The 57671-nt window shown below is 41.2% G+C and carries 45 protein-coding genes and 2 pseudogenes (1 of these 47 running past the window's edge); all 47 read right to left on the bottom strand.

All coding sequences use genetic code 11. The annotated features are described in order from the left end of the window. Positions 1 to 1280: the beginning of a DUF3849 domain-containing protein gene (locus tag KQI39_RS11570; protein ID WP_015541266.1), read on the bottom strand. The gene continues 3526 nt to the left of window position 1, outside the view; the window shows 1280 of its 4806 coding nt (coding positions 1-1280); the start codon lies at positions 1278 to 1280; its stop codon lies off the left edge, out of view. 54 nt (positions 1281 to 1334) lie between these two features. Continuing rightward, a complete protein-coding gene (locus tag KQI39_RS11565; protein WP_253293158.1) occupies positions 1335 to 2273 on the bottom strand; it encodes a helicase in 939 nt (312 codons plus the stop codon). A gap of 120 nt (positions 2274 to 2393) precedes the next feature. Then, positions 2394 to 4148: a group II intron reverse transcriptase/maturase gene (ltrA, locus tag KQI39_RS11560; protein WP_442860761.1), complete on the bottom strand. Its 1755-nt coding sequence runs from the start codon at positions 4146 to 4148 to the stop codon at positions 2394 to 2396. Positions 4149 to 4642: 494 nt separating this feature from the next. Then, positions 4643 to 11470 (bottom strand): DEAD/DEAH box helicase family protein, encoded by a 6828-nt coding sequence (locus KQI39_RS18025; protein ID WP_216418518.1) that lies wholly within the window; start codon positions 11468 to 11470, stop codon positions 4643 to 4645. A gap of 200 nt (positions 11471 to 11670) precedes the next feature. Continuing rightward, positions 11671 to 11772, bottom strand: a complete 102-nt coding sequence (locus KQI39_RS17390; protein ID WP_015524590.1) for a putative holin-like toxin — start codon at positions 11770 to 11772, stop codon at positions 11671 to 11673. A 130-nt stretch (positions 11773 to 11902) separates the two neighbouring features. Continuing rightward, positions 11903 to 12373, bottom strand: coding sequence for a helix-turn-helix domain-containing protein (locus KQI39_RS11550; protein WP_173722373.1), 471 nt, complete (start codon positions 12371 to 12373; stop codon positions 11903 to 11905). A 63-nt stretch (positions 12374 to 12436) separates the two neighbouring features. Further along, positions 12437 to 19168 (bottom strand): SpaA isopeptide-forming pilin-related protein, encoded by a 6732-nt coding sequence (locus KQI39_RS11545; RefSeq protein WP_216418516.1) that lies wholly within the window; start codon positions 19166 to 19168, stop codon positions 12437 to 12439. After that, on the bottom strand, positions 19158 to 21260 hold the full coding sequence (locus KQI39_RS11540) for a DNA topoisomerase 3 (protein WP_173722371.1): 2103 nt from the start codon (positions 21258 to 21260) through the stop codon (positions 19158 to 19160). The genes KQI39_RS11545 and KQI39_RS11540 overlap by 11 nt, the downstream gene beginning before the upstream one ends. A 48-nt stretch (positions 21261 to 21308) precedes the next feature. After that, positions 21309 to 22808, bottom strand: a complete 1500-nt coding sequence (locus KQI39_RS11535; RefSeq protein WP_173722370.1) for a CD1107 family mobile element protein — start codon at positions 22806 to 22808, stop codon at positions 21309 to 21311. Then, positions 22792 to 23040 carry a DUF4315 family protein gene (locus KQI39_RS11530; RefSeq protein WP_021652602.1) on the bottom strand — a complete coding sequence of 83 codons (249 nt, stop codon included), beginning with the start codon at positions 23038 to 23040 and terminating at the stop codon, positions 22792 to 22794. The genes KQI39_RS11535 and KQI39_RS11530 overlap by 17 nt, the downstream gene beginning before the upstream one ends. 12 nt (positions 23041 to 23052) lie before the next feature. After that, complete coding sequence (locus KQI39_RS17910) at positions 23053 to 23922, bottom strand: C40 family peptidase (RefSeq protein WP_253293157.1); 870 nt, start codon at positions 23920 to 23922, stop codon at positions 23053 to 23055. After that, positions 23838 to 25892 carry a 3D domain-containing protein gene (locus tag KQI39_RS17385; RefSeq protein WP_253293156.1) on the bottom strand — a complete coding sequence of 685 codons (2055 nt, stop codon included), beginning with the start codon at positions 25890 to 25892 and terminating at the stop codon, positions 23838 to 23840. The genes KQI39_RS17910 and KQI39_RS17385 overlap by 85 nt, the downstream gene beginning before the upstream one ends. A 27-nt stretch (positions 25893 to 25919) precedes the next feature. Beyond that, positions 25920 to 28301, bottom strand: a complete 2382-nt coding sequence (locus tag KQI39_RS11520) for a VirB4-like conjugal transfer ATPase, CD1110 family (RefSeq protein ID WP_117640066.1) — start codon at positions 28299 to 28301, stop codon at positions 25920 to 25922. A gap of 55 nt (positions 28302 to 28356) precedes the next feature. Continuing rightward, entirely contained in the window at positions 28357 to 28785 is a 429-nt protein-coding gene (locus KQI39_RS11515; protein ID WP_005426563.1) for a PrgI family protein, read from the bottom strand. Positions 28786 to 28799: 14 nt separating this feature from the next. Beyond that, complete coding sequence (locus KQI39_RS11510) at positions 28800 to 29672, bottom strand: VirB6/TrbL-like conjugal transfer protein, CD1112 family (protein WP_005426566.1); 873 nt, start codon at positions 29670 to 29672, stop codon at positions 28800 to 28802. Between the two features lie 4 nt (positions 29673 to 29676). Continuing rightward, positions 29677 to 29760 (bottom strand): annotated as a pseudogene (locus KQI39_RS11505) (Maff2 family mobile element protein); the annotation flags it as partial. 55 nt (positions 29761 to 29815) lie between these two features. Then, positions 29816 to 31513 carry a recombinase family protein gene (locus tag KQI39_RS11500; RefSeq protein WP_253293155.1) on the bottom strand — a complete coding sequence of 566 codons (1698 nt, stop codon included), beginning with the start codon at positions 31511 to 31513 and terminating at the stop codon, positions 29816 to 29818. Between the two features lie 27 nt (positions 31514 to 31540). Beyond that, entirely contained in the window at positions 31541 to 31723 is a 183-nt protein-coding gene (locus tag KQI39_RS11495; protein ID WP_216418512.1) for a hypothetical protein, read from the bottom strand. A gap of 273 nt (positions 31724 to 31996) precedes the next feature. Beyond that, entirely contained in the window at positions 31997 to 32113 is a 117-nt protein-coding gene (locus KQI39_RS17380) for a putative holin-like toxin (RefSeq protein WP_243115541.1), read from the bottom strand. A gap of 22 nt (positions 32114 to 32135) precedes the next feature. Beyond that, positions 32136 to 32258 carry a hypothetical protein gene (locus tag KQI39_RS17590; RefSeq protein WP_256443746.1) on the bottom strand — a complete coding sequence of 41 codons (123 nt, stop codon included), beginning with the start codon at positions 32256 to 32258 and terminating at the stop codon, positions 32136 to 32138. 133 nt (positions 32259 to 32391) lie between these two features. Next, positions 32392 to 34293: an AAA family ATPase gene (locus KQI39_RS11490; protein ID WP_216418510.1), complete on the bottom strand. Its 1902-nt coding sequence runs from the start codon at positions 34291 to 34293 to the stop codon at positions 32392 to 32394. 13 nt (positions 34294 to 34306) lie between these two features. Beyond that, positions 34307 to 35971: a MobQ family relaxase gene (gene mobQ / locus KQI39_RS11485; RefSeq protein WP_216418508.1), complete on the bottom strand. Its 1665-nt coding sequence runs from the start codon at positions 35969 to 35971 to the stop codon at positions 34307 to 34309. Continuing rightward, positions 35971 to 36306, bottom strand: coding sequence for a DUF3847 domain-containing protein (locus KQI39_RS11480; RefSeq protein ID WP_216418506.1), 336 nt, complete (start codon positions 36304 to 36306; stop codon positions 35971 to 35973). The genes mobQ and KQI39_RS11480 overlap by 1 nt, the downstream gene beginning before the upstream one ends. A gap of 225 nt (positions 36307 to 36531) precedes the next feature. Further along, complete coding sequence (locus tag KQI39_RS11475; RefSeq protein ID WP_216418505.1) at positions 36532 to 37152, bottom strand: hypothetical protein; 621 nt, start codon at positions 37150 to 37152, stop codon at positions 36532 to 36534. A gap of 83 nt (positions 37153 to 37235) precedes the next feature. Beyond that, positions 37236 to 37769: a hypothetical protein gene (locus KQI39_RS11470; protein ID WP_216418503.1), complete on the bottom strand. Its 534-nt coding sequence runs from the start codon at positions 37767 to 37769 to the stop codon at positions 37236 to 37238. Continuing rightward, positions 37766 to 40033, bottom strand: a complete 2268-nt coding sequence (locus KQI39_RS11465) for a DEAD/DEAH box helicase family protein (RefSeq protein ID WP_216418502.1) — start codon at positions 40031 to 40033, stop codon at positions 37766 to 37768. The genes KQI39_RS11470 and KQI39_RS11465 overlap by 4 nt, the downstream gene beginning before the upstream one ends. A 200-nt stretch (positions 40034 to 40233) precedes the next feature. Then, the gene (locus KQI39_RS17740; protein WP_216418500.1) at positions 40234 to 41352 is read right to left on the bottom strand and encodes an AAA family ATPase; all 1119 of its coding nucleotides are present in this window, start codon (positions 41350 to 41352) and stop codon (positions 40234 to 40236) included. Next, a complete protein-coding gene (locus KQI39_RS11455; protein WP_216418498.1) occupies positions 41339 to 42136 on the bottom strand; it encodes a DUF6414 family protein in 798 nt (265 codons plus the stop codon). Before KQI39_RS11455 ends, KQI39_RS17740 begins: the two co-directional genes overlap by 14 nt. 2 nt (positions 42137 to 42138) lie before the next feature. Next, entirely contained in the window at positions 42139 to 44952 is a 2814-nt protein-coding gene (locus KQI39_RS11450; RefSeq protein ID WP_216418495.1) for a DNA methyltransferase, read from the bottom strand. A gap of 12 nt (positions 44953 to 44964) precedes the next feature. After that, positions 44965 to 45174, bottom strand: coding sequence for a helix-turn-helix domain-containing protein (locus KQI39_RS11445; RefSeq protein ID WP_216418493.1), 210 nt, complete (start codon positions 45172 to 45174; stop codon positions 44965 to 44967). Positions 45175 to 45323: 149 nt separating this feature from the next. Then, the gene (locus KQI39_RS11440; RefSeq protein WP_216418491.1) at positions 45324 to 45737 is read right to left on the bottom strand and encodes a single-stranded DNA-binding protein; all 414 of its coding nucleotides are present in this window, start codon (positions 45735 to 45737) and stop codon (positions 45324 to 45326) included. A gap of 20 nt (positions 45738 to 45757) precedes the next feature. Next, entirely contained in the window at positions 45758 to 46042 is a 285-nt protein-coding gene (locus KQI39_RS11435) for a hypothetical protein (protein WP_216418489.1), read from the bottom strand. Positions 46043 to 46734: 692 nt separating this feature from the next. Then, a complete protein-coding gene (locus KQI39_RS11430; protein WP_216418487.1) occupies positions 46735 to 47028 on the bottom strand; it encodes a hypothetical protein in 294 nt (97 codons plus the stop codon). Then, complete coding sequence (locus KQI39_RS11425) at positions 47025 to 47306, bottom strand: hypothetical protein (protein ID WP_216418485.1); 282 nt, start codon at positions 47304 to 47306, stop codon at positions 47025 to 47027. Before KQI39_RS11425 ends, KQI39_RS11430 begins: the two co-directional genes overlap by 4 nt. Before the next feature lie 334 nt (positions 47307 to 47640). Continuing rightward, positions 47641 to 47829 (bottom strand): hypothetical protein, encoded by a 189-nt coding sequence (locus KQI39_RS11420; RefSeq protein WP_216418483.1) that lies wholly within the window; start codon positions 47827 to 47829, stop codon positions 47641 to 47643. A gap of 12 nt (positions 47830 to 47841) precedes the next feature. Then, positions 47842 to 48189, bottom strand: coding sequence for a TnpV protein (locus KQI39_RS11415; protein ID WP_216418482.1), 348 nt, complete (start codon positions 48187 to 48189; stop codon positions 47842 to 47844). A 37-nt stretch (positions 48190 to 48226) separates the two neighbouring features. After that, positions 48227 to 48424: a Maff2 family mobile element protein gene (locus KQI39_RS11410; protein WP_216418479.1), complete on the bottom strand. Its 198-nt coding sequence runs from the start codon at positions 48422 to 48424 to the stop codon at positions 48227 to 48229. 241 nt (positions 48425 to 48665) lie between these two features. After that, positions 48666 to 49466 (bottom strand): annotated as a pseudogene (locus KQI39_RS11405) (VirD4-like conjugal transfer protein, CD1115 family); the annotation flags it as partial. Between the two features lie 110 nt (positions 49467 to 49576). Next, entirely contained in the window at positions 49577 to 49768 is a 192-nt protein-coding gene (locus KQI39_RS11400) for a transposon-encoded TnpW family protein (protein WP_117739489.1), read from the bottom strand. A 380-nt stretch (positions 49769 to 50148) separates the two neighbouring features. Then, on the bottom strand, positions 50149 to 51408 hold the full coding sequence (locus KQI39_RS11395; RefSeq protein WP_235904608.1) for a virulence-associated E family protein: 1260 nt from the start codon (positions 51406 to 51408) through the stop codon (positions 50149 to 50151). Then, positions 51359 to 52111 carry a CHC2 zinc finger domain-containing protein gene (locus KQI39_RS17370; protein WP_117739487.1) on the bottom strand — a complete coding sequence of 251 codons (753 nt, stop codon included), beginning with the start codon at positions 52109 to 52111 and terminating at the stop codon, positions 51359 to 51361. Before KQI39_RS17370 ends, KQI39_RS11395 begins: the two co-directional genes overlap by 50 nt. A gap of 102 nt (positions 52112 to 52213) precedes the next feature. Further along, entirely contained in the window at positions 52214 to 53458 is a 1245-nt protein-coding gene (locus tag KQI39_RS11390) for a serine/arginine repetitive matrix protein 2 (protein ID WP_117739498.1), read from the bottom strand. Positions 53459 to 54058: 600 nt separating this feature from the next. Continuing rightward, entirely contained in the window at positions 54059 to 54556 is a 498-nt protein-coding gene (locus KQI39_RS11385; protein ID WP_009247521.1) for a nucleotidyltransferase domain-containing protein, read from the bottom strand. 84 nt (positions 54557 to 54640) lie between these two features. After that, positions 54641 to 56185 carry an ATP-binding cassette domain-containing protein gene (locus KQI39_RS11380; RefSeq protein WP_009247522.1) on the bottom strand — a complete coding sequence of 515 codons (1545 nt, stop codon included), beginning with the start codon at positions 56183 to 56185 and terminating at the stop codon, positions 54641 to 54643. Positions 56186 to 56676: 491 nt separating this feature from the next. Beyond that, a complete protein-coding gene (locus KQI39_RS11375; RefSeq protein ID WP_117739485.1) occupies positions 56677 to 56970 on the bottom strand; it encodes a hypothetical protein in 294 nt (97 codons plus the stop codon). Between the two features lie 2 nt (positions 56971 to 56972). Continuing rightward, positions 56973 to 57254: a hypothetical protein gene (locus tag KQI39_RS11370; RefSeq protein WP_117739484.1), complete on the bottom strand. Its 282-nt coding sequence runs from the start codon at positions 57252 to 57254 to the stop codon at positions 56973 to 56975. A gap of 25 nt (positions 57255 to 57279) precedes the next feature. Next, positions 57280 to 57498, bottom strand: a complete 219-nt coding sequence (locus KQI39_RS11365; protein WP_216418477.1) for a hypothetical protein — start codon at positions 57496 to 57498, stop codon at positions 57280 to 57282. Positions 57499 to 57671: the final 173 nt, after the last annotated feature.

Below are 57671 nucleotides of genomic sequence, written 5' to 3'. Positions count from 1 at the left end.
ACCGTTACTCCCTCATGGTGCAATTCCACTGCCCGTTCCCTGGTAAGCGGAAGCATACTTTCTGAATAAAATCCGGCTTCATGCAATTCTGATAAACCAATCATCGAATCCGGCAGACTTTCAATCTGTTCCTCCGCTTCTCCAATCAATTTTAGTACCGCTTCTCTGTTTCCATCCAGAATAGATTCTGCAAGATTCTCTGCCAGTTTTTCCATTGCTTCCCTATCATCCAGTTTATAAGCAAAATTCACGATAAGATTTCTCTGGTCATTGCTGAAAATCGTCCGTTCCTGCTCCAGACGATTAATAGTCTGTTCTGCATACTGCATGGCACTCATTTCTTCTGTCTGCTCCACAACATCTGCTTCCTGCTCTGCTCTTTCTATCTGAAGTTCTTTGAGTTTTTCCTCAATCTGTCCAATCATATCAGCAGAAGTCTTACGGATGGTGTCCATAGAAGCACGAAGCTCTTTCATATTTTTACCGGAAGACCAGCTTGCAATATAGGAAAAAGAATACTCCGATGTGTCCAGTCCGAAATGGTTACATACCACATAGGCAACACTTTCTGCTTCTACTTCCCTTGTAAGCTGATCTTTTACGATGCCCTCTGCTTCCATCTGATCACGATCATGCAATACTGCATGTGCGGTTTCATGCACCGCTGTTTTCATGGTTTGTGCCTCACTCATGCCAGGCTGGATAGCAATATATTTATCGACAAGCTGATAAAAGCCTTTCGCCTCCCCATCAATCTCAATAAAACGGATAGGAACCGGGGCAACCATTTTTAATGATTCCATAAAATCATGGTAGATCAAAACATCTCCATCCAGTTCTGATACCTCAAACTCTGGAATCGGTTCTCCTGTGGTCTGGCTGACATCAAATACTGTCGTAACCCGGAATTTTGTAATAACACGCTCTACTACTTCTGTTTCCGGCTGTCCATCTTCCCCGATCACAATCTCGCCTGTTTCTGGATCAGTTTTTTCAATCTCCTGTTTCTCTTTAAACGGAGCCGGGGCAATAATCTGGATGCCTTTTTCCCCTCTTTTTACCTGTCGGTTGAATTTCTTCTGCCATGCCTGATACCCCGCTACCAATGTTGCTTCCGGTTTCTGCATGGTGATCAGCAGTGTGTTATTAAAGCTGTAATTGTGGAACTTTGACATGGTATTCAGATATTCGGTATATCTCTCCGATGTAAAGATTTCCTTTACTCCCTGTTCCAGCCGTTCCGATATTTCTTTTAACTGTTTTTCTATATTATTTGCCATAAACAAACCCTCCATTTTATGTCCCCGCCAGAGAAAACTCTGACGGGAAATCTTTTATAACTCCTGTTCATGTTTTTTCTTTGCAGCTTTCTGTACAGATGGCTGTTCCGCTGTATTCTGCTGTGCCTTCTCCTGCTTTAAGCGTTCCAGAATAGACGGCTTATGGATTCTGTCTGCTGTTTCCGGAAGTTCTTTTTCTTCTATGGCATCCCTGCTGTCTGTGTTGCTTCCTTCTCTGCCAATATCCTCATCTGCCATAATCGTCTCATTACCCTTTTCATCCATGTTCAGCAATGCATTTAACTCGGATAGCCGTTCCATCTTTTCATTCAGCTCTGTTTCTTTCGGAAATGGCTTCTTTACCTCTTCCTGTGCAGTAGCAAGCTGCTGTTGTACGGTTTCTAACTTCTGCTCACTTTCCGTCAGCTTCCTGTCAATGGAAGAAAGCGTGTTATGGATACGCTGCATATTTCCTACAGGGTCTTTTCCGATCTCCAGCTTATAAGAGCATTTTCCTTTGACCGTCAGTTCAAACGCATTGGAGAACATATTGTAGGAAGCAGATAACGTAAACCCATGATATTCCCCAACCTTTCCGCCGGTGCTGACGGTTTTTAAACCTGCACAGGCGGCGATCAACGCTTCGCCTGCTTCTTTCTTATCTTCATAAAGGACATTCCCTACCGTCATGGCAAACGTGTCATTATCCTGTAAATCCACGCTTTTTACTACCTGCGAATCCACCTGCATCCCGGCAATCCGCTCTTTCAATGCACTGATCTGTACCGGGAAATTCTTTGCAATATCGGATTCCAGACGGTAAATCTGACTGGTATGGTTTGCCTTTAAGAGTTTCAGCTTACTCACCTGCACATCCAGATCCATTTTTTCTTTAATGTGCGGATTACCTGTGGCAAGTGCCTTGATCTCTGCATAGGACAGTGCCGTATCATCCACATCTTCACAAGCCCTGACCGGGGATTTACTGGTCATGATCTGGCTGATGAACTTCTGCTTATTCTCCAAAATCTGGTCGAGTAGGTCAGCGGTATTACTACCGCTTTCCCCTCTAGGAACCGTGCGTGAGAGTTTCCCCTCACACGGCTCAAGCACTTATAAGCCCTGCGTTAGCAGAACCAGTTCATCAACATTTTTCGAGTAATGAAGTTCTCTGTGGCAATCAGCATGTAATAAGACATTCGTTTCTTTAAAATCTGCTCCCACTTCCGTATGGATTCGGAATCCCCGTTCCACTGTGATAGGTTCACCACAATGCGGACAAATGCCTTTCTGCATTTTGTACAGTGCATTTAATTTTTTCCTTCCATTGATTTCTCGAAGCATTCTCTTTGTGTCTCTGTCCTCAAAATATTCTGTGAAACGCTCATCAAATGGTGTCGCTTCTGATTTTGTTTTCAGCCACCTTACTATTTTAGTATCAGTAGCATATATCAGATGTAATTCAAATGAGTCTGCCATATTTACACTGAATGTCCAGTTCCTTGTGCCGACTCTCCTGAAATATTTCTTTGCTATCCATTTGTGGCTTTTCTTCGGATGCCTACGTTTACACCATCTCCACAGACATCTCCATACATCGAAATCAAACCTGTCAAACGCCTGCGAGGAGACATTATACTTTTGGAAATTTACCCATCCTCTGATGACCGGATTTAACTTTCTTATCAAATCTTCCTGCTTCATAGATGGATTTTGCTTTATAATCCCCCGTATCTTATTCACAATGGCTTTATAGTTCTTTTTGGATGGTTTTGTAAGAAGCTTGTCTTTATACCACCGTATATTACATCCGAGAAAATCAAAACCATCTTCGATATGGGTAATCACTGTCTTTTCTTCTGACAGTTCCAATCCTCTCTCTGATAAAAATTCCCGGATAATCGGGAGAACACCTGCTTCCAAAAGCTCTCTGCTTTCGCCTGTGACGATGAAATCGTCAGCATAACGTATAAAGTTCACTTTTGGAAAATATGCTTTTCCATCCCTTTTAGTTTTGTGGTATTTCTTCCTAATCTGGACTTCCAGACCATCCAACACCATGTTGCAGATAGTTGGTGAGATAGCCGAACCCTGTGGGCTGCCGAGGTCTGTTGGAAATAATCTTCCGGTCTCGACATACCCGCTTTTTAACCATTTTCGCAGAATATCTCTGTCCATTGGGATATGGTTCAGTATCCATTCGTGACTGATGTTATCAAAACAGCCCTTAATGTCTCCTTCCAGCACCCATTTAGGGGATTTTGCTTTATTCAGACAGGTAAAGCACTGTTCGATTGCATCCTGTACACATCTCTTTGCTCTAAATCCATAGGAGTTAGGGTCAGCAGTGATTTCCGCAATCGGTTCCAGTGCAAATTTGTACAATGTCTGCATCGCTCTATCCTTCATACATGGGATACTGAGCGGCCTCATTTTTCCGTTCTTTTTCGGGATATATACCCTCTTTAACGGTAATGGTTTATAGCCTCTGCGTTTTAAGCTGAGAATTGCTTCATATTTCAGTTTGGGAGTAGACCATAAGATTTTGTCTACACCTGCTGTCTTTTTGCCTTTATTACTCGTTACTCTTTTTACAGCTAAAGCACGTCCGTAGAAAGAGTGTGTAAGCAGCCATTGCAAAGACTTTACTTTGCCGGTTCTGCCCTGTTGATGAGCCTTTACGATACGCATTTGCAGTTTTTTAACGTATGCATTCGCTTTGTTCCAGTCGATGCTGTCCCATGCCTTTGCAACGTCAGAAGTCGCACACATTTTCATGTTCATTTGCCTTACTCCTTTCAAAAATTCTATAAACTCTCTCGTAATTAAGCACCATGCGGAATTCTGCTCCCCTTTCGGGTGGGGCAAATTTTGAACCCCTATCCGTCCTCATTACAAGGTCGGCATTCGCTTCCTCCGCAATCCTTTACCCGCATTCCCAACGGCTTCCCTTACGGTCCACTTGCCTTTGCAGGCGAGAATACGGGCTTGACACGTTCCACTTAATCAACAATCATTGATAGTTTAGGTTCCACCTCTACTCCGGCAGTCTTATGTCCGTGTATTCCTATCGTGGAGAGGAATATCCAACTGCACACCTTTTGGTTCAAGCCTGTCAGCTACTTTGGCTTGTTCAGCCTTAACGAAGCTTACGGTGATTCAGTTAATTAACCATGCTATCAGAAAGCCTGCACCCTAACCGCCTTGTAGCTGGCAGTTTTGCTTCTCCCTCACGGGATTTGCTCCAAATAGGGTTCCATTTATATCCGCTTCCGAACAATGCCATTACTGGCAAAGCCGGGGATATTGGCTTCATCCAACGGAATGGATGGTTTGGTCGGAATTACCGCCAAACAGTTAAATTAAGCGACTTCGTGTCGCACCCACATATACGCATCAAAAGTGTTCTCCGTCACATACCGGAATATCTTTACTTTGTCATTCTGGTTTCCCTGTCTTAAGATACGTCCTTCCTGCTGTTCCAGATCAGACGGCTTCCACGGACAGTCAAGGTGATGGAGGGCAATGAGCCTGTCCTGTACGTTGGTACCAGCACCGAGTTTTGGAGTGGAACCCATAAGGATTCTCACCTGCCCGGCCCGTACCTTTGCAAACAAATCTGCTTTCTTTGTCTCCGTGTTGTATTCATGGATAAACGCAATCTCTTCTTTCGGGATTCCCCTGGCAACCAGTTTGTTTCGGACATCATCATATACATTGAAAGTCCCATCCCCTTTTGGAGTAGACAAGTCACAGAAGATCAGCTGTGTTGTCCGATCTGCTTTTCCCTCGTCCCATACCTGAAAAGCATTTTCCACACAGGTATTGACCTTGCTTTTTTCTGCATCCGGAAGGAGTTCATTTAATAGCCTCTGATCCAATGCACATTTTCTTCCGTCATTAGTAATCTTGAGCATGTTGTCCACTGTTGGATTCACAAGACTGGCTCTTACTTCTTCCGCACGTTCCGAAAAGGCACTGACCATTTCCTGCTGTTCTTCACTTGGTTTTAAGACTTCATTGATAAACTCTGCTTCCGGTACAGGAAGATTCAGCATATCCGATGTCTGAATATCCGCAGCTTCCTTAAAAATGGAGATCAGCTCTGGAAGATTAAAAAAACGGGCAAACCGTGTTTTCGCACGATAGCCCGTTCCTTCCGGTGATAATTCGATTGCGGTTACTGTCTCCCCGAACGTTGCAGCCCAAGAATCAAAGTGTCCCATGCCCATACGCATGAGTGTGTCATACTGGAGATAACGCATGATAGTGTAAAGCTCGGTCATACTGTTCGATACGGGAGTACCCGTAGCAAAGGTAATTCCCCTGCCGCCTGTCAGTTCATCCATGTACCGGCATTTCATAAACATATCGGAACTTTTTTGTGCATCCGTCTGTGAAATACCTGCTACATTTCTCATCTTTGTATATAGGAAAAGATTTTTGAATGAATGGCTTTCATCCACAAACAGTCTGTCTACACCTAATTGCTCAAAAGTTACTACATCATCCTTTCTGGTCTGGTCATTGAGTTTTTTCATCCTCGCCTGCAGGCTTTTCTTTGTTTTTTCCAACTGCTTGATGGTATAATTCTGCCCTGCCTGATGTGCTGCTTCTTCAATGGAGAACGTAATATCTGCAATCTGATCTTCCAGCATGGCAATCTGCCGTTCTTTTGAAAGGGGGATTTTCTCAAACTGCGTATGTCCAATGATCACGGCATCATAATCCCCTGTCGCAATACGGGAACAGAACCGTTTTCGGTTTGCCGGCTCAAAGTCTTTCTTCGTTGCCACCAGGATATTTGCTCCCGGATAGAGACGTAGGAAATCACTGCCCCACTGCTCGGTCAGATGGTTTGGCACAACATAAAGATTCTTCTGTGAGAGTCCCAGCCGTTTTGATTCCATACCGGCTGCAATCATCTGGAACGTCTTCCCTGCTCCTACGCAATGAGCCAGAAGGGTATTATTTCCATACAGCACATGAGCCACTGCGTTTTTCTGGTGCGGCATTAGGGTGATCTCCGGGTTCATGCCGACAAACTGAATATGGCTTCCATCATATTCCCGTGGACGGATGCTGTTAAATCGTTCATTATAGATCTTACAGAGATCTTCCCGTCGGTGCAGGTCTTTAAATATCCACTCCTTAAATTCCTCTTTGATCAGTTCCTGCTTCTGCTGTGCCAGCATTGTTTCCTTCCGGTTTAATTCCCGGTGTTCCCCCTCGGCATCCTGTACCGTGTCATAAATCTTGGTATCCCTAAGGTTTAAGGCATCTTCCAAAAGACGGTAGGCATTGGCTCTCTGCGTTCCATATGTGGAAGTAACAAGAGCATTTCCGTAACTGTCCACATTCTTTCCCATAACATTCCATTGTCCGGTCACTTCGGCATACTGGACTTTGACCTTGCTCCCTACATAATATCTTGGTGTATGGAATGTTTCTGCCATGAACCGTGTAATGTAATCCTCAGAGATCCAGGTTGCCCCAAGTCTCGCCTCAATCTCTGATGCATCCAGATCTTTTGGCTGTACCTGCTCCAAATACTGCACGTTCACCTGATATTCCGAGTGATCTTCTGCAAACTGTTTGGCAATCTGAAGTTTCTCCCTCACATTTCCAGAAAGATATTCGTCCGACGGCTCCCATTTTTCACCGATTGGATTCTTAAAGATCACCCCTGCCAGTTCTTCAGTAAGCTCCTCTTCTGTTTTCCCGGAAAGCTGTGCCATATAGGAAAGGTCAACGCCTGCCCTCTCACCAATAGAAACCGCAAGTGCTTCACTGGCAGTATCCACGGAAGTTACCGTTTCTGCCCTACGGATTGTCCTTTTGGTAAAAATATCCGCTTTCCGTTTCAGTTCTCCCTTATCATCCAGAAATTCCAGAGAAGTCAAAAGACAATAACTACTGTCCTGACTAAATGCCCTCTTATTGGCATTGCTGCTGATAAGACCATATTTTGCTGTAAAGGTATCGTATTCTTCATTGAGTTTTCCCTGCAGCTTTATGATCTGTTCATCGCTTCCCTCTTCCATCTGACACTGGATCAGTTCATTCGTAACATCACGGATCTTCACCATCCCTTTGACACGTTCCGCTGTCATTGCCGGAAGCTCCATGCGGTTCATCACAGAATTTTCCCGGTAATAGACTTCCTCATTCACTACGGTAAAACTGAAATTCTTTACATCCGGGTCTGCCGGGATAGAGACAACATCCTCCTCCAGCTCTGTATCCGAAAGTTCCAGTTCCGTAATCGTGCCATGGATATTCCTGATAGCTTCTTTTAACTGTTCTTCTAAGGTAATGCCTTCTTTTGGTTTTACGGTCACTTCCTGCTTTCCGTACTGGGTACTTTCTGTAGTAAAATCACCAAGCACCATTTCCGGATGCTCTGCAAAATAAGCATTGACCGAATAGCCTTCCGGTATTTCCTTTAAATTTAACCATTCCGGTTCCTCAATGGATGCCCTGTCCCTTTTCTGGAAAAACAAAATATCAGAAACAACACTGGTATTGGCATTTCTCTGGAACGCATTATTCGGTAATCGGATGGCTCCAAGCAGTTCTGCCCGATTTGCGATATACTGTCTCACTGCCGGATTCTGCTTATCCATCGTTCCACTGGAAGTTACCACAGCCACTACGCCACCGGGACGCACCAGATCAAGGGATTTTGCAATAAAATAATCATGGATCATAAAATGATGCCGGTCATATCTGCGGTCACTGACCTGATACGCCCCAAATGGAACATTGCCTATCACACAGTCGAAAAAGCTGTCCGGATAACTGGTTTCCTCAAATCCCTGTACGGCAATCTTATTTTTCTGATAAAGCTGTTTTGCAATCCTGCCCGAAACCGGGTCAAGCTCCACACCGTACATATTGGCTTTGCCCATACTCTCCGGGATCAGTCCCATAAAGTTACCGACTCCACACGATGGTTCCAGGATATTTCCCTGTTTCAGTCCCATATTTTCCAGTGCTTCATACATGCTTCGGATCACGGTCGGGGATGTATAAAAAGCATTTAAGGTCGATGCCCTTGCTGCTCTGTATTCTTCTGGTGATAAGGTATTCTTTAATTCCAGATACTCATCTGCCCAGCTGCTGTTACTCTCCTCAAATGCCTGCGGGATACCACCCCAGCCAACATAACGGGATAAAATTTCCTGTTCTTCGGGTGCTGCCAGACGTTCTTCTTTCTCCAAAGTCTGTAACAAATGGATGGCTTCCATATTTGCCTTATACTTTGCCTTCGGACCGCCTGCACCAAGGTCATTATCCTGGATACGGAAGTTGTATGGTTCTATCACAGCTTTTTCCTGTTCCTGACTTTCCAGAATAGATTCTTCGGCAGTAACCTCTTCCTCTTCTATTTCCTCCACATCTGACATATCTACTACGGTCGGTTCTGCCACTGCCTTCGTATCCAAGAAATCAAACATGGTCATCTGGTGTCCGGATGGTTCCGCAAAAGACGGTTCTGCTTCCGGTGTCGGGAATATCGTATAGGTTCCTTCTGCATACTGGTGGAGTTCCGAAAGAAGTTCTGTTTTCTGCTGATAGTTTGTCCCATACGCTTCAAAATCCAATGGCAGAGCTGCCAATGCTGCATCCATCTTCTGTAACAGTTCTTCTGTCTGCTCTGGATTCTCTAATACTGCGACCATTTCTTTTCCTGGTTTTTCCCAGAAGAAGTCATCTGTAAAGGGTCTGTCTATCTCTTCCGGAAGACGGTCATAAAAGCGGAGTACCTTATTCGCCATCTGCTCACGTTCATATTCCGGCATACGAGCATAATCTTCTGCCTGCAGGAACTGGTCATTCTTTATCAGATAAGCTACTCTGTTTGCAACTTTATTCCAGGATAATAAAATTGACGTATATGGATTCCCATAAGCACCTCTTGCAAGAAACAATCCTTTTCCATCATAGTTTGCGTGTGAATCATCGGCACCAGACAGTGCATGACTGCTTCCACCGATCCCATACTGTTCCTTGATAAAACCTGTCCTCGATCTTTCATCTTCATGAAGTAGATAAAAGGAATACGTCCTAAGCCTGCCCTGCGAATACGCTCCACCTCCTGCAAGATAAGCATCAATCTCATCCTGTGTAATGAACATCGGATGTTCTTTCCAGGCAAAGCCGTCCCTAGCCTGATAAGGAATCACCTCATCCGCAAACTTTTGAAACTGCTTTGAGATATTTATAGGATTATAATGATGGAAACGCATAATAGAATGATTTTCTTCATAGGCTTCTGCCAGTGCATCCAGTCTTTCATTCAGTTCCGAAAGCCACTGGGGATCCTCCAGCTTTTCTTCCAGATAATCCGTGATCTCCGGATAGATACTGCGAAGATGTGGTAAGTCCTCTTCGTCAAAAACAATCTCCGCTACTCCTTCTGCCATATCCCCTTTCATATAGGCAAGAGCCTGGGCGTGTTCTTTTACTGCATTACTTCTTGCCGCATCCAATACAGACTGCGGTGCATATTCACCCTGGTCTAAAAGCTGATGGATACGTCCGCTGACATCTTCCCATGATAAAAATGCCTTATCTAAGATATGGTCTGTAACCGTATGCCCTACTGCGATCTGCATCCCGGTTTCATCAAACCAGACTGAATATTCATTTCCATCAATCTGAAAACCTTTTCCACCTTTACGGTATTCACGCTTCACAAACTCCGTATATTCCTCCGGTGTCTGTTCACTCATGAAATTATAGATGATCCGGAGCTGGCTGGCTTTCCGGTTTCCTCCTGTCCGTAAGATCTCATCAACAACTTGCTCTGGAATCGGAATTTCTCCGGCATAAAGGGCAGCTGCCCTTTCCTCGATCTGCCGTCTTTGTTCATTTGCGGTGGGATATTCGGGCAAAGATAAAGCAGAGGCGATCTCTTCCTCTGCTTTACTCAATCCATCTTCTCTTGTATCTTCGACTAACTGTATACCAATTCCGTCAAGATGCTCTCTTCCGCTGTTGCCATCAGTGCGTTCATGTGTGCTGTCCATGCCATCGGATCTGCTTCCTTGTCCGGTGCCGGACTCTTCTCCAGTAATTTCTCCATCTGGCTGTCCATTCTCTCCTGTGCTGCTTTCTCGATCTGTTCCAGATGGCTGTTCAGCTTCCCGGTCAGAAACAGGCTCTGATAAAGGCTGTTCTTGTGTTCTTTCAGAAATGTCCTCCGCAGCATCCCATATTTCCCGATCGTCACTTCTTCCTCTTCGACGGTCAGATTCGGAAACAGGTAATCTCCCTTGCGATGATATGTCAGTTCCATAATCGTTTCCTCCTTCATTTTCAATATTTTCTTCTTTTTTCGTTTCTGCATCCTGATCTTTAATTTCGTGCATTAACGTGGTAAAGTTATTATAATTCCTTTCATTGGATTTTTCAACCTCTTTTCTCGCTTCTTCCAGAGAAATTTTATGTACGGTCTTTCCAATATCAATCAGAATACTCTCACTGAGCTGGCTTGCCGCATTTCCAAGGAAGGTGAGAACTGACAGACGGTTATAATCTGTGATATGCATGAAGTCCTCTTCTTCCAGAAGTTCCATCGGGTCAAGCCCGCATCGCCTGGAAAGCAGATAGTAAACACTGTCTGTTGCCAGCTGACGAAAATCACTGCGGATCGTCACCTCATCCAGATCTTCCAGATAAGTACCTTCTACAGCATATTCCAATCCATCCAGGTATTCCTCCAGATTGTCATTGACCATTTCCCTTGCGACCGCCATCAATGCGTCCTGCAAAGTTGCCGCATCCTTTTCTTCCAGAGCATAGACTTCTGCCAGATGGGTGAGGATCTCTTCTCTCTGGTGTTCCTGCATCTTCCAAAGATATGGGCTTCTGCCTCCGGCTACCATGTGGGTATCCGAAATATCAAACACATAACGAAGTTTGGTATTCTGCCAGGTTTCATCAAACAAGGCAATTCCTCTTGCACCACGATTTACCCAGCGTAACATCTTTTCATTCCATAGTTCCAGTGATGCACAGGCTGTTGCGTCTGGACGCTGTGCATGGATCAGAAGCTGGTCTGAAAAAGAATAACGATATAACCTTGATGCTGTGTCCATATAATCCATCCAATCCCCTGGCGAACTGCTCACTGATACGGCATGTTCCTGCACCAAGTTTCGGATGTCCTGTAGTTTAGACATTAAACTTCCCTCCTATCAATAAAAAAACAGCCCACTCTTTTTTAGAATTGGCTGCATAAAATGTACTTTACTTTTCGGAGAGAAAATGCTATATTCTAATTGAAAAGAGTAACCGCCCACAAGGTGGATGCTCCTGGATTAGGTTTTAATTTATTTTGCTCTCAAAGAGAGCTGCCTATCCTGTTGGCAGACAGGGTAGGCTATTTTTTTCGCTTGTTGTCCCTATTATCCAAATAGGCAAGCAAAGCAATCAGAAACGTACCGCCTAAGAACAATAAGCTCAAGACTTCGTATGTATCCATTCGCTCCACCTCCCTTCTTCTGTATCCCTTAACGGAATCTGAAAATCCAGGAGGTTTTTACCAACCCTGTACACGGTTACTCCAGTAATATTCTAACAGGTAACTCTCCGCAAAGCAATTCCTTTTTACTTCATACGGTTTTATATTCTGTTTTTCTCTTATTCTCTGGCCAATGCAGTTTCCATTCCAGATATTCCTCTTCTGTGATTCTTCCATCGCCCAATTTCTGCTTTTTCCCCATCCATTCCTGCAGATAAGACATTGTTTTTTTATCCCTTATTGTGATTCCAACTGTTTCACTTTCTGAATCATTTAGCAGGAACAGATGAAAAAGCCCTCTATTTTCTTCATCCATCCAGAATAAAGTTTCCATTAATTCGTCCATTGTCGCAATTCCAGGACTTAAAAAATTCCGGACATCAACTTCCAATATTTCTGCTATCCGGATAAGCGTTTCCTGTTTTGGCGTGCGCTGTCCGCTTTCATATTGGGCAATTCTCACATCTGCACTATTTTCTCCATACCCTAACCTGCGCCCCAGTTCTTTTTGCGTTAGCTTGCGAAACATACGGATTTTTCTTATTCTTGCTCCTAATTTCAATTTCTTCTCCTTTTCAAAATGGGGCTGTGCAGTAACCACAGCCCCAGAACACTATTTATATTATCATTTGCGTTTTCTCTTAACTGCCACTACAGTTCCCAGACATCCTGCTGATACCGCAAGAGTCAGCACAAAAATAGCAATATTTGTATTATCTCCTGTTTTTGGTGAATTGGATACAGAAGTCGCATCAGAACCATGGGAACCAGGAGTGCTGACTCCCTGGTTTTCTGATGTTTCCGGAGTGTCTTTTTCCGGAGCTTTCTTATTTGTCAGATCCAGAGTATATTCAATCACAGGAGTACGGTCATTGACATATTCAAACTGAATCTTATGCTCGGTTTCATCAAGCTGATAGCCATCCAGTGTTTTTGTTTCTTTCAGGATATATGTGATTGCTTTTTTATACTGCCCATTCTTAAAAGTCGCAATCGGATAATTCTTTGATTCTGCATGGCCGGCACTGTCTGTTACCAGAGTTTCCAGAACTTTACCTTTACTGTCACAAAGGGCAAATTCTACACCTTTCATTGGCTTCTTGGTGTCTTTATCTGTTTTATTTAAGATTACCTTGCCCATTGCCTGTTCATCTTCCATTTTGGCTCCCTGAACATCTCCGGTGTCCTTAACCTCAAATGTCACTTTATTTGCCACAATATAGCCTTTCGGTGCTGTTTCCTCCAATAATGTATAAGTACCGATTGGAAGTTTCTCTACATAATGGGGCTGATCACCAGATGTCCAGCTTTCCATAACTTCCTGGTTTTCATTAAGAATATACAGTTTAGCACCTTTGACCTCGCTGCTTCCATCTGTCATATCAACTTTACTGATCAGAATTTTTGTTGTATCATCCTGCATTTCTACTTTCTGTATATCTGCAGTATTTTCTACTACAAACGTAATGGATTCTGCAGTTGCATAACCATCAGCAGGAATTGTCTCTGTTAATGTATATTTCTTTCCAACTTCCAGTTCCTTAATGATGTGTGGTGTGCTTCCGGAAGTCCACTCATCCACAACGTTTCCCTCTGGATCGGATACTTTCAGTTTTGCACCTGGTAATTCTTCCCCAGTTGTAAGATCTGATTTTGTGATTTCAAAAGTAGTTGGCTCGTCTTCATAAGTGAACTCAAAGGATACTTCTGCAACATCTTCTCTCGCATAAGTAAAGTCAAATTCCTTGATTTCTTCTGTTGTTACAAATCCTGCAGGAGCCTGCACTTCTTTTACATAGTAGCTGCCATTGATTGGAAGATCTGCCGTAAATACAATTCTTCCATCCTGATCCGTAGCTTTCTGCTCGATCATGGTATCTGCTTTCATGATTACTTCGCCTTCTGCATTTAAAATATCATTCTTTGTATAAAGTGCAAATACTCCGCCTTCCAGAACACGATCTGTATTTTTTTCTTTCTTAACTACAGTTACTTTTGCTTTCTGGCGGTTATTCTGCCAGTCCTCATCATAAGTCACAACCGGAGTATTCTGATCACGATAAGTCAGATCAACCTCTCTGATTTCTCCATCCAGAACATATCCATCCGCCGCCTCTTTTTCCTTTACATAATATTTGCCTAAAGGAAGATCTTCTGATCTCGCATATCCAAGAGCATCTGTCGTAATTGTTGCTACCAGTTCGTCCTTTTTATAATAATCACTGCTTTCCCCATCTGCAGCCTTGATATCCTCCGCTGCATAAATTTCAAAAGTAACATCTTTCAAAGAACCTGTAACATAACCAAATGCTGCGTCCATGCCGCCTGCCAGCATATCTTTCCAGGTAACTTCTTTGACAAATTCACCTTTTTTATTGATGATGATTCGTCCAACCGGAACAGCATCCTTCATCTCTACTTTTTGAACTTCTGCGGTATCAGAAACTGTAAATTTCACTTCCTCTGCCTGCAGATAACCATATGGTGCAAACTCTTCCCGAAGTGTGTAGGTTTTTCCCACATGGAGTCTCTTTATTACATGAGCTTTTCCTTTTACAGAAGTCCATTTTTCTACTTCTTTTCCGTCTGAATCCAAAACCGTCAGTGTTGCTCCGTCAAGTTCCACACCTGTTGTAATATCTGATTTCGTAAATTCAGTTGTTGTCGGCGCATTCCTAAAAACAGTTTCCAGTTTTACTGTTTTTACTTCCTGTCCCTGATATTTCGCAGTCACCTCAATCTGCTCATCCGAAGATACAAAACCATCTGGGGCTGCCAGTTCTTTTATATAATAAGTTCCAAATGGCAGATCCTGCTCAAAAACAGCTTTTCCATCTTCACCTGTTACCGCTTTTGTAAGCAGTTCGTCTGCTTTTACCAGTACCTTATCCCCTGCTTTTATATCCTCTTTTGCGTAAAGACCAAACTCTGCTCCAGAAAGCCCTTTCTCATTTTCAGCATCTTTTTTCACAACTGACACTTCTACTTTCTGGCGGTCATTTATAAACTCTGCACTCTGTGAGATCACTGGTGTATTCTGGTCTGCATAGACGAAAGAAATCTTCTGTTCTTCTTCATTTAATACAAATCCCTCCGGTGCAGTCTTTTCTACAACTTTGTATTCTCCTAGAGGCAGATTATCAAGCTCTGCTTTTCCGGATTCATCCGTTGTCAGTTCTGCAACTTTTTCACCCTTTGCATATTTCAGGATTCTTTTTCCTGTATCATCTTTCTGGAAATCTGCTGTATAGATATCCTCTGCAGCATATACTTCATATACTGCACCGGAAAGGTTTTGAACTTCATACCTAAAATCATTCTTATAGGTCGAAAGAACCTCTCCTTTTTTCTGTACAGTGAGTTTTCCTTTCACCGAATGGTCCTCATATACCACTTCAATGACCGCATCACCTGAAACCGGATCCGTCTGATACAGGGTATTGGTATCCACCTGTATTTCGACATAATTTTTGTTAATGGTATAACCGTCCGGTGCTGTTACCTCTTCGATTCTATAATGACCAATTTTTAAATTCTGAGGCAGTATCAGATATCCATCTATATCTGTGAAATATGAGGTATGTGTAACAGTTGTCGGGTATGTAGTTACCTGCTCTACATATTTTTCATGATCCATATCATAAATTTTAAACTCTGTTCCCGGAATTAGAACAGATTTTTTAGTCTCATCATCCTGTTTGATAATTTTCAGTTTTGCAGAAAATTCTTTATCCAAAAGAACTCTCCATGTCTGCGGCTCTGTTGGTTTATTCTCTGTAATCCGGACAATAAAATCATCTACAGGTTTGTAATTATGGGGTGTTGTAGTTTCTCTCACCAGATATGTTCCATATGGAATTGCAATGGATTTTACATAGCCTTTCTCATTTGTAAAAATTTCCGTTGCTCCATTTTCACCGATCACAACTGGCTCTGCAGAGGAAAAATCATAATTTCCATCCTCTTTTACCACCAAAGAAGATACCAGATATGCACTAAATCCAGCTCCGGATAGTAATGCAGCATCTGTGTCTCCATTATTGGCAGCTTTAATAAGTTCAAACGGCTGTTTCTTCACCGTTTCCAGTGAGGTACACTCTTTTTCTACAACCGCTGTCAGATCACCTTCATCACTGCATACAAGATCATATTCATGCTCGTCTGCCAGATATCCTACGGATGGGGTAATTTCCTTGATGTAATACTCTCCAAGATAAAGATTCTCTATCCTTGCTTTTCCTTCTTTATCGGTAGTTAGCGTACCAATCTGGCTTCCGGCTTTATAAATAACGCCTGTCTTTCCATCTGGATGGGTAATGTCGTTTCTTGCATAAAGTCCATACACCGCATTTTCCAGGGAAGCATCTCCCTGTGCCTTATTTTCTTTTGTCTCGGCATCTTTTTTATTCAAAGAGATTGCAGCACTGACCCTGTCATTCACAAAAGTATGACTGAAAGAAATTTTTGCCTGTTCATCATTGGTATAACTGAACTGGAAAGAATAAGTATCTTTCTCATTTCTGACATAACCAGCCGGAGCCTGGACTTCTTTTACATAATAAGAAAATCCCACTGGAAGATCTGCTTTAAATGCTGCTTTTCCATCAGTACCAGTAATTGCAGTCTCAATCAGAGCATCTTTTTTTACCGCTACTTTTCCATCCACAGTTTTCATATCCTGCGCTGCAAACAGAGCAAAATGCCCTCCGGATAGTGTATTTTCAGTATCTTTGTCTTTCTTTATCACCTGCACCACTGCTTTCTGACGGTCATTTGTAAAGGTAGTCTCTGAGAAAGCCGCTTCTGCAGTCTGCCCTGCATAAGAAATGGTTACTTTTTTTGTTTCTTTTGCATTATAAAAATTTTCCGGGGCCTGTGCTTCTGTTACATTATAGCTTCCAAGCGGAAGATTCTTTACCGTTACAGAACCGTTCTCACCTGTGATCAGATTTTTCGCTACTTCTGCGCCTTTTTTGTAAACTGTTTTTCCACCTGCTGTTACAATATCCTCGGCAGCATATACGTTATAAACGGCTCCTTTCTGACGGCGTTTCTCATACTGGAATGAAGTTCCATTTTCATCAGATACAGCTCCTACAAAAACTTCTCCCTCTTTATAAACGGTCAGATTTCCTTTCTGCTCTTTGTCCGTTACAGTCTGTTTGGTCGTACTGCCAACTACTAATTTCACTCCATAAGAGGAAGCCTGGACAACATAACCTTCTGGTGCTGTAATTTCCTTTAAGTAAACTGTATCCTGTGTCTTAGTAAGAGTTACACGTGAAGAACCATTGCTGTCTGTTGGCGGCATTTTAGCAATCAGCTTTGTGCAGGCGTTATCACTATATACCCCATACACGGCTCCAGCTAGATTTTTTCCAGTATCTCCATCTTTCTTTGTAATTTCAATAACTGCTTCTTCCGGCCAGTCAACTGTAATCTGCAGGTCAGAGGAATCTGTATAGTAGCCAAAACCAATGTCCTGTGAACTCTCCAATTTTAAGAGCATTGCATGGAAATCCAAAGGGAAATTAGATGTAATCGCATACTTTCCTTTCAGACTGCCCATATTGGCTGTTGTAGCTACAAGATGGAATTTCTCTCCACCCTTTACAGTGACATTTCCAGATGCCGTTTTTCCTGTGGTTTCATTAACAAGGCTTACTCCGTTCTCCAGATGAATGGTAATGGTAAATGCTTCATTTGCCTTCCAGGTAAAACTTTCTGTTTCCTTTCCCGTTGCATTAACGGAAAGTCCTGGAAGAAGTTTCATTGCTGTCGGATCAGGCATTTTAGCAAGAGCTGCTTTAATCTCTTTCAGCATATTTTTAGCGGTTGTAGAAAGCGCACCTCCAAATCCGGATTCGCCATCATATAAATAGTCAACCAGGTAATGCTGCATGGCTCTTGTCTCAGAACTGCATCCATATTTTCCCATAATGGATTTTACATTATATCCATTGAATGTATGTCCCCATCCTGGACCGCCATATCCATAGAATAAGGCTTTTCTCAAATATTTATCATCTCCGCCTTCATCCAGTTCAACCATATTTTTATATGTTGTCCCACTTGGAGGTGACTGCATGGAGTGCTGCATACAATACGCATTTACTGTATAAGTCTTTCCGCCTGCTTTGTAACGAACATATTTGTAGCTGTCATTTCCACCCTGTCCCATAACTGTATCAAACGGATGAAGCTGGCCATCTGAATAATAGTAATATTTATTTGCTTCAATATTTGTTGCATCATCCCATGGAGTATCGGTTGCAAGTAACATGATACCGTTTTCTGCCTGATCCATGGAAACACTTAGATCAATGTCATCTGCTGGCATTTCAAAACTGAATTTATCCGATTCTTCGTGATAAGTCACCTCAGAATACAATAAATCTTCTGTATTCTCTGTCTGGTTTGCCTGTACTTTTGTTGTTCCTACTGCAATTAAGCTGCCTTGCGGCATATCTCCGGAAAAAACAACGGTTTCTCCTGGCTGATACTGTCCATCTTCATGGTTCAGCTCAATATGAAATTCCTCTCCACGAACAATATTTACCTGATAATTTCCATCTGCATCTTCTGTTTTCTCTGTTCCATCTGTAAAAGAGTCGTCTGTCGCCTCTGGCATTTCTTCCGGATCTGTATCTGTAATTTCTTCAAATGTGCTGTCTGTATCCGGATTATCATCTATGGCAGGTTCTTCTGTTGAAACTTCCTCAGACGGATTTTCCGGGATTGGTGTATCTATTGGCTCTTCCTCAACCGGAATTTCTGTCGGAGTTACTTCTTCATAGATTTTATCCTCTGACGGAATTTCTACATTTACCTCATCCTGCACAGGTTCTTCACTCTCTGCAGTGCCTATGGCTGGTTCCTCGCCTTCTGCTTCATTCTCATCTTCCTGGTTGCTTACAGATTCCTGATTCTCAGATTCAGCAACCTGCACCACCGCTTCCTTTACAATCAGCTTACGATTGATCTGATAAATTGGGTGGCCACTTACTGGCTCTACATAATAAACAGCTTTGTATGTATCTTCGTAATCTGTTGTAAAGTCCTGCTTTTCCTCATTTTTTGCCTCATGGAAAGTGATCTTCACCTTTTTTTCATCTGGTATTTCCAGTCCGGTAAAATCTTTCTCCACTTCAAAAATACTGCCTGTTTCCAGTTCCAGATCTTTTGCTTTTACCACCTCATCTGCATCAAGTTCATTTTTTACCTTTTCGTATAACGGTGGCTCTTCTGGCACTACATCTGCCGCATAGGACAGTATTGGAGATAGAATTGTAGATAACACTGTAAGCATTGCCAAGAATCCCGACAAAAATCTTCTCATATTTTTTTTATTCTTCATTCTTTTTTCCTTTCTTCCGTTCCGGGAAAATCAACTGAAACTTTGGATTTCCGGTTTCTGAAACCTCCATCTTTATAGTTGCTTCATACTTCCTTTTTGTTTTCTCTGATACCAGATCTTTGAAATGCACCTGCTTCTCACTCAGCAGCTTCCTGACAGTTGCTTCATCAAGTATTTTTCCCTGACTCTCAAAAAATCGGTTATTTTTCCATAAAGTAAAACTGCAATCACTTCCTGAACAATAATAATTTCTCTTTCCCACATAAACCTTATTGCCACATCTTGGGCATTTTCCAATTTCTTTCCGACCATCTGAAAATAGTTTCTGGTATTCTTCCACTGGCTGTCCATTATCACTTACCAATTTGGTAACCATTTTTTCAATTTCGAAGAGAAATTCTTCTACATTTTTCTGGCCTCTGGAAATCAGTGTCAGATCATTTTCCCATTCTGCTGTAAGTTTTGGTGATTTGATCATTTCCGGAAGAATCCTGATCAGATTTCTTCCATCTGCAGTCGGTAATATCTGCTTCTTTTTACGCTCAATAAAGCCTTTCTCAATCAGTTTTTCAATAATCGCTGCCCTGGTAGCCGGAGTTCCAAGCCCTTTTCTCTCTGCGTCTTCTATCGTATCCGAACTTCCAGCGTGTTCCATGGCACTAAGGAGCGTATCCTCCGTATAATGTTTCGGCGGTGCTGTAAAATGTTCACTAAATTTTACAACAACACATTCAAATACCTGTCCTATTTTTATATCTGGAAAATCACTTTCCTCCTCTTCTGGCTTTTCTGCATTTTTCCCATATGATTTAAAGAACCGTTCTTCCACTTCTTTCCATCCATATTGGAGAACATTCTTTCCAGATGCAGTAAACAGTTCTCCATGACAGGAAATTTCAGTCTTAATACTCTCATATATGTATTCCTGTTCCGATGCACATAATAACTTTGATGCAATCAGCATAAGAATTTCTTTTTCTCCACCCGGAAGTGCTTTTAAATCCGTGTTTGCAATTTCTACCGTTGGTATAATTGCATGATGATCTGATACCTTTTTGCTGTTTAAAAGTCTTTTTATCTCTGGTTCCGAACCCTTCATTGATATTTCTGGAAATACTCTATTTACCGCATCAATAACCAAAAACGCATTTTCTTCCATATCATCTGTAAGATATTGGCTATCCGTCCTTGGATACGTCACCAGTTTCTTCTCATAAAGGCTTTGGGTATAGTCCAAGGTTTGCTGTGCCGTAAATCCAAGAAGACGATTTGCTTCCCTCTGTAATGTGGTCAGATCATATAATTTCGGCGGCTGTACCTTTTTCTTCTCTTTCTTTACTGAAAGAATCTGTGCAGTTTCATCCTTCATATCCTCCATCATCTGAACGGCAGCACTTTTCTCTTTTATCCGGTTGCTTACAGCATCCAATCCATCCATCAGAAGATGAACCAGATAATACTTCTCTTTCTGGAAGTTCTCGATGCTCTTTTCCCGTTCCACCAGCATTGCAAGTGTAGGTGTCTGCACCCGACCTACAATCAACCGATGGTGATACAGCACCGTAAACAGTCTGGTGGCATTAATTCCCACCAGCCAGTCTGCTTCACTTCTCGCCACCGCAGAATAATAAAGATTATCATATTCATGTCCATCTTTCATCTGCTGAAATCCTTCCAGAATTGCTTTTTCCTCCATGGAAGAAATCCACAGTCTTTTAAAGGGAAGTTTACATTCTGCCTGGTTATATACCAGGCGGAAAATCAACTCCCCTTCTCTTCCTGCATCTGTTGCACATATAATTTCTGTGACATCTGCTCTGTGAAGCAGTTCCTTTAAAACCCGAAACTGCCCTTTGGTACTTTCTTTAATCTGATATTTCCAATTCTCCGGGATCATGGGAAGTGTTTCATATTTCCATGCTTTCCAGTCATACCGGTACTGATCTGCACTGGCCAGTTCAATCAAATGCCCAATACACCAGGAAACCAGATACTCTTTTCCTTCCAGATAGCCATCTTTTACGTTTGTGGCATGAAGCACCTTCGCAATGTTTCTGGCTACGCTGGGTTTTTCCGCAATTACAAGCTGCAATTTTCTATCTCCTTTCTGCACCTGTCGCTGTAATTAAGTGAAACAAAGTTATTCCTCTGATTCTTCGTCTTCTACTTCACCTTCCATTTCATATTCTTCTAATTCTTCATCATCCTCACGAATTGTATCTTCTTCCTCCTCATCGTCGTCCTCGTCCTCTTCATAATCAAAAGAAGTATTTCTTCCTTTCATAAATTTCCAATAATAGTAAGCACCACAAACTCCTGCCAGAACCAGCAGCATTAATAAAATCGTGCCGGAATTATTGCTTTTCTTCTCAGGTTCTTCCTTTTCTTCCGGTATGATCGTAACTTCTGGTTCCGGTGTCTCTGTGATCTTCTCTGTTTCAAGTGGCAGTGCGGATTCTGCAATAGCCTGGTTCTGTGGAAGTGTGACCATGTTGGTATCCGTAAAGTTCAAAAGATCATTTTCGCCTACCTCTGTAAGAAGATAAACATTTTCATCCGTTTTATCCTTATCTACAATCAGATAAAAAACCTTATCACTTTTTGTCTTGATCGTATAAAATTCCTTTCCCCCTTTGTCCTGAACTGTTCCTGTTGTCATGCCGGAAGCATAACTTTCTCCCTGCACCCGTCCGGTATCTGCTTCTGTATCCGTTTCATTTCCTGTGTTTTCTGGTTCTGTTGGTGCAGTAGCAGTCTCGTTCGTTGTCTGATGTTCCGTTACGGTTGCCGTAGCACTGGTGGGCTTACTTGCAGTTCCATCGGCTGGCAAAGAAGCTGCATTCTGCTCCGTTCCGGAAACCTCTGTATTCTCTTTTACTGCATCTGGATTTTCATAATAAGGGTTTCCTACTTTATAGATCTCTGACATATTTCCTGCTTTGTCTTTTGCCTGCAGGGTAAAGTATTCATAGGAAGTATCCGCTTTTTGCAAACGGACATTTAACGTATTATTCGTCAGTTCTGTGAATTCATTTCCATTGACATACAAAGCAGCAATTCCCGATTCCGCATCAACTCCCTGCACGATCAGTATCCCATTCTTCGCAGCCGCAATAATAGTTGGTTTGGTTTTATCAAAACACTCTATGTAACGATTCTGCTCATAAGTATTTCCATTCTGATCGGTAACTCTCACATAAACACTACAATTAGAAGAGATGGATACTTCCATATTTCCGGTTATGTCTGACCATCCTCCATTTTCTGAAAGTCTTGCTTCTACTTTTGCAATAGAAAAAGCACCTGTATTCTTTGTATCTTCCACTTGAATTTTTACGGTTGCCGTATCTGTCTGCCAGCCTTCGGGTTCTGTAAAGGTAATCCCTACTTCCGGTGTTTCCGTCACATCATTTCCTGCATCTTCCTGTGCCTGTTCCACTGGATCTGCATGAATTTCAACTTCTGATCCATCTGAAAAATCAACATCTTCCGGGCTGCTTTCTTCTGATGATTCCACTTCTACATTATCTGCCCATACAGTCAGACTTCCGGGCGAACTATAAAAGAAAGCTCCTGCCGGAAGTCCTGCTAACGTAGCTGCGGTTAAAAATACAGCTGCTCTTTTATGAAATTTCTTCATTTTCTGTCTGCTCCTTTTCTCTGGTTTCCAATATCTTTTTTTGTTCCTCCTTGCTGATATCAATCATCAACTGAAGTTCCTCTGCGGAAACTCCATTGCTTCGGATAATTTTCAGATACTCCATATCCTCTGCCTGTTTCTTCTGTTCTTCCAGATCCCTTGCTTTTTTCTGTAGCTTTTCAATCTTAACGTAGGTTCTTGCAAGTTCTTCTTTTATTCGTTCAATGTTCAAATACGCCCCTCCTTATGGCCTGCCAAAAGCATAAAAATGAGACTGCCAGTATGCAGAATTAATGGACGTATACTGAATTGGATTTCCACAATGGATCATCTGTCCATCTCCGGCATAAATTCCTACGTGGGTAACCGGCTCTCCCGCATCATACGTCCCAGTGAAAAAGATAATATCTCCTGGCCTTGCTTCTTCTGGTGATACAGGCATACAAATGTCATAAATTCCCTGTGCAGTAAGTCTTCCCATATTGCAGACACCCGAATTGGTAAACACATAGCTTACAAAACCAGAACAGTCAAAAGAAGTCTCCGGGCTGGAACCGCCCCATACATACGGCATACCAAGATATTTGTCTGCTTCCGCAAATAATCTCCGCACAGTCTCATCATCATAACTGCCGCCTCCACCATACAGCCCGCTATCTCCGGTACTGATATAAAAAACAGGATTATAATATTCCCCATCTTTGACCAGTTCCAAATATAACTGGCTTCCGGTTGCACTTCCTGTACTTCCCGTTGTACCAATTACAGTATCTGTTGTTACTTCCTGACCATTTGCTACCGAAATGCTCTGCAGATAAGCGTATTTAATCTGCACACCTTTTTTATCCTGCGTAACTACATAATTTCCAAAAGTTCCGCTATATCCTACATCTACAACAAAACCATTCATCGCTGACTTCACTTCTGTTCCCTGTCGTACATTAACCGTCACACCTCTGTGAAGTTGTGTCTGCCCGGTTCCATTGTTTACAGAATACCCATAATAGGTACTGATATAGGCATACCAGTTTAACTCAACCGGAGTTTTATATGTCTGTAAATTTCCTCTGTTGGAATAGACCTCTTCATAAATTTCCTGCTCATCCTCTTCCATTCTGGACAGAATAACACTTCTAAGCGTTTTGCCTGAACAGAAACATTCAGTACATCTGCAGTTACTGTACGGGTAACTTCCACAGAGTTCTGATTGCCCTCTGCCAGAAAACATTCCCAGGTCTGATGACCATGTGCCTCAGCTACTGCGTGATTATCATAATAAACATCAAACTGGACACCATACTGGGCAAAGTTTCCAGTATCTTCTACGGTGTACTCAATCCCATTCATCACTACTTTCGTCCCCATTGGAAGAAATGGGTTTGCAGCATCAACCGCAAGCGTATGATTAGCCTGTGGCATTGCCCCTGAAGCAGTTGGTCCTCCACTCCACACGCCACAGCAGATAGGACAGTTACAGTATCCACTGGTCACAACATTTCCCAATGACTGCCCTACCTGTATTGTAGATGTTTCCTGCCGGGTTTCACTTTTTTCCTCTACGGTGATTCCGTACTGTAAAGAAAAAATTGTTTCCAGTTCTCCTTTTATCTCATCAAACTTAAAATCCCCATACCTGGCAGTCAGATAACTGATCAATGTATGGGGATCATGGCCGATTTCACCAATGTTATATCTGTATTCATCTTTTCCTGGATACCGGGCTTCCATCTGGTTTATTTTCTGTTGAAGACTGGCTTCCAACTGCGTATAATACAACTCTGCTTTTTCAATTTCGTCCGAATCCGCAATGTAACTGGAAGCGATTACCGTAGAAATTCCATTAGAAAACATAGCCGAACAGGAAGCAAATCCTGTCATTACGGAAAGAAGCAAAATCAATAACAACCCCATTGAGATCAGAGTAGTTACATTTCTTACAAATACTTCCTGTGCCTTTCTTGCAATTTTAGTAGCAAGATTTACTGACCGGATTGAGGTGTCTTTTGTTTCTTTTGCAATCTTCCCAGCCCGGTATGCCATCTGATACTCTCGCTTAATCCTCTGCTTCTGTATTAATTTTCTGATCAGCTTTTTCTGCATCTCTGGATGTTCTTCCAGATATTTCTGATATTGATACCTGGATGCACTCTTCCAGGCTCTTTGCTCTAAACGGTTTTCTTTGTGTATCTGACTGCGGTTCTTCCGGATATTTCTACTGCTATGTTCCTGTAATATCCACTCACCTGAACGCACCAGCTTATGTGCTGCATCTACAGCACTGTTTTCCTCTTCGTCTTCGCCTGCTTTCTGATATACTGCATTTTTTAATGCTTTCTTTGGAACAGAAGACAAGGTTTTCTTTTTACCATCCGTTTTCCCTGTTTTTTTGTCGAAATATAAATGGTACTTTACCTTTGCTTTCTGTTCCTCATTTGTTTTCTTGGTATAAACAGAATCTTTCGGAATTTTGTTCTGCCTCTCAGCTTCCTGTTTTCTTGCAGCCTTATCCACTTCCTGATAAGTTTTTATTGTTTTTCGGCTATATTTCTGCTTTCCTTTTTTTCGGTTTGTAGAAACATCATTCTTCTCTGCCTGAAAATGTCCTCCATCTGTTTCAGCCGAAGTTTTCTTTTCTTTCTTCAGACTTCCATCTGTCTCCAGTTTTCCAAACTGCAGTCTCTGCTGTTTCTTTTTCTGTCGCTGATACTGGCTCCTGTGTTTTTCTTTGCGCTCACGTATTTCTACCGCTGAATCCACAGATACACCTGCAGGCTTGTCCCGATATCTGTACCGTCCCTGTGTTTTTCGTTTTCCCGGAGGACTGTTTGCAGCCTCTTCTTTTTTGGCAGGATTTCCCTCCTGAACTTTTTCGGAAAATTGTTTCTTTTCAGCTTTTTTATGAGAGTTTTTCTTCTTTTCAGAAGTAATAAATGCCTGTTCTACATCCTTCTGTTTATAAGGCAACTCCTGATCGCTGTTTGTAACTTTTCTGGTCTCCTTTGTTGCAAGATTTTCCTCAACCAGACCATTTCTGGTCATACGGCTGACTTTCTTCTCTTTCGCCGTATATTTTTGTTTTCCCAATGTACCTCACCTCTGCTTTTTTGTCCGTTAAGTCTGAATCTCATCCGGTTTAGTACTCATCAAAGCATAGGTTCTGGTATCCTGCGGATATCTGTCTGCAAAAGGTATGATTACATTTCCGTAAAAAAGCAGCCCTTCTCCTGCATTACTGTTATTTACAAAAGAAATCTGATGCTTGGAAATATTCAATTTCTCCGCAAGGATCTTCTGATCCCCGCTGTGCTGATTTAACATCAGGATAAAATCACTGTTTCCCACAATACTTTCTACTGCCAGAGAGCCAAGAAAATCTGTTACATTCTGACTGATTCCTGTAATGATTCCACCCCACTTACGAAATCTCTTCCACATTTCAATAGAATAATTAGCAGTCTGTGGCTGGTTCAGCAAAAGGTGAAATTCATCCACATAATAACGGGTTGATTTCCTGCGACTGCGGTTCTGTGATACTCTTGTCCAAACCATATGCTGGACAATCAACATCCCTGCTTTTCGTAGTGTGGTTCCAAGTTCCCGGATATCAAAGCATACCACTCTGTTCTGCGTATCGACATTACTTCGATGGTTAAATACATTCTGCGATCCTGTTACATACAACTGCAGACTGTTGGCAATGTTCTGTGCTGCTGGTTTATCTGGTGCATAAAAGTTCAGACGTTCATAGAAATCCTGCAGAGTCGGCATATTTTCCGGTTTTGGATCATTGTAAAGATATTTTTTATAAATGTCTTTTACACACAGGTCAATCATGGAAACCTCATCACCATTTAATTCTGCATTTTGAGGTTTCTTCATAATGACCTCGCAGAAAGATGTGATAAACTCTGCTTTATCAGCAATAATGGTATCAATATCCTCCACATCGCCATTAATCCTGTATTTCTCCGGATGATAAATAACATCCAGGTTCACTTCCATAGGATTGATGTAATCATTACTTTTTGCACTGATTTTAATAACTTCACCATTTAAGGCATTTACCAGCGGAAAATATTCTCCCTCCGGGTCACAGATAATAATGTCATCGTCTGTAATCAGGAAAACATTGAGAATTTCTCTTTTCGTTGCAAAACTCTTACCGGAACCAGGAGTACCCAAAATCAGGCCGTTAGGTGTTTTCAATCGTTTCCGATCCACCATAATGAGATTGTTTGACAGTGCATTTAAGCCATAGTAAAGAGCTTCACCGCCTTGGAAAAGTTCCTGTGTGGTAAACGGAACAAAGATTGCTGTAGAAGTCGTAGTCATAATTCTCTGTATTCCAGTCTGGTTCATTCCCAGTGGTAGTGATGCCACAAGTCCCTGTTCCTGCTGATATTGAAGTCTCCGTATATTGCAATTATATTTCTGGGCGATTCCTGCAGTCTGATACACAATATTGTCCAGTTTTCTCTTATTGTCCGCTGTATTCATCAGCAAAAAAGTAAGTTCAAAAAGTTTCTCATTCCTGGACTGGATTTCATTGAGCAATCCCTCCACATCCTCTCCGTATGTAGAAATGTCCGTTGGAATAATATCCATATCATATCCGCTTCTGACCGCTTTCTTCTGTTCTTCAATTTTCATTTTCTGAATATTTGACAGCGTACTTTTCAGGCTTTTAATAGCTGCCTTGGGATCAATTGGACGCAGGTGCATATTGATGATAAGATTCTCTTCCAGATCCAGCAGATCTGCCAGCAGTTTATCCGTAAGTTCTGGTGATGTAATCTGTAAATATGACACGCATCCAAAAGTCTGTCCCATCCGAAAATAGCTGTCATTGCGAAAATCAAATCCGGTAGGTGCAATAAAGTCTTTTGTCTGCAGACCTGTTTTTGCAACCATCCCATAATGGAAATGGAAAGATTCTTTTGTGTCCATATTCATCACATCATGCAGAATTTTCAGACGTTCTACCCCATTTAAAGGCTCTGCCATGGCTCCCATCACCTTAAAATTATTCAATACACTGGCTTCAATTCTCTCCAGCCTGGATTTTGCATTTCGCAGATTATCCGCCTTAATGGAAAATGTAATATATTTTGTTTTTACAAGCCCATTATTTCCTTTGGAAAGCTGCATTTTCAACATATCCGAATATTCTTTCCGAATATCATTGAAACAGTCATCCTGCTCTGGAATATCAATATTTTTTGCATACTCATCAAAATTCACCTGTTGATTAAGAAATGTAATTTGTACCTCAACAGAGCTGTCAAATGAATTCAGGAACTCACAATAGTTCTCAAAAATAGCCGCTTTATCATCATTCTGCGCTAACTGGTAATTTATATCGTAGAACTGCACCATCTTTGAATAATAGTTATCATCTGTCCTGCAGATACCATCCTTATATATTTCCTTATATGGAATCGTATCCTGCGCTGTAAAAGGCTTCCTCTTCTTCTGATTCTCCGCTTTTATCATCCGAAGTTCTTTCAGACGCTTTTTTTCTTCTTTCGTAAGTCCGGTTTTCTGTTTCTTATTTTTTTCGGTCTGCTTTTTTAAGGAAATGGAACGGATTTCTCGCTTCCCTGGCTTCTTTTGCCTTTTTCTCAAGCCATGCACCCTCTTTCTCTAATTTATCGTACTCTATAATCCGGTCATATAAGTTTTGGGAACGATAGACCCTGATTCCAGGTCTTAAAAATTTCTGCCGGATAATGTGAAGCAATATTTTCTCTGCTGGAAATCCATCCTTTTCATACATTGCAAAAAAGAAAAATGGCAGCATCACTATGATCATAAGCGTTGCTGCCACATCTGTTCCCAGTCCTGCTTTTGTCAGCAAATAGACCGGAACACCACAAATTCCTGCCAGAGAAAAACATATAATTTGTCTTTTAGTTAAATTCAGTGCTAATTTTGTCTTTATTTTTGAAAAATCTTTCGGCACTGGAACATATGCCATATTCTTGTTTCCTCCTAATGTGCATTGAAGATTGATTTTGCCAGGGAACTGGTCTTAAACAGGCTGAAACATAAAATAACTGTATATGCTGCAACTGACCAGATAGCTGTATGAAGATTATCCGCAACTGTAATAGCATTTACCAGAACTGCATAAATCGCAACACATACCATCATAAAAAATCCCTGGAATCCCAACGCTAATAATGCCTTCACGTAATTATTTCCAATACTTCCCCATTCCCTGTTCGTAAATGTTGAAAACGGAATAGGTGCCACAGAGACATAAAGATATATTTCTATCATTCGTCCATATAAAATGACGGTAATCAGGACTGATATGATTTTTAGACATAAACTGACCAGCATCGTTTCCAGACCAAGCCCCAGTAATTCTCCGATTCCCATATCTTCAATCTGCGTTTCAAGAAGCGTTTTCAATGCTTCTGTAACATCAATAGATGCGGAACCGGTTATCATACCGCCAGCATTGGATACCACATGATTCGCTACATCAAAAATTGCCATCGCAATATCAAAAGTATGAGTAACCAGATATACCGCTACCCACATCTTAAAAATGTATTTGAAAAACATAAACGTATCCGTATCGTGCATATTGTTTTTTTCCATAATCATGGAAATCAGCTCATAACACAGTACAAATGTAATAATCATCCCCGCAATGGGGACAATGACATTATCCGACAGATTTTTTATCATGGAAAAAATGCCACTGTTCCAATTTTGGGGTGTTTTCCCAACCTCTGTAGCAATCGTTTCTACTTTGGTATTTACATCGGTGAACATGGTATCCAGGTTTGATGTGATCCAGCCTGTTAGCAGATCCTTTATGAACTCTGTTATTTTTTCGGTTATTCCACCCATTTATTTATCCAAACAAAGTTGCAAGCTGTGGAATCAGGTTTATTCCAATCAGTACGATGCCACCGCCCGCCATCAACTGTATAATGCCAAATATGAGAAAATTTTTGCCCGAATGGGCTTGAAATTGATAAAAATATGATAGATTAGAAATATCTTATGGAGCTGGAACCTCTTTCGATGGTTCCAAGCTCCGGTATTGGACTTAAATTAAAATGAATTTCCATTTCCACCGCATGAGAATTATTGCTTCCCTCATCCTGCGGCTCTGAAATAACAATCTTGCTGATCAGCCGGTTCAGTATATTGGCATCCAGTTCTGTGATGTCTGTATAGCTGCCAATATCTTCTGCCCACTGTTGTGACTGGGCATCCAGCTTTTCTTCTGCATCCAGCAGTTTCTGATTTTTTACAAGCTCCTGTTTGATCTCAGACTGCTCTTTCTGTGTTTTCTCCAGCATCTTATCAAAAGTAGCTTCTGAAATCTTTTCACTGATCAGGTCATCATAAAGGCGGGCAATCAGCCGGTCAAGGGACTCCAGCCTGTCTTTCTGTTTCGCTGCCAGTTTTTCAATACTGTCCCTGTGATCCAGTTCATCTTCACAGCAAAGTTCCCGGACACGTTCTTCCATATCCTCACATCCGCCGACTGCAATTCTGGCGCATTCACGGATTTTGGAAAGTACCGCATCGTACAGATCATCTGCATCCACCCGATGCTGGCTGCAGTGTGCTTTTCCTTTATGGATGTAAGTGGAACAGCTGTAAATCTCACGTGGGTCTTTGCTGTTGGTTTTGCGGATGGTTAATGCCCCTCCGCACTCCGCACATCGAAGCAGTCCCGCAAAAATGCTGTATTCCCCAGTGGTATTCTGCCTTTTCCTCGATCTTATTTTCGCCTGTACCAGCTCAAAGGTATCCCTTGAAATAATCGGTTCATGGGTATCTTCCACTGTAATCCATTCATCCGGTGCCTTGTCTCCCTGTGAGCCAATTTTAAACCGGTAATACCTCTTCTGGGATGCCATATCCCCACAGTAGACCGGATTCCGGAGCAAGTCTTTCAGGTATGATTCATCCCAGACATATTTCCCGTTTTCCGGGTCTTTCTGCTCCCATTTGGTGTAATAAGTACGGTTCCCCCGTTTCCGGTGCCACCATGACGGGCAAGGGACTTTCTGGCGTTCCAGCTCCCGGGAAATATAATTGATTCCCCGTCCATCCACCGCCCACTGGAATATCTTCCTGACAATGGGTGCCGTTTCCTCATCTATCAGGAGATGCCCCTTTTCGTCCGGGTCTTTTAAGTACCCCAAAGGAGGAACCACACCGGTAAACTTGCCTTTCGTAGCCTGCAGATGGTAAGAAGCATGTACTTTCTTGGAAATATCCCTTGAATACATCTCGTTCAGGACGTTCTTGAATGGGGCGATCTCATTATCCCCGGCATACGTGTCCACGTTATCATATAATGCCACATACCGGACACCATGCTTCGGGAAAAATTCTTCCATCAGATACCCGGTCTGTACGTGGTTCCTTCCCAGACGGCTCTGGTCTTTCGTGATAACCAGATTGACCAGGCCTTTTTCACATGCCTGCAAAAGTCTCTGTAAATCAGGACGCTCTGTGTTTAATCCGGTGTACCCATCATCCTGAAACACCCCTACGATCTGCCAGCCCTGCGAATTACAGTAATTCGTCAGGATATCCCTCTGATTGGAAATACTGGCACTCTCGCCATTCAGTTCATCATCCTTGGAAAGCCTGCAGTAAATACCGACTCTCCATGTATCACAGTTGTCTTTTCGTCTGCTGTTTTGATACATCATTGCGTTGTTCATCTGATACCTCCGTTCCTTTCGCACATCCTACGCAGATTTCAGATTACTGAACTCATGTTCATTATAATCCTCATCTGTCATTTTTGCAAGATAATCTTTCCTTTTCGTGTCCTTTATTTTCTGTGCGATCACCTCTGCAAAGACCTGTGACGCATCCTGATCGCCATCAAAAAACACCTTGATATTTATAATCTTATTTTTTGTTGCCATAAAAATCCCCTCCATTTTCTGCATAAAAAAAGCAGCTAACCCATATTTCATAGACTAACTGCTCAATAACTGACTCCATATTTTTTTCTTAATCAAATAATCTCCGCCGGATTTATGAAAATATAATGAAATTTCGATTTTTCATTGATAAAAAACCAGATTAGTGGTACATTAGATATAGAAAGAGCACCCACTCCAAAGTGGATGCCTCTCGAGATGGTTATTTGTCCTTACGGACACCGCCTATCCTGTTGGCAGACAGGATAGGCATTTTTATTTCTTCTTGTGCTTTCTGTCAAGAAAGGCAAGAAACGCAACAATCAAGCTGCCAAAGGCAATCAACAAAGTCAATATGCCGATGACAAGAGACAAAATCTCATAAGCTGTCATAATCACGCACCTCCCTTCCTGTTTATTCCGTCACCATAAAGGCTTCGGTCTGTAAGGTTCGGGAGGCTACCACCCCGTCATGGGTAACTCTTCCATGGCATTTCTGCCACGGAATTATCATACCATCAATATCCAATGTTTTCAATTATAATCTGCCATATTTCCCCATGAATAGACAGCCATCTCTCCTGTCTGTCATACAAGAAAATATTTAGTGGCAGAGTGGCAGGCATTAAGGTATCTATAAAATCCTGCCTTTAAACCAGAAATCCTGCCACCTAATCTGCTTTGAGCCGGACAGTATTTTCCCGCCCTGTTCCTTTCCCATACACAAGCCGTTCCCCCATCCGGTTACGGACATCACGCATGGTTCTGGATGAAATGTTCATCGCAGCCGCTTTTTCCTGAATGTCTTTCAGCGGTATCTCTTTTCCTTCTTTCAGCATTTCCTCCATCAGCCTGGTTCCCCGTTCCAGTTTTGTCTCTGTCGGTTTTCCTTCTTTCCCGTTCAGGAGATCGTCCGCATTGATGTCATAGCCACCGATCCAGCGGAAACCTTCTTCATCTCCCAGCTTAAACGCAAGTGTCTCACCCGGAGGGGCAAGAGAACTTTTCTCATGGATCAGTACTCTCGTTGTCGGGTCTTTCTTTACCTTCCCTATAAATAAAAGGCTTCTGACAGCTGCCATAATGTCAATGGATCCCAGCCCCCGGTAGGTACTCTGCGTACCGCAGGCTTTGTTCAGATGCCCGATCAGTACAATGGCACATCCGGTCTGTTCCGCCACATTTCCCAGTTTCCGGAATACCGGACGGACTTCATTTGCCCGGTTCATATCCACATCCGCACCGATAAATGCCTGCACCGGGTCAATGATCAGGAGACGGACTTTATTCTGCCGGATGGCTCTCTCAATCCGGTCATCCATTAATGTCAGTGGAATTTCCGTATCATCAATCACCATAACCCTAGAAAGGTCGGCTTCACATTCAATCAGCCTTGGTTTAATGGTATCTCCCTTTCCGTCCTCAGCAGTCTGGTAGATTACATTGAAAGGCTCTATCGCTTCCATATTCGGGAGATATTTCCGGTTGGTGCAGGCTGCGGTCAGCTTCATGGCAAAATACGTTTTTCCTTCTCCCGGATTTCCCTGAATGATGGTCAGCTTTCCAAAAGGGATATAGGGAAACCAGAGCCATTCTACACATGTGGCTTCCACATCCTGATAATAAATCATAGGCACGATCTCTTCTTTTTCCGGGGCTTTCAGCACAACCGTATCTGCAACCGGATTCCTTCCCCGCATTTCTTCCTGATGGCAGATGATTTCATTCCAGTCTTTGAGAACCGGCTTTAAGCGAATGATCCGTTCACAGGGAACTTCTTTCCCGGCAATCTTTTCACACGCTTCCTCCCCGGCTTTGTCATTATCAAGGCAGAGAAATACCGAAGTGATATTTGGGCTGTCAGAAAGAAAGGCTGTCAGTGCCCTATCCGATGTACCGCCCAGGCTAAGATAGCTTCTCTGTTCCCAGTCTTTCGGAAAGAGCTGGATAAAAGACAAAAGGTCAATCGGTGCTTCAAATACATACAGCTGGTCACTGTTTCCTCTGTAGCAAAAACTGTACTCTTTTAATGAACCAGCCACATCTCCCCGGAATTTTTCTTCTTCCGTTCCCCTGATGTGGGCATACCGGGGAATTCCCGAACGGTCTTTCCCGACAAACACGATATTATGGTGCTTTTCATCCTCATAAATATCGCCATTCCCAATAAATACCTTTACCAGATCTTCTTGGATTCCTCTGGTCTTTGTCAGATATTCCAGTATCTTTTTTTCATCCCGGTTTCTCCTTGGAAGCCGGAAATCAGGCGAAGGGGCGGGGATGCCCTGTTTTGGGGCATCCTTCGCCACCCGCCTTTCCTCTCCCTCTTCCCCCGTCAGTTTTTTCATTGCTTCCGGGAATGTCAGCCCATAAAACTCCATCACAAAGTCAATCGGTCCACCGCCAGTCCCCCGGCTGTGCCGGAACCAGCAGTTCCCCCGGACAGTCAGGCTGTCATGAGCCATCCAGCGGTATTCCTTCCCGCTTTTCACTAATTTCTCGCCCTGTGACTGTAAAAATGAAACAAGGTCAGTGGATTTTGCCCGCCTGACCTGTTCTTCTGAATACTGCATTTTCATTTCCTCCTTACAAACTCATATCATTTCTTTTGATTTTTTTCTTTGATGCTTTTCTTTCTTCCTCCTCTTTCCGCTTGATCTCCTTATTTTTATTCAGCTTCTCCAGAACAGAAGTCCTTTCTGCAATTGGTTTCGGGGAATATCCTTTTGCCTGAGATGAAACCCGATGCTGTACAGATAGATCTTCTTTTTCTGACCGCCCGGTGTTACCGGACTGCATCTGGGATTTTTCATTCAGCATGACATCGATACACTTCTGCACTTTTCTGACCATTTTTAATTCCTCATCATACGGAGAAAGGTCAATATCCGCAACCCGATTCAATGCCTCCAGTTTTTCCTGTTCTTCTTTCCACTGTGCAACCGGCAGCTTTCCCTCTGCATCCCGGTAGGGTTTCAGCCTCCGCTCACACATCCGGTACAGGTCGATCTGCTTTTTATGCTCACTGTAATATTTCTGCTTGGAACCCTTAAAGAAAATCTTATGGTATTTATCCATAACCGGCTGCAGCTTTTTCATTTTCTGATCGTAATCCATCAGTTCCCGGTATCCGGCAATCTCTCCCCGCCGGGATTTGATTTCGGAACGGATGCCATCCGCAACCGTCTGTAATTCCTCTACTTTCTGGTTCAGCTGTTCCACAGTTGCAATCTGGTTCACAGTCAGATAATTCACTGCCTCTGCAAACTCTTTCAGGTTCGTCAGATGTGCTTTCCGGCTCCCATACTGGTAGGTATCTGCCACCTTATCACGTTTCTCATAATAATCCTGCAGGCTTTCCATCAACGTAGGGTTTGCCCTCCTGTACAGTTCTGCACTGACTTCTTCCCGGAATGTTTTTGCCCACGCAAGGGATTCTTTCAGCCGGATCCATATCTCATTTAATTTGCGGATTGCCCGATTCAGATCTCCCACCACTGTCCGGATACCTTTCCTCTCCATCGCCCGGACTTCATATCCTTCATGGATCGTAGGGATCAGTTCAATTCCCTGTTTCTCATAAGACCGGTGGTCAATCCTTGCTGCCAGACCGTTCTCCCTAAATGCTACATTGACTTTATCCGCCCACTTCTTTCTCCATTCTTCCAGAAGTTCCGGGGAATTCCAACCGGTAGTGGATACAGCAGAAAAGATGTATTTTCCGTTTTCATCCCGGATACGGTTCCCCTCTTCATCCAGCTTGTATTCCCTCCGCTGTTTCTTCCCCCATGTTCCATCCGGATTCATGGGACGCATAGGAACCAGCACATGGAAGTGGGGATTGTCTGCAATCTCCGGGTCACTGGATTCCCCCTCATGGACTGCCATATCCACGATCATTCCCCGGCTGACAAACTGTTCCCTGCAGAACTCCCTTGCCAATTCCACATTTTCTTCCATCGTCAGCTCATTTTGTAATGCAATATTAAAGGAATAGGCAAGCTGTGCCCGCTTTCCTTTCTCCGCAAATTCCACTTCATTCCAGAGCGTCTGGCGATCAGAGAAACGATCCGTCACATAATCCGGCAGCATGATCTCGTCATAAATCACTCCCTGCTTTCTGGTGTAATCATGGATTTCCTCATAATAATCATTGTGCAGTTTCTGCCCGGAAATATAAGCTGCAGAACCCACCACCGTCTGCCCTTTTCCCCTTGATACCTGCTTTACAGAAAAATGATACAGTGACATTACTGCTCCTTTCCGGAAGATGCCAGACTGCGGTTATATTCAGAATGGCTCACTGACCATTCCAGCATTTCATGTACACTCTTCATGTGGGCGATACATTTCAGGAATGCCCGGAACTCTTCTTCTGTCAGTACTTTCACTTCCGGAAATGCTTTTTCCACCTCCGCACCTCTGACAATCAGGCTGTGGTTCCTTGCTTTCCGCTTTGCTACCTTCATCTGCTGTTCTGCAAGATTCAGCCTGCGCTCTTCCACTTCAATCCGATGTTCTGTCTGTTCCAGATCTTGCTGGAGTTTCTCAAGGCTTTGTTTTTTCAGATTTCTTCTTTCTCCCATAATGGTCTCCTCTCTTTCTCTTGGATGCATGGTTAACAGATACGAAAAGCCGGTATGAATTCTGTCCCTTTACTCACACCGGCTTCCTGTCCAGACTTTTTCCCAAAAATGGGTAAAAGTAATGGGCAAAACAAAAGGCACCAACTTTTTTACGGTTGATGCCCTTTGGCTTACACATTATTCATAATTTAACTATATTGTCCATCATTGTGACAGATAACACCCTTATGGTTTACCACCTTGACAATTTGGACATTTTCTAATCTTTATATCACTTCCGTTCGCAAAGTACTTATGACCGCATTTTAGACACTCCATACTATAAAACCATTGATTATTGTCTGTTCCTTTGTGTTCGGTTTTTCCATTATTTCTTTGGCTATTCTTATTCACATAGCCAACATCCGTTGTTTTTTTATCTTTCATTTCATTATCAGGATTTTGGACTCGTGATACTTTGAGTTTATACTTTGAGTTCCTCATATTTTTTTCAATATCGCTGATAACTTCATCCGCATTTTCGGCTGGTACAGAAAAACTGACTTTTCCTTTTTCATGATCTAGCACTATATCTGTACCTCCAACTTCTTCTGCAATCTTTTTCATCTCAGCAGCTTTCTGTTGTATCTTAATATATTTACGGATTAACATCGCTAACAGATAAATACACCCGACCGCAATGATTACCACAAAACCAATAGAAAGCTCTTTCCAATATTTCAATACAAATAATGCAATCACACCTATCATGAGAACATATGCAACACACTCATGCTTATATCGGATTTTATTTATTTGCCATTGTTTATAATGCTCATACGAACGTTCTCTTTCTTCTGGCGACATATCCTACCTCCACAGTTTTGGAATTCAGCTTTTCATTTTTTCAATTTTATTTGAAGCCACATAATTTCCTGAAAAATGAACATCTATATCACATGAAATATTAACATCTGATCTAATGTAGCATCCTCTATTGAACAAGGAATCCCGCCACGCACAGTTATCTCAAGATGATAAAAATACAGGCAACGATTAATATGTTGAATCAATAATTGTGATCTTCTTTTATAACCATAATGTTTAAGCAGCGTTCTAAGTTTCACTCTCACATAGTCGTTTCCTTTTCCATACAAAATCTGAATACGAATTTTTTTAAAAAACAAATCTAAGTTGCTAAAGTCGCTCATATACTGTTCTGGCTCAATAGTATTATCGGATGTCATCATATCCTGCCATACAGCAGGGAATTCCTGATCCAGTATTGGCTTCTCGTAAAAATACTGCAACCAGTAATAAACGTCTAAAATGAATTTACGTTTATTATTTCTATATTCAGAAACAAGGAATGCTTTTTCACCATTCCAGATAGAATCAATCATCTCGTTTTCATCTCTGCATCCAAGTTCCATACTGCTGATAATTGCTGCAACATCCAATGCAGAATAAAGAAACTCCCTCATGACTTATCCCCTTTTTGCCCATTACATTGACGGCATAAGATTTGAAGATTATCCAAAGTACTTTTCCCGCCAGCATTCATAGGGATAATATGGTCAACCTGAAAGAAAATCCTTGATTTATCCGAAATTCCGCATTTTGCACAATGGTAATTTCCATCCTTGTCCATTGCCTTTTTAAACGTATCATTTCTAAGTTGCTGCTCTAATAACGGATTTATTTTCCCAATCTCATGTAATGGAAGATCTTCCAATGCCCTGCTTCCATACTGAATGTTGTTTTCATCGTCATATATATCAGGATGTGACAACTTCATCAACTCAATATTAATCTGATTCAGGAAATACAATTTTCTGCCAAAGAACAGACGAAGCATATTATCATCCCCTGACGCCCAAAGAGAATCAATATATTCTGTTCTTTTTCGTTCTCCCATATCTTCATCCCAGATATGCTGTGCAATCCTTCCTACATCTAACTTGCTTCTATCAATTTCATCAAAAGTATAAAACTGTGGAATTGATTCATACTGGGCATAATATTTCAAAATATTAAGAACATCTCTTTTCTCATATGGCGGTACCATTTCACCACAGAAGAAAGAATCTCTGCACTGACTTTCCATTTCATTAAGCTGTGTATCCGATAAATATTCTTCGGTAACCCCAAAACTCTTAAACAGAGTTGGAAGAGCATCCATCAGATTCTCATAAGGGATCTTTGTGCTATTATATACCATTACCTGATAAGAATGATCCATTCCATTCTCTTCCAAATAAGTGAAAGCATACATTCCAACCGGAATACGCTGTTCAAATGGAACTTTTTCCAAAAATGATGTATCAACAGAATCATCCAAAATCGAAGCAAACTCCTCAATTTTTGATATTGCAATCAAACGGATATCATGTTTTTCCCGTTCATAATCACTATCCTGAAACTCGTTATTTCCATCAAACAGAGTCTCCGGATTCACCCAGGCAATATGCTCATTCCAATGATCAATAAATGAAACAATATATGCACTGGATGTACCGCCAGCTGCTGTTCCTCGCAAGGCACGTCCAACCATCTGAGTCATCAGAATGGATGAAACTGTAGGTCTTGCAAGAAATACTGTCTTCGTTTTTGGTAAATCCACACCTTCCGTTAGGATATTCACATTGATTAAAACCTGTAAATGTCCTTCACGATATTCTTCCAGCTTTCTTTCATTATCCTCCCGACTTATGGTTACGCCAGTGACTGCATCTTTGATTGAAGATACGATATAATCTGCCTTTATTCCTTCCTTTTTAAACAGTGCTGTCAACTGAATGGCATGCACTACGTTGACTGCAAATAAAATGGTTTGCCCATACTGCTTCTGGTTATTTTTGTAAGTTTCTACAATCAGCTTATTACGAGCTGCACTGTCTGCCATTTGCTGTGCAACTTCATCTGGCAAAATATCCAGATGTTGAATGCTTTCCCAGGCATCCACCCCAAGTGAATCACCATAGGCTTCATCTGTATAGTAGCTTTCAAAAATAGGCTTTGCCAAAATCTGCCTGTTAATCAACTCTTTTAGTCCAATCTGATATGTAATTCCAATATCACCATGAACTACCTGTCCATTTTTGATTCCATCTGAATATATTTTAGCTAAAAGCCCCTGTTCCGCTTCTGCCGTACGGAAAGGTGTTGCAGTTAAACCAATCAGTTTTACATTTGGAACTTTTTTCTTTACATAATCAATTACTTTTCGATATGTCTTAGCAGTTGAATGGTGCGCTTCATCCACAATCAAATAAAGTTCTTTTTCCCCTTTTAGCCATTGATCTAATCTGTCTATATTTCTTCCAATACTGTCTTTACTAACAATTAATAAATTATCTTCCTTCCTGATATCACTGGTTCTGTCATGACTGGATGCACCTGAAACAATGCGGAAACAAAAGGAAGAAATATGAGGTATCACTTCTGTATATGCAAATTTCTGAAAGGATTCTGCCGCTTGATCCAACAGCATTTGTCGGTGTGCGATCCACAATATTTTCTTTTTTCTGTCAATCGCATTCTTCAATAACCACATTGATGCAGTATATGTTTTTCCTCCTCCAGTAGGAAGCACCAATAAAGTACTAAAAGATGATTCTTGATTCATCTTATCCAATGCTTCCATCGCATTTTTCTGATGAGAATATGGTGTTCTTGTATTTGTCCCTTTTTTTGGGAAAACCTGACCAAAGGAAGTTACTTCAATACTGTCTATTTGCTTTTCCATAATTCTGGTCACTCCTTATCATAAAGTACAATGTAAAAATAGGCACTCGTGCCGCAAGGGGAACCCTTGTCCGAAATCTTGATTTCGCATATCTCCCGTATTGAATGAATCTTCAATCGGGAGACAGCTCCGCAGGACGCACGATACATGGCATTGAAAAATGCATGTATAGAAGTGCGCTCTTAGCTTCGCTAAGAGTTTTATTCTTCTGCATCACTACAAATCTTCCTAATTGCTAACAGAGAAAATGTATCCTTAACCAAATGTTTTATTTCTCTGGCATTTGATGCAGTAATAGCAGCTTCTTTCAATTTTTCAAACAGTTTATTATCCTCAATATTAAAATCTGTTTTCAACCTTTCTATTTCCAATTCTGCAATTTTTTTCTTTGCCTCATTTGACAATTCATCAAATTTAATGATCGAATCAAAACGGTTATAAATTGGCAATCCTAAATTTTCTTTTACTTCATCAACTGTTTTGTAATTTGATGTGCATACAATAATTGCTTTATCTACTGTAACTTTATAATTATGATCCTCGTAAATACCTTCATCAAATAATTGATAAAATGCACTGTGAAATACAGATAAAGCCTTGTCGAACTCATCAAACAAAAGCACATTCGAATCTCTGGCTAAAAGGTCTTGAGCAAAACTTTTCTCATTATATCTTCCACCGAAAATATAATTTGCTGACTCACTATTCTGATACATAGAAAACTGCTTTCTTAATAACTTACCGCCCATTAGATCTGCTAAATATTGTGCCGACTCCGTTTTCCCTAATCCTGAATCTCCATATAACAAAATAACAACCGGCTTTTTCTGTTTGCCATCCATTAAAGGATATATCGCCTGTAGTAATTTACTTTTTGCCTTCTCTTGCCCGATTACTCTTTTCCCATATTGGCCGTTAAATGTCCGCAACATATTTTTTGAAACTTCTAAATAATGTTGATGTTCTTCGTGAATAATGCTCTTATCAAATACACGATATAACTGCTCTCGAATATTTTCTGGCGGGTTCTGTATATACATATTTGTTACTGATACTCTTGAAATAAAATTAATAAAATTTATAATCACATGCTCTTGGACACTGCAATATTCATCAGCATGAATTACCAAATTTCGAACAATGGGTTTCCGCTTTTTCTGAGTTTTTGGCTTAGGCTGACCTGGAATAATAACATTCATTTCCATCTTTTTATTATCATCATCCAGTTGAGTTGCTAACTCTGTAAGATTTCTTGCGTTCTGTGGAATAATCTTTTCAAAAGCCGAATCTGATCCTACAAATATTTCAATCTTTTTCACGTACCACACCTGCCAATACTATATCATAAACGTTTAATTCATCTTTTCCATTGGATACCGATTCTTCTTCATTAGATACAGATTCATTGTCATTCACAATATCTTCTGCTGTAATTTTTTCTTCTTCCGGTTTAAAATTAAATTCTTTGTCAATCGACAGATTATCCTCGCTACAGGTTCCTACCTTGATCCCATAATATGTCAATTTCATTTTACTTAAATCGACAAGATTATAATTATTCTTGAATGCTTTAAGATTAAATCTCAATACACTCTTTTTATCTTTTTCAGTTTTCAAAAGCATTTCATAGTAACCACGTTCACCCAATATCGCCTCATTCAGCTTTTCCATATCTATCGGCATTTCTTCTTTAGGCACGATTGTCATATATGAACTGACCATTTTATACAATGTCACTGAATTTTCAGGAGCATAGACCCCACTATTTTCAAATTTTTTCACATGACTATCTTCATATGCTGCTTGTATATAATCTGTTAACAAAGTATTTTTTATGGTTTTATCAAAAGCACTTGTCAAATCTGCCGCTGCACTTGCATCTACCTTTCCCTGAAATGTTGCCTTAATATAATTCAAAATGTTAAAACCACTCTTTGCCTGAGCTTCAATCTCTGCTACTATTTTGGCTACCTTTTGTTTGTTTTCTTCTGTCGTCCAATCAAGGCGTCCCCCATTAGTAACATCAACGTAATCCTGTGCAGCGTCTTCATCAAAATATACAATTTTAAGGAATTCTGGTTTTTCAGCTTTTCTATTTTTCAAATTTATTGCTCCTTCTTATTTTGCTGTTGTGTACATAATTGCTCATATCTTTTCATAAGCTCCGCAACACAGGCTGCTTCACTTTTATATGCTTCACTGCCTTTTGTAAATCCGTATGCCTGCATCACTGCTATATCATTCTGATGATGTGCTTTCCGCAGTTCCGGAGGCATGGTCAATTCATCATAGAGATCTGCAAGACTACAATCCGAATACAATGACCTGGCATCAAGGACTGCCTGTGCAGTTTGTTCTATTTTCTGCTTCTGCTGTTCTGTTGGTGTTGGCCATGGAAAATTGTTATAAACAATATCCTTTGAATAACGATAATCACTTTTTATACGGCCACAGACAGCACGTACCCATGCCATGTGTACATTGGAAGTCAGTATTCCAAAATGATACAAGCTCGCTCCGGGAATAATTTGAACAGCATCATTTACGATTATCTCTGGTGAAACAAACCCAAATGGAATATATCTCCGATTTTCAGAAGAGTGCCTTGGAATAATAATATACTCCGATTCAGGATGGCGAATTTCCTGAAAAAGCGTAGGTGTATTAGCACTTTCTTGTGTCGCAGCTTTAGTGCTGTTTAATCGGAATTTTCTTACACCCTCGACTCTTTCTGTAATGAATTTAGATTTTCTTATTTCAGCTGGAGATGCACCCACAAGCCACAAGCAATATCTTTCTTTGTTGTTTATATATTCTGTGGCACCATACATTTTCCGAATATATTTTACTATATCCGGTTCATTCTTTGTCACTTCTTCTTTTTCTTCTTGTGTTAAGAACAGAAATCCACCGTCTGTTGGTTTATTTCCATATATCATTTCTGGCACATCGCAAATCGGCTTTTTGTTGCTCTCAACAAATACATCTGGTCCATCAACAAGATACGCATTAATGTTAATTACCATCTGAAAACGATCAGAAGAATACAGTACCCGCTTCTTCGCATTCATAACTGTGCTAAACCCAACAATCACACAATGTACATGAGCTTTCAGATTTGCTTCACTATCCCAAATAAAAGTTCTGTGAGCAAAATCAATATGAATACCAAAACGCTGATATAACGGTTTCCACACACTTGCCACTTGTTCACCTTGCGTAATAGAATTAGTCGATACAAAAGCCGTTCTGATTCCTGTATTTTGCATGAGTTGCGCTGCTTTGAAATACCAACCAGCCACATAATCAATCTTTCCGGCAGTCTTATATGGCTTTCCTTTTTCATCCACATAAATAGACAGCATATCATTTTTCTGTTCTTTACTCTGCAAGGAATATCCAACAAATGGTGGATTTCCCATAATGTACGACAATTGATTTTTGGGAACAACGTTCTCCCAATCCAACTGTAAAGCATTACCTTCCACAATAAAGGCATTCGTTGTCAACGGAAGGAAATCCAGATTCATATGAACAATATCTTCTGTTTCTTTCATCATCTGGGATTCTGCAATCCACAGTGCCGTCTTTGCTACAGTAACCGCAAAGTCATTGATTTCAATACCATAGAACTGGTCAATGGATACCTGAATGGGCGATGAACCATCAAAACCGAAAGTAATCTGACCACCCTGTAATTCTTTTATAACTGCATTTTCCAATCGCCGGATACTGATATACGTTTCTGTAAGGAAATTTCCACTTCCTGATGCCGGATCCAGCCACCGCAGCCCTGCCAGTTTTTTCTGAAATTCTTTCAATTTCTTCTCTTTTGTGCGCTGGACGGATATTTGCCTGATCTCTTCCAGTTCATTTTTCAGGTCATCCAGAAACAGCGGATCAATCACTTTATGAATATTTTCAATACTTGTATAATGCATCCCGCCAGATCGTCTGGTTTCCGGATTCAATGTGCTTTCAAATACAGCTCCGAAAATAGTCGGACTGATTTCTGACCAATTAAAATCTGCGGATGCTTTTTCAAGCAGCAACTGACGGATTTCTTCTGTAAACTGAGGAATCTCAATATTTTCATTGGCAAATAAACCGCCATTTACATATGGAAACGCAGAAAGAGAATCTTCCAGATAAGGGTCTCTGTCTTCCGGTTTTGTGTCAAGCACCTGAAATAATTCAATGACAGCCTTTCTCATATGCTTTGCATCAAACTCTTCCAGATAATCATGAAACATACCATGCCTGCCAAAAATACCTGCATCCTCTGCATACAGACAGAATACAAATCTGACACATAGGATATTCAGGCTTTTCATTGCTCGTTCTGTTGTCGGGTCTACATACTGTTTTGCCAGTGCGTCATAGAGCAGTCCGACAATATCTCCCGCAGCAATAGAAACTTCCATTTCTCGCTGAAGATTCGTATTCCCCTCTTCCACTAGAAATTGAAGCCGATAATACTCCTTTTCCAGTTCTTCCAGCAAAATAATTTCCGGATCACCACCCGGTTTTTCCATATCATAAATATAAAAGGACTTAAAATTGCTGGTGACAATCCATCTCGGACGTTTTGAATACGGTAATTCTGATGAATATCTCTTCGCCTGCTCAAACGGTGTCAGCATGGAGCCATCAGACTGCTTAATCGCAGCCGTCAGGCTCTTGTTGATACTTTTCTGTTCAATCATGACATGCGTTTTTTCAATATATCCATCTATAAAGCTGGTATGATCAAGATGAACCTGATCTTCAAAAGAAATAAACTGGGAAATATCCGTAACACCAAATACCGTTGTCAATAACTCTACCCAGAAAATCTGGCTGTCCCCTTTTTCATATCCCCGATCTTTCCAGTTTTTTGCAAATATTTTTGCAGCTGCCCTTTGCTGTGCATCTGTCATTGCTGCAACCTCCTATAATTCATCATCGGTAAATTCCATCATCTCATCAATGGAACATCCCAGCTTCTTACAAATTTTCTCGACTGTTTCCATGGAAACATACTGATTTTTTCCCATCCGGGCAAGGATATTTCCACTGATACCGGTCAGATTCTGCATTTCGATCCGTTTCATATTTTTATCAATCAGCAATTTCCACAGTCTGTTATAGCTTACGCCCATACATTACCTCCTGATCCTGCTTCAAACATAGCTTCATTATATCACGATTTTGTTAGGTTGAATACCAATTTTGCATGAAATATATCTGCTTATCATCCATCTGTTGATAGGAAAGAGACTGCACCGGGCAATCTCTTTCCTGATAGTACTTACTGAAAAGGAATTTCATCATCATCCGGCACATTCATAAATCCATCCAGATTGGTTCCGGTTTCTTTTTCCGGATCCGAAGAAGGATTACTTTCCTTATTCTGTGCAAATTCATGTTCCTCCACAATAACATCGGTTGTATATACCGTTTTCCCATCCTTATCCTTATAGTTTCCGGTGCTGATACGACCACCGACCACAATACGCATTCCTTTCCGAAGATATTTCTGTGCAAATTCAGCACTCTTGCCAAATGTAACACAGGAAATAAAATCTGCCTCCTGTTCCCCATCACGCTTATATCTGCGGTTCACAGCCAGCGTATATCTTGCCACTGCCATATCATTGTCTTTACCGGCATATTTGATCTCCGGATTTTTTGTCAGTCTGCCCATTAAAATAACTTTATTCATAGTTTTTGTCCTTTCTGCAGCTAAGCTGCCATACAATCATCATTCGGTACCATTAATGCACTGGTTCCCGGCGGTCTGGTTCCATCATCAGGCGAAAACAATTCGCAGATATGGAAATATACCATCGAATACTGTTCTGCCAAACCTCTTCTTTCCAGCTTATTGCATAGCCTGATGATTCTTTTTTTCATACAGTTGTTTGTCGCAAGCAAAGCAACAGACCGCAACCTTTCCTTTGTGTTTTTCAGATTTGGACAGCCAAACCAGTAAATCAGCTGCATCTCTTCCACTTTCAAATTTCTCATTTTCATCACCTCTTTCTTTCAGGCATACGCCTTTATTTTTAAAGTCTTCCGGATTTGTTTTTTCACCCTGACTGGCTGTGGCTCTTGCAAACCACCTCTGCCTGCACGCAGGCAACTGCTCTAAGGCTCTGAGCAGCCCGCCCATCTCCGGGAGTGTCATTATTTCTTCGCTCAATTTCCATTAGAAACGTCATGGCGTAAGTCTGTTCACCAGTCAGGAAACTCATGAAATTGTCAAGGTACGCAGAAGGTTCTAAAAATGCCCTCATATACTAAATTCAAGTGACTATGCCTTTGTACAAAAAAAACTTTGAAATTTTTTCATTTTCGTTACTATTTCTGTTGTTTCTGTTCCCAAAAACACAGAAAACCTTGAAAATCATCCATAAATGTCACTGTATGTAAACTTCAAATAGTTTTACCAAATCACAACATGATTTTTTCTTGCATTTTTAATCCTTCTACTAATACAGGACTGGGGAGGGTAAATGTTGACCTGTTTTGAAAAATTTTTTGTATTTTTTCAGATACAAAACAGCAGGCACCAACCATATTTCAGTCAGTGCCCATTTGGGTATGCAAAACAAAAGGCACTAACTTTTTACGGTTAATGCCCTTTGGGTTACTCACTATTCTCTTTTATTCCATATTTCTACTCATGTTATCGCCTCTGACAGAATTTTCAGATGCTATTATAATTTCTTAAGGATATTTTTAATAATCTTTTGTAACCGAATCCCATCCCTCAGCCCCAGACGATAAAAGAACTGCTCGGCATCTGCGCCACTATCGAAAATAGCATCACAGTATTCCCGGACTGCCTGTTCCTTATCCGATGGAAGCAATGCAACCGCCTCCTGATACTTCCGTTCAATCTCGTCTTCTCTGCCCAGTTCCTTTCCGTCTTTCATCCGGCTGAATGCCCTTTGCATCCGTTCCTGAATAACAAAATCCACAAATTCATTTAACGCTTCCTCTTTCATCATATATCCCTTTCTATCTCACACACCAGACGCTCATAATCCAGAAACCCCCGGATATACATTTCCCGGCTTATATAGGCTTCTACTGCGTGTCTTGCTGACACAATCCGGTCAATAATCGTCCAGAACTCATGTCCATATTGCTCGATGTATGGCTCCAATTCATCCATCGTTTTCTCGCATTCCCCTTCCAGTTCGATCAGCTCCGGGTCAATCCGTAAATATGCTTCCAGCCTGATTTCATTCCAGTCAAAGTAGCTTTCCACTAATTCTCTTTTCATAATCGTGTCCCTTTCTGCTCTATTCCTATGTAAAAGAGCGAATACATTCTTCTATAAATATAATTCCTGCAATAACCATTTCAACCGTACATGGCAGGAGATAAAACAGGAATCCAGCCAATACCATTTGTAGACATTCCCCAGAACTTTCCAGACCAAAGCCATAGCATAGCAATGCTGTCAGAAGAAAAAAAACTGCAATGCTCCGGAAGATAACTGCTGATATTCCTGCAAGGAACTCTGCGAACAGTCTTATTACTGTCAGCGCAATTATTACAGGCAGTAACATGATTTTCAAAATAAAACGTATGGCTTTCATCCTGTGTTCTCCTTCCTACCCGGCATTCCTGTTCACGTAATTCTGGTACTTTTCAAATACGGAATCTGTCACACCGTTTTTGTAGATTTTCCGAATGTCCGTAATCTCTTCATCCTTTAAGAGTTTCAGCCATTCCAGAAGGTCTTTCCGGCTGTTGGCAAAATTACAGCACCGTCCATCTGCATATTCAATCCGATATCTCATAGCCACTCCCCCTTATACATAAATCAGTTCATTCAAAACGATTTCATCCACCCGATTGCGGATGTTATTGCAATGCCGTACCCATTCCATAGGATTTTCAGCTTTCAATTCTTCTGTCACCCCTTCTGCATCCTTCATCTGTGCCTCCAGACGGTCAGCAAGCTCCCATGCCTGTTCATTCAGATCAGCAAGATAACTGTCCAGCTTTCCAGTCAGTAGCAGATAATTGTATCTGCCAGCTTTGTATTCTTTCATATATGCCTTTCGGAGCATCCCCCATCGTCCGATTTCCCGTTTTTCTTCCGGAAGTATAAGATCAGGCAAATAATAGTCCCCTACTTTTACGTACTCGATTTTCATATAAATATCCTTTCGTTATGTACAATTTACAGGTTACCTACGTAGGATGTGCTGATTTTCCTGTCTTTTTGTTTCTCATAGAAGGCATTAAATGTTTTATTCCTTGTGACTTTGCACCCGGATTGTCCGTTCCATATCCTTCCAGCAGATTGATCACTCCCCAGGCTGCAAGTCCGGCTCCGATCGCACAAACCAATGTTTTTAAGGTCGTAATTGCCGTTGTAAAAAATGCCATAAGTGTACCTTTGGAAAACTTACATTTTCCAGTCCTTTCTTAGATTTTTTCCAGAAAGGGAAGAAAACACTATATAAACCCTGCCTTTTGTGCTACACTAAGCATAGGATTTTCTACTTGGAAAATTCCTCACACGTACAGTCGGTATATTCATTTTCGTCGATGGATACCGACTGTTCCTTTTTTCCAAATTATTCATGATTTCCTCCCATAATCCACTTCCCGACAATTTGTCGAGAAGTTACATCTGATACAGTTCCACTTCATCCTCTGGTTTTAGTATCAGATTAGTACTCAGATATTTTTCAATATCAAAAGTATTCTTTTTGTCATAATCGGACAGATATTTGTAGTTTTTATGTTTGCAAATATCGTATTTATTTGAGAAAAATGGTCTGACACCTCTCACCTGCAGAATACATTTTCCCCCGTCCATGACTGCTATTTCATCCTGGCTCATCAACTCCTTTCCTGTTTTCTGGTAGTTCATTCCATAAGACCGCTGACTGCCTCTCGTATCCGATGTGTTATAAAGATCTATGGTTTCTTTTCCCAGGATCTCCGCTATTTCCTTTAATGTCGTTTTTTCCTTTCCACCCAGGAATAAGGTCGTATCACAGTTCCCTTCGATGGTATCGGCATTATCCTTATAAATTGCCTTAAGCTGAGACTTTGACTGCAAAATAATAGAAGCTGAGATTTCCCGGCTTCTAATCGTAGCAATCAATTTTTCAAATTTAGGAATTTGTCCGATGTTCGCAAACTCGTCCAGGAGACACCTCACATGAATTGGAAGTCTGCCTCCATATACATCATCAGCTCTGTCACAGAGCAGATTAAAAAGCTGTGTGTACATAATAGAAACAATAAAATTAAAGGTATCATCGGTATCTGAAATAATAACAAACAATGCAGTTTTCCTGTCACCAACCAGATCCAATTCCAGCTCGTCATAACTCATAAGCTCCCGCAGTTCCGCAATATCAAAGGGTGCGAGTCTTGCACCACAACTGATCAGAATAGATTTTGCTGTCTTACCTGAAACAAAATGTCAATAGTTTTTTCATCAAAAAAGGCACTTTTTCGTGTCAAATCAGGGGTAAAACAGCTAAAATACTGATGAAAACGTTCTTTGTTGTTACAACCATTAAGTTACTCAGCCATTTTTTCCTCTGTTTCCATGAAGTCCGAACGGTTAACTTCATTCACCAGCATCCGGTTGATTTTCTCCTGCATCGTCTCTCTTGCGTTCTCACTGTAATGGAATCGGACAACATAAGTTGTCTGCCCAATCCTTTTTGTAAATGTATTGTTTTCCGTTTTCGGATTCAGAACCTGTCCCATAAGCTTCTCCTTTCTGTGATTTACCGGCGGGCAGGGTGGCAGACTGATCTTCCAAATTGCCTGCCAGTATTCTATTCATTTGCCCGACAGAGAGAGGACAGTTATTATCCCAGCCGGGACGGTATCCCGATCTGGAATTCTGTCTCTCCGTCAATGTCAACAAGGCACTTGAAACTTTTAATAAAATAATCTCTTTATCCAAGTCATCCCTACTCTAAATAATATTTTCTTTTTTAAATATCTTTGTTGACAGTTAAGAAATATGCTGAAAAAGCTGATATTTAAAGGCTTTTCCCAGTCAACAAAAATGTCAACAACCAGTACACAAACAGTCAAAAAAATGGAAATTCAGCTGTTTTGACCATCCCCTCCCTGTCAGGCTAATCAAAAGGTATCTTCATCTGCTCACCTTCCGTAAGTTTTATAAAGCCATCTTTGTCCGGTTGGTTGACAGTCTCTGTTTCATCCTTTCCCTCTCTGATCCAGCACCGCTGTGTACCAAATCCTTCTTTTGAGAAACGATGATAACCGCCTCTTTTCCAGCCAATGATCTGTGTGTCCATGATCTGGCATATCTCATTGGTCTCATATTTCTTTGGTTCGCCATCATAATGGTTAAACGCCTCTTTCCAGATCTGTCTGGAGCAGACATAAGTCCCGGCATATCCATCCAGCCATCCCTGAACCTGCCCTGCCATCGTATCTTCCTGCATGAACTGTTTCCGGTATTCAATGATCTGCTCCTCCATTTCTTTTGGAAGTTTCAGAAGGCTGCTTTTGTTCTTGCAGGAATTGAAGATGACCATTGCTTCCGCCCAAAGCTGGTCGAAGTATGCCCTCGATTCTTCTTCATTATCAAGAAGATGTTTTTCCGCCTTTGAGGAATCGACCTCGATTACAAGGAAACGTCTTGCTCCTGTACGGTCAAAGGGAAGAAACTGCTTTGTATTGGTTGTCCCGGCAAACAGACATTGTCTCGGTCTGTCCTCTTCAAATTTCCCATAGGAATTCCGAAATGTGTCTTTCTGCCGGCTCAAAAAGGACTTGATCTCTTCATTGCTCTTTGCACTGATCGCAGCAATCATCTCTGACATTTCCATGATCCAGTGACCCCGGAGCTTTTCATAAATCTTTTTATCTCCCAAATCCCTCAAGTCATCTGAAAACCACTCATCCTTAATAGCCAGAAAGCGGAAAAATGTAGATTTTCCTGCCCCCTGTGTTCCTACAAGGCAGAGCATCTCATCCGCCTTACACCCCGGCTTAAAAATACGGAGCAGTGCTTCCATGATAAAATGCTTCAGGCATTCATAGACCAAATCCGAATCATCTGCCCCCATATACCGCTTCAATACATAACGGATACGTTCTGTGCCATCCCACTCTAAGCGGTTCAGATATTCGCAGATCGGATGATACTGTTTGCTGTTTGCTTCCGCCCTCAGGGCTTTATCCATGTTTTTCTCATTTCCCAGACTATAAAACTGTTCAAAATACAGATAAAAGAAATCTCTGGCAGCATCTGTCATAGAGGTGATACCATCATTCCACCAGAGTTTCCTGACGATATCGATCCTCTGGTTCAAAAGATTAAATCTCAGGCTCCCTTTCAGTAGCGGATCTTCCCGAAGCACGATCATATAATTCTGCATCGTCCCTTTGACGGTTCCCTGATTTGTCACCGCCAGATGGGAGCGGATCTCCCTTATGGCATCCACATCCGCCATCTGCTCCATGATCTGCAAAGCGTCCTGCTCCTTTACATTCTCGCTCAATCTTTTCCACCTCCTTTCCTTTTTCCTTGACAAGCATTTTCTTATCCTCTTCATCACCGAACAGAAGAATATCCAGATAATATTCAACGATACTCAACTCCCTCAGTGCGGTGCCAAAATGCCCATCCCACTCTTCCTCTGGTGTTTTTGGTGCATAACATTCTTTCCATTCCAGAAGCAGGGTGCGGTAATCCAGATATGCTTTTGTAAGTCTGGCACATTCTGTTTTCCAGTCTGTTTCTGATACCTTCCCTCTTTCTTTCACCAGAGACTTTTTCCCACTTTTGGGAGAATCCCTTGCCCTGTTCCCATAGGAGATTCCAAAATCATCTGCCAGCTTCAAAGCAGCCTCTCTGGATTTTAGTCCGAAGAGCTGGGCGGTAAAATCGATCACATCCCCGGTACACCCACATCCAAAACAGTAATATCTGCGGTCAACTTTCATGCTCGGTGTACCGTCATTATGAAAGATGCACCGGATCAATCCGCTCCTGTTGGGCTTAAATCCATAAAGTTCCGCAGCCTGCCTGACCGTCACATTCTGCTTTACTTCTTCAAACACATTCATTTTTTATCCACTTCCTTTCCAACCCGTTCAGATATGACCGGGTTCAAAATAAAAAAAGAGCATCCTGACTTTTATCCAAAACTGAATAAATCAAAATGCTCTTTACAGGGAATCCCTGTCATGATATTTCGTTTTTGTTTTTCTTCTGGCAGCGTTTTCTTCTGCGACCCGCTTTTTATTGGCAGCCAGTTTTTCAAGAACACTCGTCCTTGCCTTCTTCTTGATCTGTTCCGTATTCGCTTTACTGACCTCTGGCTCCTGAAGAGTTTTCTGTACTTTTTCAATAACTGCATTTGCTGCATTCCGTAATTTCTCTTTCGCCAGCTTAATCACATTTTTGGTAATTGTTTTTGCCTTATCAGAATTATTTGGATTCTGGACAATGTTATTGCAAAGCTGATCCAGAAGCCTGATATCCTCTTCCTGTGTCTGTGCCCTTACTTTTTCCGTAACGACTTCCACCGCCTTGTCATAAGCGATCTCTGACACTTCATCGATCAGGGTTTCATTATCCATGATTTTTTCTTCCTGTTCCTTTATCATCTGTTCCTGCCGGGCAATCTTTTCTTTCTGTGCCTGTATGATAAACTCCTGCTTTTCCAGATACTTCTTTCCGCCATATTCCGGCGCTTCCTCAATCTCCAGCCCATACTGCCTGCAAACATCAAACAGAAGATTCCTGCAGATCAGATCAAAAGTCATCTTCCGGTTATTGTTTCTTCCTCTGGGCTTATCTGGATCGGGAAGAGGAATTCCAAGTGCTTCCAATGCCTTTTCCTGTTGCGGACACAGTTCCCCATATTTATTTTCGCAGTCAAACACGTGACGTTCATGGATATGGGGAGTGGTCTCATCCATGTGGAGTGCAAAATCCAAAATATGCACATGGTCTCCAAACATCCCCTCGAACCTTTTCATAAAAAAATCCGCAATATGAAAAAGCTGTTCTCCCGATATATGCTCCCCTTCCTTTCCGATCTGGAATATCGTTTCTTCCGGACAGGTCATTTTATTTTTCAGCAGATCTTCCGTTGTCCGGTTTCTTTCCGGGTGGCGGTTTTTCTCATTTCTGGCATTCTGCCCTTTTATAAAATCGCTGTAATGGTCTTCATAATACATCTTTTCAATATCATGAAAACTTGCTTCCGGCTCGACCGGTCCCCAATTTCTAAGTGTCTCATCCGAAGGGTTCTGGACATATCCCCGGTAACAGTCCCAATAGATATTCTGCTTTTCCCTCTCCGCATCAATATGCTCGCTGTTGGCAATATCGAATTTTCTGTCATTGTGCTTTGGATTATAAACACCATGTTTCCCCGATCTGCCATTATGCCTTGTAGCTCTCATTTTTCTGATTCCCCCTTTCATCTATTCTGCATTTTTTTCATTTTTCTTTTTCCCATTCTGCCCTCCTCTGTGGTCTTTCCATTATCTGCCTCTTGCATTCCACAAGCTTTTTTCATGTGGCGGTCATTCCCGAAAACGATTTTGGGTAACACAATTCGCCAGATAATACCCAGTACGACTTGACGCAGGCATCAAATCACTGGGCAAGGCGTTTCACCCTTGACCCGATAATGGGCTTTGCCCCTTAACCCCAGCATGGAGCTGCCTCCCCTTTGCATTCCCTGCACAAAGGGCTCCGCCCTCTGTACACCCGCCGGACAAAATGAAATTTCCGCCACTGTCCCATCTGTCAGAATTTTCGTTTCGCCCGGTTTTTCAAAAATCCTCAAATCGGATTTACTCAAAAATAAGAGCCGACACTTTGTCACTTTTTTGAAAAAAGTCCAAATTGCATCGGCTCTCATATTTGACCTCACCGGTCATATTCAGTTTTTTCTTTGCATCCTCTCTGAGCATTAATGAGCAAAACAAAAGGCACCAACTTTTTTCGGTTGATGCCCTTTGGATTACTCACTATTCTCTTTTCACAAAACTGAAATTTTACTTTTCCTTATATTCATCTGGTATTGCTATTTGAAATGTTTCACACAACAGCATCACATCATGCACATCATTTTTATCGTGTTCATATCCCAAATGAAGCATTACCTGACTCAATGGTTCAATACAAGAAACAGTTATATCTCCAACTTTTCCAATACCGGAAAAAGTTTTTGATGGAAATATATCTCCCTCATAAACAATTCCGTCATCTGTAAATTCAAAACAATGTAAATCAATGATTCTTTGTTTATCATCTTTCCAGACAGTATGACCATCCGTTGTATAATCAGTATTTACTTCCTCAAATCCATGCTGCTTAATCACATAAATATAATCATGATAATGTTTCAGTTCAACAAACAAATCAATATCATTGTGTATTCTTGATTCTCTTTTAAGAAGTGCATCAACACCCCATCCGCCATCTAAATATACTTTAATTTCGTTTTGCAAAGCATATTTTATAATTTCACATGCATCTTCTGTACGTACCATAATCTATCCTCCAAATTCAAATCTTTGTATGCTTTCCAACTCACTAAAAGCCTGAAATTTGTCAGTCTTTCATCCTTTTTGTTATCAATCACCAATTAGCTGTAATCCATTAGGATTTAGCTGATATATTTTATCGCACACCTCTTCAATATACTTTCTATCGTGAGAAATGCTAATGACAGCCCCCGGAAATTCTCGGAGCATTTTTCTTATTACCGGACCGGACAATGGTGAAAAATTTCTTGTCGGTTCATCCAGAATAAGAACATTTGCACCACTTAAGCTCATCCTCAAGAGAAGCACTTTCGCCTTTTGTCCGCCTGATAACTCCCGAATCGGATGCTCCATTTCATCTGGTGTGTATTTAAGTGAACCAAGGTATGTTCTAATTCTTGTACGCTCTTCTTTATCTCCTGTTTTATCAAGGTAATCAACCGGTGTAACATCCAAATCCAGCAGGTCTTCATAAGTTTGAGGCATATATTCTGCTTTAATGTCATTCCGATTTAGGAGTTCTTCCGCTATCTTTTTTAGAAGAGTCGTTTTTCCTGCCCCGTTGGCTCCTATCATACAGATTTTTTCTGAACCTTTTATTTTTAAATGAATTCCTTCTGCTAAAATTCTTTTGCCATCCGGAGTCACAAGCTTTGAAAGTTCATATTCTATGACCGTTTTTCCTGCGGGAATGTGTGAGTTTTCATCCCCTAATTTGACAAAGATTGCTTCTTCCTGTTCCGGCATCTGAGTCATATTTTCATCTTCTTTTTCAAATCTTCGTTCCATTGCCTTAACCGTATGCATTTTGTCCTTTAAGTTTTTGGCAACAGACGGTGCTTGTCTGGTACAACTTCTTAATGCACCTTGTACACTCTGCATAACTCTTTGATATTTTTCATCGCGAATCTTTTTCTCCCTACGGTCACTCAGTGCCCGCTGTTTTTGGATTTCAAATTTATGAAGCCGTTCTTCCACATAGCGTCTATAGGGAAGCTTTGCCACGGTATATCTCGCCTTTGTTTTTCGTATAATCTGCTCGATATGTATCACCATGTTGGCAGTACGCTCTATCAGCGTTTCATCGTGTGAAATAAAAAGCACAATGTGCTTCCAGTCATTTATGATTTTTTCCAGTAATGTAAGCGTCGCAATGTCGATGTCATTGGAAGGTTCGTCCAACAACAGCACAGAAACATCGCGAATGAAAAGCCTCATAAGTTGTGTCTTGACTTTTTCGCCTCCTGAAAGACTACCCATTGTCTGGTTACTGTAGAAAAAATCATTTTTCATTCCAAATTTTCCCGCAATAACAGACAATTCTTTAGGCGTTTTCTCCCAGAATATTTCCTCTTCAGAAAAATATTCGTATATTGTTTTTTCCTTATCTTCATCGAGCATCTCCTGCGGAAGATAACCAAGACGTTCGTGTCCCATTATCCTTTCCCCATCTGCTTCTATATAGTTTTCTACAAGCGACGGATTGTATATCCACTTCATTAATGTCGATTTCCCATTTCCCTCTTCTCCAATAATAACTGCCTTATCTCCATCATTTAGCACAAGGTTGAAATCATTAAGAATTATTCTCAGGTCTTTTTTATGTGTTAAATTTAATTTTTTTATCTGCAACATTAAAGTTTCTCCTTTTCGAAGTCTGAGCCAATTATTATTTTGAACACACAAAAACGAGTCTTTTTTGCATACGCAAAAATAGACTCGCTAAATAGACCCTTATTTCTTTTCCAAAAGGAAAACAAAGGAAATGCCTCTTGCGATAATCCAACTTAAGCGTACACAAAACAAACCTATTCTCTACAGGCTCAATAACTATATGTGTCTTACTTAAATCAAATTATCTATTAATCATTTCCTCACCTTACACAAAATGTGCCTTTCTTTCTTCTAATGGCAATACTATCATACTGTATTTTTTGTGTCAATACATTTCACCTTATGGAAGTGCAAATTCAAAGTTTCTGTTCCCTATAAAATAATCTATCGGGATTCACCAAATCGCCAGACAACGATTTTTAGAACAGTATATCACAAAAAAATTCCTTATTCCATATGTTTTCCGAGTTATGGTAAGACATGTAAATTTTAAATAACATTTTCCAATCCATTTAAGATATTCCCTTGATGATACTTTTTACTGTCTTATACAACCGAATCCCATCCTTCAGTCCCAACCGATAAAAGAACTGCTCAGCATACGCACCGCTGTCAAAAATAGCATCGCAGTATGCCTGGACTGCCTGTTGTTTATCCTTTGGAAGCAATGCCACCGCTTCCTCATACTTTTGTTCCACATCATCCTTGTCATCCGGTTCTTTCCCGGCTTTCATCTGGCTGAATGCACTCTGCATCCGTTCCTGAATGATAAAATCCACAAATCCCTTTAATGCTTCCTCTTTCATCCTCATACATCCCTTTCTATCTCACATACCAGACGTTCATAATCCAGAAATCCCCGGATATACATTTCCCGGCTGATATAGGCTTCTACTGCATGTCTTGCCGATATGATCCGGTCAATAATCGTCCAGAACTCATGACCGTATTTCTCTATGTATGGCTTCAATTCATCCATCGTTTTCTCGCATTCCCCTTCCAGTTCAATCAGTTGAGGATCAATCCGTAAATATGCCTCAAGCCTGATCTCATTCCAGTCGAAGTAGCTCTCCACTAATTCTCTTTTCATAATCGTGTCCCTTTCTGCCCTCTTCCTATGTAAAAGAGCGAATCCATTCTGCTAAAAAGACGATTCCCGCAATCACAATTTCAACCGTACATGGCAGGAGATAAAACAGAAAGCCAGCCAATACGATTTTCAGGCATTCCCCGGAACTTTCCAGACCAAAGCCATAGCTTAGCAGGGCGGTCAGAAGAAAAATTCCTGCAATTACCCGGAAGATAACTGCTGATATTCCTGCAAGGAACTCCACAAACAGTCTTATTACTACCAGAACAGCCATCACAGGCAACAATATTATTCTTAACTATAAATGAGCAAATTTAAAAAATTGCACAAAACTACACTGCGAATTTCATAAATGAATCAAAATCATTGCTTTCCTTTGCGCATTGAAAAAGATAACGATACTTTTCCAGCTGAATG

Source organism: Blautia sp. MSJ-36 (genome assembly GCF_018917985.1).
Lineage (GTDB): Bacteria > Bacillota > Clostridia > Lachnospirales > Lachnospiraceae > Blautia_A.
The sequence above is the reverse complement of the archived record's forward strand: the minus strand, read 5'-3'. Positions and strand labels throughout refer to the sequence as shown.

Excerpts from the sequence above, each read along its gene's own strand:
- KQI39_RS11495 (WP_216418512.1), bottom strand. The coding sequence starts at position 31,723 with ATGGCAACAAAAAATAAGATTATAAATATCAAGGTGTTTTTTGATGGC.
- KQI39_RS11375 (WP_117739485.1), bottom strand. The coding sequence starts at position 56,970 with ATGAAAGAGGAAGCATTAAAGGGATTTGTGGATTTTATCATTCAGGAA.
- KQI39_RS11500 (WP_253293155.1), bottom strand. The coding sequence starts at position 31,513 with ATGAACAACGCAATGATGTATCAAAACAGCAGACGAAAAGACAACTGT.
- KQI39_RS18025 (WP_216418518.1), bottom strand. The coding sequence starts at position 11,470 with ATGTCTAAACTACAGGACATCCGAAACTTGGTGCAGGAACATGCCGTA.
- KQI39_RS11370 (WP_117739484.1), bottom strand. The coding sequence starts at position 57,254 with ATGAAAAGAGAATTAGTGGAGAGCTACTTCGACTGGAATGAGATCAGG.
- KQI39_RS11520 (WP_117640066.1), bottom strand. The coding sequence starts at position 28,301 with ATGATAAAAGCGGAGAATCAGAAGAAGAGGAAGCCTTTTACAGCGCAG.
- KQI39_RS11390 (WP_117739498.1), bottom strand. The coding sequence starts at position 53,458 with ATGAGAGCTACAAGGCATAATGGCAGATCGGGGAAACATGGTGTTTAT.
- KQI39_RS11385 (WP_009247521.1), bottom strand. The coding sequence starts at position 54,556 with ATGGTACGTACAGAAGATGCATGTGAAATTATAAAATATGCTTTGCAA.
- KQI39_RS11410 (WP_216418479.1), bottom strand. The coding sequence starts at position 48,424 with ATGGCATTTTTTACAACGGCAATTACGACCTTAAAAACATTGGTTTGT.
- KQI39_RS11470 (WP_216418503.1), bottom strand. The coding sequence starts at position 37,769 with ATGAGGGAGTTTCTTTATTCTGCATTGGATGTTGCAGCAATTATCAGC.
- KQI39_RS17390 (WP_015524590.1), bottom strand. The coding sequence starts at position 11,772 with ATGGATACATACGAAGTCTTGAGCTTATTGTTCTTAGGCGGTACGTTT.
- KQI39_RS11545 (WP_216418516.1), bottom strand. The coding sequence starts at position 19,168 with ATGAAGAATAAAAAAAATATGAGAAGATTTTTGTCGGGATTCTTGGCA.
- KQI39_RS11450 (WP_216418495.1), bottom strand. The coding sequence starts at position 44,952 with ATGACAGATGCACAGCAAAGGGCAGCTGCAAAAATATTTGCAAAAAAC.
- KQI39_RS11380 (WP_009247522.1), bottom strand. The coding sequence starts at position 56,185 with ATGTTGCAGATAAAAAAATTAAATTTAACACATAAAAAAGACCTGAGA.
- KQI39_RS11435 (WP_216418489.1), bottom strand. The coding sequence starts at position 46,042 with ATGAGAAATTTGAAAGTGGAAGAGATGCAGCTGATTTACTGGTTTGGC.
- mobQ (WP_216418508.1), bottom strand. The coding sequence starts at position 35,971 with ATGTCACTGTATCATTTTTCTGTAAAGCAGGTATCAAGGGGAAAAGGG.
- KQI39_RS11425 (WP_216418485.1), bottom strand. The coding sequence starts at position 47,306 with ATGAAAAGAGAATTAGTGGAAAGCTACTTTGACTGGAATGAAATCAGG.
- KQI39_RS11430 (WP_216418487.1), bottom strand. The coding sequence starts at position 47,028 with ATGATGAAAGAGGAAGCGTTAAATGAATTTGTGGATTTTGTTATTCAG.
- KQI39_RS11465 (WP_216418502.1), bottom strand. The coding sequence starts at position 40,033 with ATGGAAAAGCAAATAGACAGTATTGAAGTAACTTCCTTTGGTCAGGTT.
- KQI39_RS11515 (WP_005426563.1), bottom strand. The coding sequence starts at position 28,785 with ATGGCATATGTTCCAGTGCCGAAAGATTTTTCAAAAATAAAGACAAAA.
- KQI39_RS11400 (WP_117739489.1), bottom strand. The coding sequence starts at position 49,768 with ATGGGACAGGTTCTGAATCCGAAAACGGAAAACAATACATTTACAAAA.
- KQI39_RS11480 (WP_216418506.1), bottom strand. The coding sequence starts at position 36,306 with ATGGGAGAAAGAAGAAATCTGAAAAAACAAAGCCTTGAGAAACTCCAG.
- KQI39_RS11565 (WP_253293158.1), bottom strand. The coding sequence starts at position 2,273 with ATGACCAGTAAATCCCCGGTCAGGGCTTGTGAAGATGTGGATGATACG.
- KQI39_RS11420 (WP_216418483.1), bottom strand. The coding sequence starts at position 47,829 with ATGAGATATCGGATTGAATATGCAGATGGACGGTGCTGTAATTTTGCC.
- KQI39_RS11510 (WP_005426566.1), bottom strand. The coding sequence starts at position 29,672 with ATGGGTGGAATAACCGAAAAAATAACAGAGTTCATAAAGGATCTGCTA.
- KQI39_RS11440 (WP_216418491.1), bottom strand. The coding sequence starts at position 45,737 with ATGAATAAAGTTATTTTAATGGGCAGACTGACAAAAAATCCGGAGATC.
- KQI39_RS17370 (WP_117739487.1), bottom strand. The coding sequence starts at position 52,111 with ATGAATGTGTTTGAAGAAGTAAAGCAGAATGTGACGGTCAGGCAGGCT.
- KQI39_RS11445 (WP_216418493.1), bottom strand. The coding sequence starts at position 45,174 with ATGGGCGTAAGCTATAACAGACTGTGGAAATTGCTGATTGATAAAAAT.
- KQI39_RS17380 (WP_243115541.1), bottom strand. The coding sequence starts at position 32,113 with ATGACAGCTTATGAGATTTTGTCTCTTGTCATCGGCATATTGACTTTG.
- KQI39_RS17910 (WP_253293157.1), bottom strand. The coding sequence starts at position 23,922 with ATGGAAGAGGATGAGCAGGAAATTTATGAAGAGGTCTATTCCAACAGA.
- KQI39_RS11535 (WP_173722370.1), bottom strand. The coding sequence starts at position 22,808 with ATGAAGAAATTTCATAAAAGAGCAGCTGTATTTTTAACCGCAGCTACG.
- KQI39_RS11490 (WP_216418510.1), bottom strand. The coding sequence starts at position 34,293 with ATGCAGTATTCAGAAGAACAGGTCAGGCGGGCAAAATCCACTGACCTT.
- KQI39_RS11475 (WP_216418505.1), bottom strand. The coding sequence starts at position 37,152 with ATGTCGCCAGAAGAAAGAGAACGTTCGTATGAGCATTATAAACAATGG.
- KQI39_RS11395 (WP_235904608.1), bottom strand. The coding sequence starts at position 51,408 with ATGATCGTGCTTCGGGAAGATCCGCTACTGAAAGGGAGCCTGAGATTT.
- KQI39_RS11415 (WP_216418482.1), bottom strand. The coding sequence starts at position 48,189 with ATGAAAATCGAGTACGTAAAAGTAGGGGACTATTATTTGCCTGATCTT.